Genomic DNA, 55,674 nt, shown 5'->3' with positions numbered 1-55,674 from the left:
GTCGGGCAAGTCGGGGTGGGGCGTGGACGGTCGGGTCAGTCGGCCTTGCGGGGGCGGCGCTGCACCTCGGGCACGACGAGCTCGGGCATGGCGCGCCGCATGAACGCGTCGAAGTCGGGGGCGGTGAACGCCGCGTACCCGTGCTCGGGCGTGTAGAGCAGCCCGAGGTCGATGAGCTCGGCGCGAGTCGGGCCGACCTGGGTCGACTCGCGATGCATGACGCGGGCGACGTCGCCCGCCTTCTGCGGCTCGGGGCCGAGCTCGGCCATCGCCCGGAGGTACGCCGTCTGCAGCGGCGTCGCCCGGTCGAGCCGCACCCGGAAGAAGGAGCCGTCGAGCTTCGCCTCGTACGCCTCCCGGGCGAGGGCGACGTCGGCCCTGCAGACCCGTGGGGCCTCGGCGACGCTCCAGACCTGCGCGCCGAGCTCCTGCAGGAAGCACGGGTAGCCGTGGGTCAGCTCGAGGGCGAGCTCGAGCGCGTCTGCGTCGAACTCGACGCCCTCGAGTCGGGCGGGCTCGGCGAGCGCTCGGCGGGCCTCGTCGCCGCCGAGCGCGCCGAGGTGCGAGAAGCTGAACAGCCGCTCGGCGTACGCCTTGACGTCACCGGCGAGCTCGACGGTCTGCGGCAGGCCTGCGCCGACGAAGGCGACGGGGAGCTTGCGCTGCACGGTCTTGTGCACCGCCTGGATGAGCGCCTCGAGCTGCGTGCGGGCGAGGAATTGCACCTCGTCGACGAGCAGCGCGATGCCGTGGCCCTGCTCGTCGGCGGCCTCACCGAAGGCGAGCAGCACGTCGGTGAGGTCCATGCCGAGGTCGCCGTGGTCGCCGGCCCCCTCGGCGGGCGTCACGTCCCAGGAGAGCCCGAACGCGCCGTGCTTCACGACCGGCAGGGCGAAGGCGCTCAGCACCTCGGCGGCCCGGCGGCTGCACGCCGTCCACCGTGCGCGCGGCGAGAGTCGCAGCAGCGTCGACTTCAGCTGGGAGAACATCAGCTGGCGGAAGCGGGCCTCGTCGTGCCGGGTGGCCTCGAACTCCACGACCTCCCAGTGCGCGGCCCGGGCGAGCTCGCCGAATCGGCCGAGCAGGACCGTCTTGCCCACGCCGCGGAGGCCGGTGATGATCATCGACTGCTCGGTGCGGTGCCGCTCGAGCCGCTGGAGGAGCACTCGGAAGGCCTCGAGCTGTTCGTCGCGGCCGACCATGACCTCGGGCGCCGCCCCCGCATTCGGAGTGTACGGATTGCTGACGCTGTCCATGCAGGCATCTTAGTGAGTTTGGGCCGGTTTATCCAGAATGAATAAAATTGGATAAACCTCCGCGCCATCAGGTACGCTGGAGCCCGGACGATTGCGACGTGAGGAGGGTGGATGCTCTTCAGCCTCGTCGTGTTCGGCGCCCTCTCCCTGCTGACGCCCCTGTTGACGAGGCTGATCGGCCGGCGCGTCTTCCTCGTCATCGCCCTGCTCCCCGCCGCCGTCTTCGGCTGGCTGCTCACGCTGCTCCCCGAGATCGTCGCCGGAGGCGTCGTCACCGAGCGGGTCGAGTGGATCCAGGCGCTCGACGTCTCCCTCGCGTTCCGCCTCGACGGGCTCGCCCTGCTGCTCTCGCTGGTCGTGACCGGCGTCGGCGCGCTCGTGCTGGCCTACTGCACGTGGTACTTCCGCGACGACGAGCCCGCGCTCGGCCGCTTCGCCGCCCTGCTCCTCGCCTTCGCCGGCGTCATGCTCGGCCTCGTCACCTCCGACGACGTCTACGTGATGTTCATGTTCTGGGAGGCGACGAGCGTCCTCTCCTACCTGCTCATCGGCCACTACACCGGCCGCCGCGAGAGCCGCGGTGCCGCGCTGCAGGCCCTCACCGTCACGACCTTCGGCGGGCTCGCCATGCTCGTCGGCCTCGTGCTGTTGACCGTCGAGGGCGGCACCACCTCGATCGCCGAGCTCGTCGCGAACCCGGTCACCGGGGTCGTCGGCGAGTGGGGCATCGCCCTCGTGCTCATCGGGGCCATCTCGAAGAGCGCACTCGTCCCCTTCAACTTCTGGCTCCCCGCGGCGATGGCCGCGCCCACCCCGGTCTCGGCCTACCTGCACGCCGCCGCGATGGTGAAGGCCGGCGTCTACCTCGTCGCCCGCCTCGCGCCCGGCTACGCGGACCTCGAGGTGTGGCATCCGATCGTGATCGCCCTCGGCGGCCTCACCATGCTCGTCGGCGGCTGGCGCGCGCTGCGGCAGTACGACCTCAAGCTGCTGCTCGCCCACGGCACGGTGAGCCAGCTCGGCTTCCTCGTGCTCGTCACCGGCTTCGGCACGCGCGACGCGGCCCTCGCGGGCGTCGCGCTGCTCACCGCGCACGCGCTGTTCAAGTCGGCGCTGTTCCTCGTCGTCGGCATCGTCGACCACGCCGCGGGCACCCGCGACTGGCGCAAGCTCTCCGGCCTCGGGCGCCGCATGCCCGTCGTGGCCACGATCGGCTTCGTCGCCGCGGCCTCGATGGCGGGCGTGCCGCCGCTGCTCGGCTTCGTGGCGAAGGAGGGCGTGTTCACCTCGCTGCTCGAGGCGGGCACCGCGACGGCCGACGGCGGCCCCGCGGCCGGCTGGGGCTGGCTCGCCCTGGTGCTCGCCTTCCTCGGCTCGGTGCTCACCGTCGCCTACAGCGTGCGCTTCGTCTGGGGCGCGTTCTGGACCCGGCCGAATTGCGCGCCCACGCCGCTGCACCGCGAGCCCGCGATGGTTGCGGCGAGCCCCGCGGTGCTCGCCGCCGCGAGCCTCGTCGCCGCGTTCACGATCCCATTCATCGAGCCGCTCTACACCAGCTACGCCGATGAACTCCCCGGCCCGGAGGAGTACCACCTCGCGCTCTGGCACGGCCTCGAGCCCGCCCTCTGGCTCTCGCTCGCCGTCTTCGCGCTCGGCGCGCTGCTCGTCTGGGGCCGGGCGAAGGTCGCCCGCATGCAGGCGTCGCTGCCCCCGCTCATCGACTCCGGCCGCGGCTACCTCGGCGTCGTCTCCGCGATCGACCGCTTCGCGGCCGCCGTCACGACCGCCATCCAGTACCGCGGCCTCGCCGGCTACCTCGGCATGATCGTGCTCGTGTTCATCGGCGGACTCGGCGTCTCGGCGCTCGTCAACACGGCGTGGCCCGGCAGCGTGCGGCTGTGGGACTACCCGGCGCAGCCCTTCCTCGCGCTGGTCATGGGCATCGCGGCGATCGCCGCGGCGGTCGTGAAGCAGCGCATGACGGCGGTGCTGCTCGTGAGCGTCACCGGGTACGGGCTCGTGCTCATCTTCGGCATGTCCGGTGCGCCCGACCTCGCGCTCACGCAGGCGCTCGTCGAGACCATCGTGCTCGTCGTCTTCGTGCTCGTCATGCGGCGCCTGCCGAAGCAGATCGCGACGACCCATCCGCCCGTCCACCGCTTCGGCCGCGCCCTCATCGGCGCGCTCGCCGGCACCGTGATGGGCGTGATCGGCTTCATCGCGCTCGGCGCGCGCACCGCGCCCGACATCGTCGACGGGCTCGCCGAGCGCGCGCTCGAGGCGCACGGCACGAACATCGTGAACGTCATGCTCGTCGACCTGCGCGCGTGGGACACCCTCGGCGAGATCTCCGTGCTCGTCGCCGTCGCCACGGGCGTCGCGAGCCTCATCTTCATCTCCGGCCGCACCGGCGGCGCGCCCCGCCTCGACGAGCGGCCCAACCGCCGCAACCGGCTCCGCCCGGTACCCGAGACGGCGTCGAGCATCGGCGGCGCGCGTCCGCGCCTCGCCGACGTCGAGGGCGAGTCGGATGCCGCGGCCGAAGCCGCGGCCACCCGCCAGACCTGGCTGCTGGCCGGCCGCACGCTGTCGCCGCGCCGGCGCTCGATCCTCATCGAGGTGCTCGTGCGACTGCTCTTCCACCCGGCGATCGTCGTCTCGGTGTTCCTGCTGTTCGTGGGCCACAACGCGCCCGGCGGCGGCTTCGCGGGCGGCCTGCTCGCCGGCCTCGCCCTCGTCGCCCGGTACCTCGCGGGCGGACGCTTCGAGCTCGGTGAGGCGGCCCCGATCGATGCGGGCCATCTGCTCGGCACGGGCCTGCTGCTCGCGGCCGGCACCGCGACGTCCTCGCTCTTCTTCGGGCTCGCCGTGTTCGAGTCGAGCTGGTTCGAGACCGAGGTGCCGCTGCTCGGCACCATCTCGATCGGCACCTCCACGCTCTTCGACATCGGGGTCTACCTCGTCGTCGTCGGGCTCGTGCTCGACATCCTGCGCTCGCTCGGCGCCGAGGTCGACCGCCAGCAGGAGGAGAACGAGCTCGAGCAGAACGGCGCCGAGACGGAGGTGCGCGCATGACCGCCTCGCTGACCCTCGTCGTGCTGATGGCCGTGCTCTTCGGCGCCGGCATCACGATCATGCTCGAGCGCAGCCTCACGCGCGTGCTCATCGGCTTCCTGCTCGTCGGCAACGCCGTGAACATCCTCATCTTCCTGATGAGCGGCGCGCCCGGCCTCGCGCCCCTGCTCTCCGACGGGGTCACCGCCGACGAGATCTCCGACCCGGTGCCGCAGGCGTTCGTGCTCACCGCGATCGTGATCAACCTCGGCATCACGGCCTTCATGCTCGCGCTCATCTACCGCTCCTGGTGGCTCGCCCGGCTGGGCGAGAAGGGCGACCTGGTCGACGACGAGGACGACCTCGAAGAGGAGGTCGAGGAGGCCGAGGGCCTCATCCGCAGCTCCGCGGCCGACGACCTCGCCATCCAGGAGCTCATCGACGCGAGCGACGAGGAGTTCGAACAGTCCCCCGAACGGCCCGATGAGGAGGTGCGCCCGTGAACCCCGCGATCCTCGTGCCCCTCGTCGTGCTGCTGCCGCTGCTCGGCGCCGCCGTCGCGCTGGTGCTGGGCCGGCACCGGCGAGCCCAGATGGCGGTCTCTGCGAGCGTGCTCGCCGCCGTCGCCGTCATCTCGGCGGTGCTGCTCGCCACGGTCGACGCGAGCGGGGCGGGCGTCGTCGTGCAGGTCGGCGGCTGGGAGCCGCCGTTCGGCATCTCCCTCGTCGTCGACCGGCTCGCCGCCATCATGCTGCTCATCTCGGCGATCGTGCTGCTCGGCGTGCTCGTGTACGCGGTGAGCCAGGGCGTCGCCGACCGGCATCGCGAGACCCCGGTGTCGATCTTCCACCCGGCGTACCTGATCCTGTCGGCGGGCGTCTTCAACGCGTTCATCGCCGGCGACCTGTTCAACCTCTACGTGGGCTTCGAGATCCTGCTATCGGCGAGCTACGTGCTGCTCACCCTCGGCGGCACGGGCGAGCGCATCCGCGCGGGCGTCACCTACATCCTGGTGAGCCTCGTGTCCTCGCTGTTCTTCCTCTCGGCGATCGCGCTCATCTACGGCGCGACCGGCACGGCGAACATCGCCCAGCTCTCGGTGCGCATCGCCGAGCTCCCCGACAGCGTGCAGCTCATCCTGCACCTGCTGCTGCTGCTCGCCTTCGGCATCAAGGCGGCGGTGTTCCCGCTGTCGTTCTGGCTGCCCGACTCGTACCCGACCGCGCCGGCGCCCGTCACCGCCGTGTTCGCGGGCCTGCTCACGAAGGTCGGCGTCTACGCGATCATCCGCACCGAGACGGTGATCTTCCAGGAGAGCGACGTCTCGACGCTGCTGCTCGTCATCGGCGGGCTCACCATGCTCGTCGGCATCCTCGGCGCGCTCACCCAGGCCGACATCAAACGCCTGCTCTCGTTCACCCTGGTCAGCCACATCGGCTACATGATCTTCGGCATCGGGCTCGCGACCGAGCTCGGCCTCGCCGCCACCATCTACTACGTCGTGCACCACATCACGGTGCAGACGGCGCTGTTCCTCACCACCGGGCTCATCGAGCGCTTCGGGGGGTCCACCTCCATCAACCGGCTCGCGGGCCTCCTCAAGGCCTCGCCGCTGCTCGCCATCCTGTTCTTCATCCCGGCGCTGAACCTCGGCGGCATCCCGCCCTTCTCGGGCTTCCTCGGCAAGCTCGGCCTCTTCATCGCGGGCGCCGAGGGCGCGCCGGAGTCGGTCGGCGGGCCGGCCTGGCTCACCTGGACGGTCATCGCCGCGGGCGCCGCGACCTCGCTCATCACGCTCTACGCGCTCACCCGCTTCTGGAACATGGCGTTCTGGCGCGACCGCGACGAGGTCGAGGGCTACGACTCGCCCCTGCTGAACTCGGTGCTCGAGTGGGAGGGCAGCGGCGACACCGCCGTCGCGACCCGCACCATCCCGGTGCCGATGGTCGTCGTCACGACCGCGCTCGTGGCCATCACCGTGCTGCTCACCGTCTTCGCCGGTCCGCTCTTCGACCTCGCCGGGCGCACCGCGGCCGACCTCGTCGACCCGAGCGTGTACATCGGCCTCGTCTTCCCGGGAGGCGTGCGATGAGCCAGGCCCACGACGTGTCGCGCTGGGGAGCCGTCTGGCGGCAGCTGCCGCTGCTCATCGCGCTCGTGCTGCTCTGGGTCATGCTCTGGGACCACATCGACGTGCTCACCGTCGTGAGCGGCATCGTGCTCGCCATCACCGTCACGCGCGCGCTGTACCTGCCACCGGTGCTGCTCTCGGGCCGCTTCAATCCCTGGCGCGGGCTGCTGCTCGGCCTCCGCATGATGTTCGACGTGGTGTTCGCCTCGCTGCAGGTCGCCTTCCTCGCGGTCGCGCCGTGGTGGAAGCCGTCGAACGCGATCATCGCCGTGCAGCTGCTCACCCGCAGCGACCTCGTCACCACGCTGACCGCCGAGGCGATCTCCGTGGTGCCCGGCACCGTCGTGGTCGACATCGACCGCGAGCGCGGCCTGCTCTACCTGCACGCGCTCGGCACCCGCACCCACGACGACGTCGAGCGGGTGAAGCGCCAGGTGCTCGGCACCGAGGAGCGGATCGTGCTCGCGATGGGCACCCACCAGCAGGCGGTCGACGTGCGGCTCGCCCGCAAGGCCCGTCGGGCCGAGCGCGCCGGGCACGCGCCGGCGGAGGCACCGCACGACCACACCCCGAAGGAGGACGCATGACCTTCCTCACCATCGTCTCCATCATCGCGGGCCTGATGTTCGGCATCGGCGCGATCGCGGCGGTCTACCGGATCATCCGCGGTCCCTCGATCCTCGACCGGGCCCTCGCGACCGACGTGCTGCTCGCGATCGCGATCTGCGCCCTCGGCGCCGAGATGGCGATCAACCGGCACACCGACACCCTCGTGGTGCTGCTCGTGCTCGCGATGTTCGCGGTCGTCGGCTCGATCTCGATCGCCCGCTTCATGGCGAAGCAGGACGCCTCGTGAACGCCGCGGACGTCGCCGTCGGCCTGCTCGTGCTCGTGAGCGCGTTCCTGTCGATGGCGGCCGGCATCGGCATCGTCCGCTTCCCCGACGTGCTCACGCGACTGCACGCCGCCACGAAGCCGCAGGTGTTCGGCCTCGCCGCGGTGCTGCTCGCGATCGTGCTGCGGGTGCCCACCTGGGGCGTGCTCACGACCGTCATTCTCATCATGACGTTCCAGCTGCTCACCCAGCCGATGACCGCGCACATGCTCGGCCGCAGCGCCTACCGCACCGACCACGTGCGGCGCGACGTGCTCATCGAGGACGAACTCGGCCGCGACATCGAGGAGCACGCGAAGGACTGAGCGGCGCCGCCGCGCAGCCGGAGCCGCGGGGCCGCCCGCCCCGCCGCTCCTGGGCGGCCCGCTAGTTCGCGAGCCCGCCCTGCGTGTAGCCCTCGATGAAGCGGCGCTGCAGCAGCAGGAACACCACGATCACCGGCGCGGCCATGATGAGCCCGGCCGCGCTCACGAGCGACCAGTCCACGGCGTAGGACTGCTGGAACGAGTACAGCGAGAGCGACACCGGCAGCAGCTGGCTGTCCTGGATGAACGTCACCGCGAGCAGGAACTCGTTGTACGCCTGCAGCCCGGCGACGAGCGCGACGGTCAGCATGCCCGGCCAGATCATCGGCACCATCACCCGCGTGAACAGGCGCCACTCGCCGGCGCCGTCGAGGCGGGCCGCCTCCTCGTACTCCTTCGGGATGGTCAGCAGGAACGAGCGCAGCAGCATCGTCGCGAACGGCGAGTACACGGCCCAGTAGATGACGATGAGCCCGAACTGGGTGTTGTAGAGGCCGAGCGTCGACCACCAGGACAGCAGCGGCACGAGGAACAGCTGGATCGGCACCGAGGTGGACACCAGGATGTAGAGGATCCAGGCGCTCTTGCCGGGCAGGTCGAGCCGGGTCATCGCGTACGCCGCCATGCTCGCGATCACGCAGACGCCGAGCGCCGTGCTGACCGCGATGATCGCGCTGTTCAGGAGCCCCTGGCCCATGTTCGCGTCCTCGAAGGCGGTGGCGAAGTTCTCCCAGCGCCATTCGCTCGGCAGGCCGATCGGCGAACGGCTGATCTCGGCGGGCGACTTCAGCGAGTTGAAGACGAACACGGCGAGCGGGCCGGTCGCGTAGAACGCGAGCACCACGAGGATGAGCACGCTGAACGGCCGTCGGGGGCGGTGGTCCGGGCGGAAGCCGGCGCGGCGCGGGGGCCGCGCGGCGGCGCGAGCCGCACGCCGCGAGGCGGCGGGGGCGGCGAGGGTGTCGGTCTGCACGCGGATCACACGTCCCAATCGAGCTTCTTGCGGAGGATGAGGTAGCCGGCGACGACGACCGCGCTGATCGAGGAGAGCAGCATGGCCATGGCCGAGGCGTAGCCCGCGCGCTGCTCCGAGAACGCCGTGCGGTAGAGCACGGTCGCGAGGACGTCACTCGAGCCGGCCGGGCCGCCCTGGGTCAGGATGTAGACGTAGTCGAAGACGAGGAACGACCAGATCACGGTCATCAGCACGAGGAACATCAGGGTGGGCCGGATGCCGGGCAGCGTGATGTGCCAGAACTCCCGCCACGCGTTCGCGCCGTCGAGCCGGGCCGCCTCGTAGAGCGCCGGGTTGACCCCCTGCATCGCGGCGAGGAAGAGCACGAGCAGGAAGCCCCACCACTGCCAGTTGTTGACGAACGCGACGGAGCCGAGGGCGAGACTCGGGTCGCCGAGGAAGTTCACGCCGGCGAGGCCGTCGAAGCCGAGGTTCGCGAGCGCGGCGCCGATGCCGGCGTCCGGGCTGAGGATCTGCCGCCAGACGGTGGCCGACACGATCGTCGCGAGCACGTACGGGATGAAGTACAGCGTGCGGAACAGCACCTGGCCGCGGCGGAGCCGCGAGAGCAGGAACGCCCCGAGCAGGGCCATGCTGATCGGCACGATCAGGAAGAAGAGCGTCCAGAGCAGGTTGTGCCAGATCGCGGCCAGCACGTTCGGGCTCTGGAACAGTTCGACGTAGTTGTCGATGCCGACGAAGTTGGCCTGGCCGAGGCCGTCCCAGTCGGTGAAGGAGAACAGCAGGGAGGAGAGCCCCGGACCGCCGATCACGAGCAGATTGACGATCGCGAGCGGCGCGATGAAGAGCCACGCCACGAGGCGACGCCGGCGGCGGGGCCGGCGCACGGCCGGCCCCGCCCCGATCCTGGCGGTCGCGGAGGTCACGCGCCCGGCACCGGCTCGAAGGGGGTGATCACCTTGCCGGCGGCGAGCTCGCCGTCGAAGACCTTCTGCAGGCCCTCGAGGTAGGCCTGCGGGGTGAGGTCGCCCGTGATGATCTTGTCGAACTCCGACCACAGGTAGGTGTCGGTCGCCGCGGGGAAGAACGTCCAGCTCGCGTAGCCGAGGTTCCCGCTCTCCGGCGCCTCGGTGTAGAGGCGGGCGGAGCGCTCGTCGACGGTGTCGGGCATCGATGCGATGTCGCTGAGCGGCGGCGGGTTCTGGCCGGTCGCGGCGAGGTAGTCGTAGGAGCGCGCCGGGTCGTCGATCACGAAGTCGATGTACTCGGCCGCGGCATCCGCCTGCTTCGACGCGGAGTTCACCGAGAGCGAGGTGCCGATCGCCATGGGGTAGACGCCGGGGGCGACGTCGTCGCTCAGCGACGGCAGCGGCGCCCAGTCCCACTCGGCGTCGTTGCCGGCCGCCTCGCCGAAGTAGCGGCCCGCGTCGCCGAACGACCAGGTGCCGGTGATGTACATCGCGACGGTGCCGTCGGCGAGGCCGGTGAACAGGTCGGTGTCGGTGTTCGTGAACCAGCGGTCCTTGCCGCCGCCCCACCACTTCTTGTCGATCTGCTGCTGGAAGAGCGAGATCGCGTCGACGAACTCGGGGTCGGTGAACTTCGCCTCGCCGGTGAGCGCCTGGTAGAGCTTCTCCGGGCCGACGGCCATGTTCAGGAACGCCGAGAGGTACCACTCGCTCTGCGCCTGGTAGCCGCTGTTGCCCGCACCGACCGGCATCATGCCGGCGGCCTGCGCCTCGGTGGCGACCTTCTCGAACTCGGCGAGCGTGGTCGGCACGGTCCAGCCGTGCTCCTCGAAGACGCCGGGGTTGTAGTACATGACGATCGAGCCGTACTCGACCGGCACCGAGTAGAGGGTGCCGTCGACCTGGCTCGCCTGGTAGGCCCAGGGCTGGAGCTTGTCGGCCCAGCCGTACTCGGCGGCGTAGTCGTCGAGCGCGTCGATGCGCTTCGCCGAGGCGAAGCCGAGGGCGCTCGAGGGGCCGGCCGAGTAGACGACGTCGGCGCCGCGACCGGCGGAGACGGCGGTGTCGGTGAGCGAGCCCAGGTTCTGCAGCTGCTTCACCTCCATCTTCACCTTCGTGTCGTCGGACTGCTCGTTGAACGCGTCGACGTAGTGCTCCTGGTAGTAGCGCTCGGTGTCCTTCGAGACGAAGGCCGACCAGTAGGTGACGTCGCCGGACGAGCCGGACGAGGCGCAGCCGGCGAGGAGGCCGCCGGCGGCGATGAGGGCCACTGCGGCGCCCCAACGCTTCGACTTCTGGTGCATTGCTTACCTTTCCTGGGGGATGGGGGAGGTCGTGGAGTCGCGCACGACGAGCCGCGTCGACAGCGTGATGTGCTGCGTCGGGGCGTCGTCGCCGTCGCCGGCGAGCCGGGTGAGCAGGAGTCGGGCAGCGGTGCGGCCGATCTCGCGGGCGGGGTTCTCCACGGTGGTGAGACTGGGGTGCACGAGCGCGGCGGCGTCGATGTCGTCGTAGCCGGTGACGGCGACGTCGGCGGGGATGCTGAGGCCGCGCCGGCGCAGTTCGTCCATCGCGCCGATCGCGATGAGGTCGTTCGCGCAGACGATCGCGTCCCAGTCCGTGCGGCGCTCGTAGAGCGCCGCGATGCCGTCGCGGCCGCCGTCGCGGGTGAAGCTCGTGAAGACGGTCGCCGCGTCGTCGTAGCCGAGCCCGGCGCCGGCGAACGCCTGGCGGAGGCCGCCGAGCCGCAGGCGCGAGGGGTCGGACTCCTCCTCGCCGCCGATGAAGCCGATGCGGCGGCGGCCGGTGCCGAGCAGGTGCTCGCCGAGCTTCGCGAAGCCGCCGGCGTCGTCGGACTCGACGTAGTCGCTGCCCTCGATGCCGATGTCGCGGCCGAGCGCGACGACGCGGGTGCCCGACTCGGCGAGTCGCGCACGGTCGGCGTCGGAGAGCCCGTCGATGTGCAGCGCGATGCCGTCGAAGCGGCGCTCGAGCACGTGGCCGAGCAGGCGCCCGGTGCCCGACTGACTGCCGGCGTCGAGGATGGAGAGCAGGTAGCCGGCGGGCAGCAGCACGTCCTGCATGCCGACGGCGACGAGCGGATAGAACGGGTTCGTGATGTCGGGCACGAGCAGGGCGATCGACTCGGTGCGGCGGCTGCGCAGGCTTCGGGCACCGGGATGCGGGGTGTAGCCGAGCTCGGCGATGGCGGCGTTCACCTTGGCGCGCGTCGCCTCGCTGACCGGGCGGTTGCCACTCAGCACCTGCGAGACGGTGGACACGCTGACCCCGGCGGTCTCGGCGACCGCGGCGATGCCGGACTTCTGCGTCACGTGCCGACCTCCCTGTCCGCATAACGTTTTGCGTATTTGACGAGAGCAAGCATCCGTCATCTTCGCCTGCTTGTCAATGCGCCCGGGAAATCCAGGACTAGACAGGGTGAGCCGGTCGCCTATAGTGGCCAGCATGCACGCAAAACGATGTGGAAACGGATGAGCCGCGATCGAGCTCGCGGAGCGCTCATCGGTCTCGCCATCGGCGATGCCATGGGCGCGCCCACCGAGGGCATGACCATCGAGGAGATCGCCCGCCGCTTCGGCCGGGTCACCGGGCTCCTGCCCGACGCCGCCGGCACCGACGACACCGAGTACGCGGTGCTCACCGGCCAGTCGCTGCTCGCGCACGGCTTCGAGCTCACCGCCGACGACGTCGCCGCCACCTGGACCGCCGCCGTCGCCGAGCAGCAGGGCGGCTTCGCCGGCGCGGGCTTCAGCGAGATGGTCGCGATCGCGAACCTCGCCGCGGGCCTCCGCCCGCCGGCCACCGGCCTGCGCAACTACGAGCGGTGGAGCGACGGCGCCGCCATGCGGGTCGCCCCCATCGGCATCCTCGCCGCCGGCGACCCCGCCGAGGCGCGCCGCCTCGCCCGGATCGACGCGAGCGTCAGCCACGCCGTCGACGGCGTCTACGCGGCCGAGGCCGTCGCCGCCGGCGTCGCCACCGCGCTCGTCGCCGGCTCCCACCGCGAGGTCGTGGACGCGGTCGTCGCGGCGCTGCCCGCCGACTCGTGGACCGGACGCCTCGTCGCCCGCGCGCTCGCCATCGGCGCCCGTTACGAACGGGCCGAGGACGCCGCGCCGGAGCTCTACCGCGAGATCTCGCTCTTCCACTACCCCTGGGCCGACGCCGCCCCGGAGGCGCTCGCCCTCGCGATGGGCCTCTACGAGGCGGCGAAGGGCGACTTCGTCGACGCCGTCATCGCCTCCGTGAACATCGGCCGCGACTCGGACACGATCGCGGCCATGAACGGCGCGCTGGCCGGCGCGATGTGCGGCTTCGAGGCGATGCCCGTCGAGTGGCGCGAGCAGGTCGTGCGCGTGCACGGCCGCTGCATCCTCGCGACCGCGGGCACCGAGCTGGTCGAGCTCGCCGACGGGCTCTTCGAGCGCTCCCCCGCCGCTGCCGCCCCTGCTGACGAAAGGACCTCCAGTGTCGGCTGACCGCGCAGACCGCATCCACGGCGCCCTCCTCGGACTCGCCGTCGGCGACGCCATCGGGCTCGCCGCCGACTACCACCGCGCCGTGCGCTCGCCCTGGGTGCGCGGCCGGCTCTGGGCGGGCTCGGCCGAGCTCGACGAGGCCCGGGTCGCCAAGCCCCTGCTCCCCTTCGACGCGACGACGGTCGACGGTGCCAGGCTCGCCCCCACCGACGACACCGAGACCGCCGTGCTCGCGGCTCGCGTCGCACTCACGACGGCTGGAGCCGCGGATGCCTCGGCGGGCCGCTTCGCCGAGTGGCGCCGGCTGACCGCGGGCGACGACGTCTGGACCGGCATCGCCGAGCGCTCGGCCATCATCAACGCCGAGCGCGGGCTCGTCCCCCCGGTGACCGGCAACGACGGCCCCGCGGACGCCTCGGACAGCGCGGTCGCCGCCGGCGTCGTCTGGGGCCTGTTCCACGCGGGCGACCCGGCCGCCGCGGCCGAGGCCGCCACCGAGTGGGCCTCGATCACCCACGCCCGCGACGGCGTCTGGGCCGCAGCCTGCATGGCCTCCGCGGTCTCGGCGCTCGCCGTCGGCGCGCCGATCGCTCAGGCGCTCGACGACGCCGAAGCGCTCGTGCCCGCGGACTCCTGGCTCGCCGAGGGCTTCCGCGCCGCCGCCCGGCTCGCCCCCGCCTCGGTGCTCCTGGAGCTGCCGCGCCTGCTCGCCGAGCTGAACCCGCGCCGCTACAGCCAGCCCGGCACCGCGCCCGAGACGCTGCCGATCGCCTTCCTGCTGCTGCGCGCCGACGGCGAGCGGCCCGAGCAGGCGCTCGCGAACGCGACGCTGTTCGCCCGCGAGTCCGACAGCGTGCCGGCCTTCGTGGGCGCCCTGCTCGGCGCGGCGCACGGAGCCGGGGTGTTCGGCGCGGTGTGGCCCGATGCCGTGGATCGCGTCGAAGGCGTCTGCTACCCGCCCCTCGCCGGGGAGCGGGTGTCGGCCGTCGCCGCCGAGCTCGAGGCATCCGTCGCCGCCCGAGCCGCGGGCTGACCCGGCGGGGCGGGCGGGGCGGTCGTCAGGCGCGGCCGGTGAACCCCGGGCGGCGCTTCTGCTGGAACGCCGCGAAGCCCTCCCGGTAGTCGGCGGTGTCGCAGAGCGCGGCCTGCGCCCGGTTCTCCTCGGCCATCGAGGCCCACAGCCCGAGCCGCTCGTCACGGAGGGCGGCGATGAGCCGCTTCGACGCGACGAAGGCGAGGGTCGCCCCGGATGCCGCGGCACGGGCGGCCTCGCGGGTCGCACCCAGCACCTCCTCGGCCGGGAACACCCGTGAGAAGAGGCCGGCGGCGACCGCTTCCTCCCCCGTCATCAGGCGGCCGGTGACGATGAGGTCCATGGTGCGGTGCGCGCCGAGCCGCTCGAAGAACAGCGCGTGCCCGCCGGAGTCGAGGGTCGCGCCGAGCGCCGCGAACGGCGAGCCGATCTTCGCGGTGTCGGCGACGTAGACGACGTCGCTCGCGATCAGCAGGCCCAGCCCGACGCCGAGGCACGCGCCGTGCGCGACGGCGAACGTCGGCACGGGCAGCCCGGCGAGGCGCTGCAGCAGTGGCTCGACGAGCCCGCCGAGGTAGCCCTCGACGTCGTCCTCGCGGGGGTCGACGCGGGAGATGTCGCGCCCGGCGCAGAACGCCCGTCCCTCGCCGCGCAGCACGAGCGCCCGCAGCTCGCCCGCGTCGGCGAGCTGCTCGGCCTCGGCGAGGGCCGCGGCGAGCTCGCCCAGCGCGCCCTCGTCGAGCGCGTTCAGCTTGTCGGGTGCGTCGAGCACGAGCTCGGCCACCCCGCCGTCGACCTCGAAGCGGATCATCTCGGCTCCCCCTTCACCGGTCGGCGCACCGCGGGCGCCGACTCACACGTCATAGTCCACCGTCACCCGCTCGCCCTTCACGTGCGACTGGCACGTGAGCACGTAGCCGCGCTCGAGCTCGTCGGGCTCGAGCGCGTAGTTCTCGGTCATCTGCACGCTGCCGTCGATCACCCGGGCACGGCACGTGCCGCAGACGCCGCCCGCGCACGCGAAGGGCACGTCCGGCCGCACCCGAAGCGCCGCGTTCAAGATGCTCTCGTTCGCGGCGACCGGGCTCTCGACCGTCGACGACTGCCCGTCGAGGGTGAACTCGATCGTGACCGTCTGCTCGCCCGCGAGGATCTCGACCGGTCGCCCGCTGCGCGGCTCCGCCCCGCGGTCGGCGTCGGTCGTGAACAGCTCGTAGCGCACGCGCGCCGCCGGCACGCCCTTGGCCTCGAGCGCGTCCCGCGCGAGCTGCACGAGCTCGAGCGGCCCGCAGAGGAACCACTCGTCGACCGTCTCCGGCCGGATCAGGTGCTCGAGCATCGCGTCGAGCTTCTCGGCGTCGATGCGGCCGGAGAGCAGGGGCGCGGTGCGCTGCTCGCGGGAGAGCACGTGGTGCAGCGCGAGACGCGCCGGGTAGCGGTCCTTCAGCTCGGCGAGCTCCTCGAGGAACATCACGTCGAGCGTCGAGCGGTTCGTGTAGACGAGCTCGAACGTGGCGTCGGCCGAGCGCGCGAGCACGGCGTGCGCGAGCGCCATCAGCGGGGTGATGCCGCTGCCCGCGGCGATGCCGACGATGTGCTTGCCGTCGAGCTCGGCGAGCGTCGAGGTGAACGTGCCCTGCGGGCTCATCACGTCGAGCTCGTCGCCCGCCGCGAGCTCGGTGGTCGCCCAGCTCGAGAAGATGCCGCCGAGGTCGCGCTTGATCGCCACCGAGATGCTGGTGCCGAGCCCGTCGGCCGCGGGCTCCGGCGGGCGGCACAGCGAGTAGCTGCGGCGGCGCTCGTAGCCGTCGAGCTCCTTCCGGAGCGCGACGTACTGGCCGGGGAGGTAGTCGTACTCGGCGGCGAGCTCGGCGGGCACCGCGAAGGTCACCTCGACGGCATCCGCCGTGAGCCGGCGCACCTCGGCGACCGTGAGGCGGTGGAATCGGGCGCGCGGGCGCTTCGTCGGCGCCTCGCCGCCGACGGCCGAGCGCAGCAGCGCCGACGCGGTTGCGACGTCGCCGCCCGCGTGCGACTCGGCCGCCCGGGTCGTCGATCCGAGGTTGCGCGCGGCCATCAGAGCACCTTGAAGTAGTCGAAGGGCTCGAGGCAGTCCAGGCACTCGTAGAGCGCCTTGCACGAGGTCGAGCCGAAGCGGGCGAGCTCGCGGGTGTGCAGCGAGTCGCAGCGGGGGCACTTCACGGCGAGGGCGAGCCGCACCGGTCCGGCGTCGCGCGCGGCGGCGCGGCCGGAGGGGGCCTGGATGCCGTAGCGGCGCAGCTTCGCCCGTCCGGCGTCGCTCATCCAGTCGGTGGTCCAGGCCGGGGCGAGCACGAGCTCGACGCGCACCTCGGCGTAGCCCGCCGCGGTCAGGGCGAGCAGCACGTCGTCGCGCATCGCGTCGAGGGCGGGGCATCCGCTGTAGGTGGGGGTGAGCCGCACCTCGACCGCGCCGTCCGCGGCGAGCTCGACCGAGCGCAGCACGCCGAGGTCTTCGATCGTGAGCACCGGGATCTCGGGGTCGGTGACGGTCGCGGCGACGTCCCACGCCCGGCGCGCCGCCGGGTCGCTCGGCACCGGCCGCGCGACGGCCTCCGCACCCCCTCGACTTGCCGGACTTTCATGAAAGTCGGGCAAGTCGGGCAAGTCGAGGTGGGGGGCGGCGCCCCGAGCCGCGGTCACCACGATGCTCCCGGGTGCTGGCGGGCGAGCACCTGCAGCTCGGCGAGGAGCGGACCGAGGTGCTCGGTGTGCTTGCCCCGGCGGCCGCCGCCCGAGGCGGTGAACGCGGTGCGCCCGGCAGGGGGCTCGAGCTCCGCCTCGGCGAAGACCTGCGCGATCGCCGCCTCCGTTCCGGCCCGCAGCGAGGAGGGCAGCACCGCGACGCCGTCCGCGGCGAGCCGGGTGACGAGCTCGTCGTCTTCGAACAGCTCGTCGAGGTAGGGCCAGACGTCGGCCACACCCTGGATCATGCGGCGCCGCGACTCCTCGGTGCCGCCCGCGAGCCGCAGCGTCCACTGCGCGGCGTGGTCGCGGTGGTAGTCGACCTCCTTGACGGCCTTCGCGCCGACGGCGGCGAGGATCGGATCCGTGGATGCCGAGAGCGCCGTGTTCAGCTCGAACCAGTAGCACGAGGCGAGCAGCTGCCTGGCGATCGTGCACGCGAAGTCGCCGTTCGGCTGCTCGAACAGCCAGGCGTTGCGCCACTCGGGCTCGTCGCGCCAGTAGGCGAGCTCGTCTTCGCTGCGGCCCGTCGCGCTGCCGGCGTAGTGCAGCAGCGAGCGGGCGTGCCCGATCAGGTCGAGCGCGATGTTGCCGAGCGCGACGTCCTCCTCGAGCTCGGGGGCGCGGGTGATCCAGTCGCCGAGCCGCTGCGCGAGCACGAGGGCGTCGTCGCCGAGACGGAGCGCGTACTCGGCCGTCTCGGGCGGGGCGATTCGGGCCCCCTCACCGGGCCCGGAGGCCGAGCCGGTGCCGGCGAGCTCCTCGGCGAGCGCGAGCCGGTCGACCGAGACCTCGCCGTGCGCGTCGGGCGTTGGGCGGGTCACAGGTGCTTCACCCCCTCGCTCTTCGTGTAGTAGACGGCGTGCCGGTAGTTCTTGCCCGCGGGGCTCTCGAAGAAGGCGCCCTTCGCGTCGGGGTCGCTGGTCGTGACGGCGTCGGCGGGCACGACCCAGATCGAGACGCCCTCGCCGCGGCGGGTGTAGAGGTCGCGCGCGTTGCGCACGGCGAGCTCGGCGTCGGGCGCGTGCAGCGAGCCGACGTGCACGTGGCTGAGCCCGCGGCCGGCACGGACGAAGACCTCCCAGAGCGGCCACTGGTCCGCTGCGCCCGTCGAAGCGCCCGCCTGGTCCGCTGCGCCCGTCGAAGCGCCCGGCGTCGACATCACGCCACCGCCCCGGCGAGCTCGGCGGCGCGGTCCGCCTGCTTGCGCGCGTACTCGGCTGCGGCCTCGCGCACCCACGCGCCCGCCTCGTGCGCCTCGCGGCGGCGGCGCAGCCGCTCGGCGTTCGCGGGGCCGCGACCGGCGAGCACCTCGTGGAACTCGGTCCAGTCGATCTCGCTCATGTCGTAGGCCTGGCGCTCCTCGTTCCACGCCAGTTCCGGGTCGGGCAGGGTCACGCCGAGCACCTCGGCCTGCGGCACGAGCATGCCGACGAAGCGCTGGCGCAGCTCGTCGTTGGAGAAGCGCTTGATGTTCCACGCCATCGACTGCGCCGAGTTCGGCGACTCGTCGTCGGGCGGCCCGAACATCATGAGGCTCGGCCAGTACCAGCGGTTCACGGCGTCCTGCGCCATCCGCCGCTGCGCCTCGGTGCCCTGCATGAGCTCGAGCAGGATCTCGAAGCCCTGCCGCTGGTGGAACGACTCCTCCTTGCAGATGCGCACCATCGCCCGGCCGTACGGGCCGTAGGAGGCGCGGCAGAGCGGCACCTGGTTGCAGATCGCGGCGCCGTCGACGAGCCAGCCGATGGCGCCCATGTCGGCCCAGGTGGGCGTCGGGTAGTTGAAGATCGAGGAGTAGCGGGCGCGGCCCTCGATGAGCTGGCGCATCATCTCCTCGCGGCCGATGCCGAGGGTCTGCGCGGCGGAGTAGAGGTAGAGGCCGTGGCCCGCCTCGTCCTGCACCTTGGCCATCAGGATCGCCTTGCGCTTGAGGCTCGGCGCCCGGCTGATCCAGTTCGACTCGGGCTGCATGCCGATGATCTCGGAGTGCGCATGCTGGCTGATCTGGCGGATGAGGGTCTTGCGGTACGCCTCGGGCATCCAGTCGCGGGGCTCGATGCGGGAGTCGGCGGCGATGAGCTCGTCGAAGGCGGCCTGGCCGGCGAGCTCGTCGGCCGTGGGCTCGGCCGGTTCGCTCGCTCGGCGCAGCTCTGCTGGTGCGGTCATCGTCGACTCCTGTGTCTCTGCGGGCGGCCGGGGAAGGATGGCCGTGGCGAGCGCGGGCGCTCGTGGCATCCGATATTACCAACCGATCGTTCAGTTAGTATATAGTCGATCCAGACGCCGCAGCAACGGCGTGCTGAACTCGACGAGGAGTGCCAGATGACGGATGCCGCGACCGAGCCCGCGCTCAACCGCGAGATGATGCAACGCGACCGTGCGGCCGCCTGGCTCGGCCTCGTCGTCGAGCGCGACGACCCCGGCCACGCCGTCGTCAGCATGGTCGTGCGCGAGGAGATGACCAACGGCTTCGGTATCACGCACGGCGGCATCGTGTTCGCCCTCGCCGACACGGCCTTCGCGATCTCCTGCAACGAGGACGAGCGGGTCACCGTCGCGGCCGGCGCCGACATCGCCTTCCTGAAGTCCACGGTGCCCGGCCAGACGCTCACCGCGACCGCCGTGCGCCGCACCCGCTCGGGCCGCACCGGCCTCTACGACGTCTCCGTCGTCGACGAGCGCGGCGAGGCGGTCGCCGAGTTCCGCGGACGATCGATCTCCACCAACCGCACCTTCTGAGCCCGGCCGTTCGCAGCCCCGTCCACCTCCAGGAGCCACCAGTGTCGACGACGACCATCCCCCGCCCCGCCTCCGTCTCCGGGCTGCACGCCCCCGGCGCGGTCGAGCTCGACCCCGAGGAGCGGCTCGACCGCCCCGGCATCGAGGCCCTGCAGCTCGAACGCCTGCAGCGCACCGTCGCGCAGGCGTACGAGCGGGTGCCGCTCTACACGCGCAAGTTCGACGAGGCCGGCGTGCACCCGCGCGACATCCGCACGCTCGCCGACGTCGCCCGCCTGCCGTTCACCACGAAGGCCGATCTGCGCGAGACCTACCCCTTCGGCATGTTCGCGGTGCCGATGGCCGAGGTCGCCCGCATCCACGCCTCCAGCGGCACCACGGGGCGGCCCACCGTGGTCGGCTACACGAGGGGCGACCTCGAGCGGTGGGGCTCGCTCGTCGCCCGCTCGCTGCGGGCGAGCGGCATCCGCCCCGGCATGAAGGTGCACAACGCCTACGGCTACGGCCTGTTCACCGGCGGGCTCGGCGCGCACGCCGGCATCGAGGCGCTCGGCGCGACCGTCATCCCGATGTCGGGCGGGCAGACCGCACGCCAGGTGCAGCTCATCATGGACTTCGAGCCCGACGCCATCCTCTGCACGCCGAGCTACCTGCTCACCATCGCCGACTGCATGGCCGAGCAGGGCATCGATCCGCGCGAAACCTCGCTCAAGGTCGCCGTGCTCGGCGCCGAGCCGTGGACGAACGAGATGCGGCACGAGCTCGAGCAGCGCCTCGGCCTCGACGCCCTCGACATCTACGGGCTCAGCGAGGTGATGGGGCCCGGCGTCGGCAACGAGTGCCTCGAGACGAAGGACGGCCCCCACCTCTGGGAGGACCACTTCCTGCCCGAGATCATCGACGGGGACACGGGCGCGGTGCTGCCCGACGGCGAGCGCGGCGAGCTGGTGTTCACCTCGCTCACGAAGGAGGCGTTCCCCGTCATCCGCTACCGCACGCGCGACCTCACCCGGCTGCTGCCCGGCACCGCGCGTCCCGGCATGCGGCGGATGGAGAAGATCACCGGCCGCAACGACGACATGATCATCCTGCGCGGGGTGAACCTGTTCCCGACCCAGATCGAGGAGCTCGTGCTCGGCATCGAGCAGCTCACGCCGCACTTCGTGCTCGAGCTCACCAAGGAGGGGCGCATGGACTCGCTGACCGTGCGCATCGAACGGCACCCCGCGCTGTCCGTCGAGACGTGCGAGGCGGCGGCGGTCGTGCTCGCCGAGCGGATCAAGGTGCACGTCGGCTCGACCGTCGCCGTGCGGCTCGAGGAGCCGGGCGCGCTGCCCCGCAGCGAGGGCAAGTACCGGCGGGTCTACGACCTGCGCTGAGCATGGGCACCGGCGGCGGGCGCGGATGCCGCGGCGGCCCGGGCGCGGATGCCGCGGCGACCCGCATCCGCATCTGGATCCGCGGGCCGGGGCCCGCTCGGGGCCCAGCCGGGGCCCGTCCGGGGGCGCACGCGCCACTTCCGCCGCCACGCGCCACTTCTGCTGGCGCGTGGACGCCGAAGTGGCGCAGACGCACCGGGCAACGCGAGTGAGAGACTGATGCCGATGACCGAGAACCAGAGCATGCGTCGTGGACGCCCGGGGTACGACCGGCAGGGCATCCTCGACGTCGCCGTCGCCGCGTTCAACGAGTACGGCTACGACGCCACCTCGATGGGCGTGCTGGCCGAACGGCTCGGACTCTCGAAGTCGGCGATCTACCACCACTTCGCCTCGAAGGACGAGATCCTCGAGCAGGCGCTCGACACGGCGCTCAGCGGACTCGAGGCGGTCGTCGCCGACGCGGCCCACCCGGAGCTGGTCGAGGGGACTACGGCCGACCGGGCCGCGGACCGGCTCGACCGGGTGCTGCGCGGCGCCGTGCACGTGCTCGTCGAGCAGCTGCCGTCGGTGACGCTGCTGCTGCGGGTGCGCGGCAACACCGAGGTCGAGCGCCGTGCGCTCGCGCGCCGCCGCGACTTCGACAAGCGGGTGACGGCGCTCGTCGCCGAAGCCCAGCGCGAGGGGTCGCTGCGCAGCGACATCGACGCGAGCGTCGTCTCGCGGCTCGCGTTCGGCATGATCAACTCGATCGTCGAGTGGTACCGGCCCGGCGGCCGCGAGAACGCCGACGGCCTCGCGGACGACGTCATCGCGATCGCCCTCGACGGCCTGCGCATGCCCACCTCGAACCGCGTCGAGGAACTGCTCGGCTGAGCCCGGGGCGCGGCCGGCCTGCCCCGCCGGCCTGCCCCGCCGGCCTGCCCCGCCGGCCTGCCCCGCCGGCCTGCCCCGCCGGCCTGCCCCGCCGGCACGACGTCAGTATTTGTGGGTGGCGCCGCGCGGCCACCCACAAATACTGACGTCATGCGCAGGGCGGCGGGGAGGGTGGGCCGCGCGCGCCACTTCAGTGCGAGCGCGCCAGTTCCGCTGGCGCAGCGGGGCCGAAGTGGCGCCGCAGCCACCCGCGGCGCGGCCGGGCACCGGCTTCGCCACCGGCGGCCCGCGCGGCCCCCTGCGCCTCGGCCTGCCGCTCGGCGGCCACCCGGCGCGTTTCGAGTTCACGGACCATCCGCTCGTCCGCCGCGGCCACGAGGTGCGGGAACGCCGTCTCCGAGATGTGCATGTCGACTCCTTGTTCGTCGACATTCAGCCTCGGCGCTGAGGTGGGCGCCCGACATCGGAGGATCGCCCTATTCCTGACGGGCGCGCGCCTCGGTTCGCGGGTCCGCCTCAGGCGGATGCCTCAGACGGATGCCGCGCGCGAGGCATCCGCGCCATCCGAGGCGGCGGCCTTCGCCGCGACGATCCCCTTCCGGAGCGCCATCATGAGCAGCACCAGCCCGGCCGTCACGACGATGTGGCCGAGCCCGGCGACGCCGGCGATCGCGGCGTTCGACTCCTGGCCGAGCACGGTCAGCGAGCCGTGCCAGACCATCATGGCGCTCGTCAGCAGCACCCCGGCGTTGTAGACCCAGAAGAACCAGCCGAACAGCGGCGAGGCGCTCAGTACGAAGGACTTCTCGAGGGCGAGCACGATGAGCATCGCGAGGAAGCCGAGCGTCAACAGGTGCGTGTGCACCACCGAGAGCTGCGTCGCGCCGCCCTCGAGGAAGTCGTTCGCCTTCGTGAACTCGCGGTAGAACAGCCCGGAGCCGAGCCCGAGCACGAGGTAGACGACGACGGCGGTGAACAGGCGGTTCATGGGGCGTCCTTCCGGTTCGCGGCGCGGTCCCGTTCGCGGGACCCGGATGCGCACGATCACGACGAGTCTGGTCCCGCGAGCGCGTCGCCGCATCCATCGAACGTTCGGCGTGCGCCCTCGTGGCGCGGCCGCCTGCGACGCAGCGGGGCCTGCGCGCGGACGTGCCGGGCACGTCCGCGCGCAATGCGAGCGCCGGTTCGCGTTCGGGCGCGGACCGGGCGTCCTGTCGGGTCAGGACGGGCGGCCGTCAATGCCGCCACTTGAGAGATGGCGGACCGGACGGATCATGACGCCAGTTCGACTGAACTTTTTGCGAGCGCCATTTGGAGTGTTTCAGCCTCTAGTTTTTTGACCGCCAGTCCGTTAGACATGGTTTCACGATTCCAACCAATCGAGGAGAACCATGGAGCATCAGAATCAGGCCACCGCGACCGACACCCGCCTGACGTCGAAGCGGCGAGGCACCCCCCTGCGGCGCGCTCGACTCGGGGCCGCGGCCGCGTCTGCGGCAGCCGCACTCCTGCTCACCGCAGTCGCACCCGCCCCCGCTCACGCCGTCGGCATGAAGTCGGTCACCGGCGTGATCGAATGCCGCTCCTGGCCCGCCATCTGGGTCGGCACGAGCGCCACCGCTCGAGGAGACGTGAAATTCCAGCTCAACCGGAAGGACAATCTCGGCACCATCGGAACCGTCTACCTCGGCAAGTCGTCCACCTACGCTCCGTGGGGGTACAAGTGGATCACGTCCGGCGCGGGGAACTTCTACGCCTACGGCCTCACTGCCAGCGGCAATGTGACCAAGGCCGCTCGGTATTGCCAGGCGTGAGCGTCCGCACCGCGGCGGTCGCGGCCGCCGCGCTCCTCGCGGTCGTGCTGACGGGATGCAGTACGAACGAGTCCCCATCGGTCGATCCGGGTTCGCTGTTCAGCGGGATGGAGGTCGCTGAGGCCCGCACGGCATGCCTCGCGGATCGCGGATGGGACGTGAGCCTCGATGCGCAGGGCGCCATGCTCGCCAACTATCCGCCCGAGCAGGAAGCAGCGTTCGAGGCGGACAACCTCGCCTGCCTGGAGGAGGCGGGAGTCGACCCCGACGCCGGCCTCACCGACGAGGAGTTCGAGACCGCCTACCGCTGGTACCGGGAGATCGAATCGTGCCTGCGCGCACATGGCTGGGATGCCCCGGAGCGGCCGAGCGAGGAGCGGTTCCGCGACACCTACGACACCGCGCCCTGGATTCCGTGGGAGTTCGTCGACGACCTCGAACGCGCCCAGGCGGACTGCCCGGTCATGAACATCCCGGCCGGGTGAGGCGGACGCGCTTCGACCGGCTCAGCGAACCGGTGGTTCGCTGAGCCTGTCGAAGCGCCCGTCAACCGAGCTCGCGGCTCACCGCCCCGGGCACGACGGCCGGGACCGCCGCGACATCCACCCGGCGCACGCCGCAGTCGGCGCAGCGCACGTACTGCACGATCCCCTCGGAGGTGCGGTGCGCGGACTCGACGAGCCAGCCGTGCTCGTGCACGGCCGCCGCCGCGGGGGGCGTTCGAGTGGCGGGGCTTCCGGTCATGACTCAACGATGATGTAATGCCGTTATGCATCTCAACCCTTACGGCGAGTACGCGGTGCTGCTCGCCGCTTCGCTCGCCGACGACTGGCCCGACGACCGGGCAGGCATCGAAGCGCGCACGCGCGAGTTCGGCATGACGATGACCTTCCCGGTGCACGTCGATGACCACGCGGGCACCCGCCGCGTCATCGACGACTGGCTCGAGGTCGTGGACGCCCCGAGCGATCCCGAGCGCGCCGCCATCCTGAACGCCCGGATGGCGGCCGTCGCCGCCTACCCGCGCCTCACCGACCACGACGGCGAAGGCTGGCACCTGCACTACCGCGACGACTTGCAGACCCTGCCCGAGGTACTCGCCGCGGTCATCGCGGTCGGCACCGCGCTGCACCTCACCACCCGCGGGATGAACCGGCTCGGGCGCTGCGAGGCATCTCCCTGCACGAACGTCGTCGTCGACGTCACCCGCAACGGCCGTCAGCGCTACTGCTCGGTGCGCTGCGCGAACCGCGCCGCCGTCCGCCGGCATCGCGAGCGCCACGCCGCCCACTGACGGCGCCCGCGGCCCTGCGCGTCTACGCCGCCGCCGGCTCCTTCGCGACGAGGGTCAGCACGTCGTAGCTCGCGACGAGCTCGTCGCGCTGGTTGCGCAGCACCGCGTCCCAGCGCACCTCGCCGTACTCGTCGGTCTCGCGCGGCGTGATCTGCTTCGCCGTGAGCTCGACGCGGATCTCGTCGCCCGGCGACACCGGCGTCACGAAACGCAGGTTCTCGAGCCCCGAGTTCGCGAGCACCGGCCCCGGCTCGGGGTCGACGAACAACCCGGCCGCCCACGACACGAGCAGGTAGCCGTGCGCGACGCGCCCCGGGAAGAACGGGTTCGCCGCTGCCGAGGTCTCGTCCATGTGGGCGTAGAAGGTGTCGCCCGTGAACGCTGCGAACGTCTCGATGTCGTCGAGGGTGACCGTGCGCGCCGGGCTCTGCACCTGATCGCCGATGCGCAGCTCCGCGAGCGACTTGCGGAACGGGTGCCGCTCGCCGCTCTCCTCGTAGGCCCGGGCGGATGCCCCGGCGTGCCACACGCCCGTCAGCGCGGTCAGCATCTCGGGCGAGCCCTGCACCGCGGTGCGCTGCATGTGGTGCAGCACGGCCCGGATGCCGCCGAGCTCCTCGCCGCCGCCGGCCCGACCCGGGCCGCCGTGCACGAGGTTCGGCAGCGGCGAACCGTGCCCCGTCGAGGTGCGGGCGTCGTCGCGATCGAGGAACAGCAGCCGGCCGTTGTACGCCGCGACCGTGCCGGCGAGCGCGACCGCGACCTCCGGGTCGTGCGTCGCGACACTCGTCACGAGCGAGCCGCCGCCGCGCGCGACGAGCTCGGCCGCCTCGGCGAGCGAGCGGTAGCCGAAGATCGAGGACACCGGCCCGAAGGCCTCGACCTCGTGCAGGGCGGGCGTGTCGGCATCCGCGAAGCGCAGCACCGTGGGCACGACGAAGGCGCCGTCCGGCAGCGTGCCGCGCGTGCCGTCGGCGCGCAGCACCTCGGGCTCCCCCGGTTCGCCGATGACGCGCTCGCCGCCGGCGGCCTCGAGCTTCGCGAGCTGCCGCAGCACTTCTTCGCGCTGCTCGGTCGAGGCGAGCGGGCCCATCGTGACCCCCTCGGCGCGCGGATCTCCGACGACGACGCGCTCCGCGATGCGGGCCCGCACCGCGGCGATGACGTCGTCGACGGATGCCTCGGGCACGATCGCCCGGCGGATGGCGGTGCACTTCTGCCCCGCCTTCGTCGTCAGCTCGACGACGAGCTGCTTCACGTAGGCGTCGAACTCGGGCGTGCCCGCGGTCGCGTCGGTGCCGAGCACCGAGGCGTTGATCGAGTCGGTCTCGCTCGTGAAGCGCACCCCACCCGTCTGCACAGAGTCGTGCGCGCGCAGCCGCTCCGCCGTCGAGGCGGAGCCGGTGAACGCGACGAGGTCGCCGAGCCGCAGCTCGTCGAAGAGTCCCGGTACGCTCCCGGCGACGAGCTGCAGCGAGCCCGCGGGCAGCAGACCCGACTCCACGAGGATGCGCACCATCGCGACGGCGAGGTAGCCGCTCGGCGTCGCGGGCTTCACGAGCGTCGGCACCCCGGCGAGGAACGCGGGCGCGAACTTCTCGAGGGAGCCCCACACCGGGAAGTTGAAGGCGTTGATCTGCACGGCCACGCCGGGCAGTCGCGTGTACACATGCCGCCCGAGGAATGTGCCGTCCTTCGAGAGCTGCTCGACCGCGCCGTCGACGTAGACCTTCGCGTTCGGCATCTCGCGCCGACCTTTGCTCGAGTAGGTGAAGAGCACCCCGATGCCGCCGTCGATGTCGACCCAGGAATCCTGCTTCGTGGCGCCGGTGCGGCTCGAGAGCTCGTACAGCTCCGCCTTGCGCTCGGTGAGGGCGAGCGCCATGCGCTTCAGCAGCACCGCGCGCTGGTGGAAGGTGAGCTCGCCGAGGCCTGCCTGCCCCACCGTGCGGGCGTGCTCGAGCGCGCCGGCGAGGTCGAGCCCCTCGGTCGAGACGCGGGCCACGAGCTCGCCGGTCGCGGCGTCGCGCACCTCGCTCGTCGCGGCCGAGGCATCCGGGCTCCACCAGGCATCGCGCACGTAGCTCGGCAGCGCCGCGTCCGTCAGGGTCTCGCTCATCGTGTTCCTCTCGCTCGTCTGCGCGCTCACGGCGCGTCCCACAGGTAGAAGCCCTCACCGCTCTTGCGGCCGAGGCGGCCCTCGGCGACCATCCGCCGCAGCAGCGCCGGCGGTTCGAAGCGCTCGCCGAGCGTGCTCGCGAGGTACTCGGCGATGCCGAGCCGCACGTCCAGCCCGACGAGATCGGTGAGCCGGAGCGGCCCGACGGGATGCTTGTAGCCGAGCGTCATCGCCCGGTCGATGTCCTCGGCGGAGGCGACGCCGGCTTCGAGCATGCGGATCGCCTCCAGCCCCAGCGCGACGCCGAGCCGCGAGGACGCGAAGCCGGGGGCGTCGGCCACGACGATCGGCGTCTTGCCGAGCGCCTGCACCCACGACTGCGCCTCGACGACGAGCGTCGCGTCGGTGGCGTCGCCGCGCACGAGCTCGACGAGCGCCGATGCCGGCACCGGGTTGAAGAAATGCATGCCGAGGAAGCGCTGCGGCCGGTCGAGGAGCGCCGCCAGCTCGTCGACGGAGATCGAGGAGGTGTTCGTCGCGAGGGCGGCGTCGGGCGCGAGCACGGCCTCGACGCGGGTGAGGGCGTCGGCTTTCAGCGACAGCTCCTCGGGGACCGCCTCGACGACGAGCCCGCACGCGGCGAAGTCGCCCACCTCGGTGCTCGTCGCGAAACGCGCGTTGTAGGCGCCGGCGGCCTCGTCGGCCGTGCCGCGCTCGATCGAGACGGCGACGGCGTCGCGCACCCGCCGCGCGGCGGCCTCCGCCGCGTCGGTGTCGCGCTCGACGACCGTGACCCGGGATCCGGCGAGCAGGAAGGCGTGCGCGATGCCCGCGCCCATCCGGCCGCCGCCGAGCACCCCGACCGCGGCGGGGGCGCCGCCGACGCCGCCTTCCCGTACGTGTGCCGCCTCCGGCATCCGTTCCGCCCCGCTCATCCGTTCCGCCGTTCCAGGAACTCGGTCATCCGCCGGAACTTCTCCGGGCTCTCGAACAGCGCCGCCTGCTCCTCGAGGTCGACGGCGGGGTGCGCCGCGCGCGGCGCACGGAACACGCGCTTCGTCGCCATCGTCGCCGCGCGGTCGTTGCGGGCGATCCGGTCGGCGAGCGCGTGAGCGGCGGGCAGCAGCTCCTCGGGCGGATGCACCGCCGAGACCAGGCCCATCGCGAGGGCTTCCTCGGCGCCGACGGCGCGGCCGGTGAGCAGCAGCTCCATGGCGCGCGCGTCGCCGACGATCTCGCGCAGCCGCCAGCTCGCACCGGCCGCGGCGAGGATGCCGAGCCCCGTCTCCGGGTTGCCGATCTTCAGCGCCGGGGTGCCGAGCCGCAGGTCGGCGGCGTAGGCCAGCTCGGCCCCGCCGCCGAGCGCGTAGCCGTCGAGCGCGGCGATGACGGGCATCGGCAGCTCGGCGACGCGGACGAAGGCGTGCGCGTTGATGCCCTTCCGTGCGTCGTCGGCCCGGCGCTCGCGCAGCTCGGCGATGTCGGCGCCCGAGGCGAACACGCCGCCCGCGCCCGTCAGGATCAGGATGCGCGGCTCGGCCTCGAGCTCGGCGCAGAGCTCGTGCAGCTCGTCGATCATGGCCTGGTCGATCGCGTTGCGCTTCTCGGGGCGGTCGAGGGTGGCGACGACCCGGTCGTCGAGGCGCTCGATGCGGAGCACGCGGCCGCCGGCGGCACTCATCGCACGGACTCCAGGATGACGGCGGACCCCTGGCCGACCCCGACGCACATGGTGGCCAGGCCGTAGCGGGATCCCTCGCGCTCCATCCGGCCGAGGAGCGTGACGAGCAGGCGCGAACCGGAGGAGCCGAGCGGATGGCCGAGCGCGATCGCGCCGCCGTCGGCGTTCACGCGCGCCTCGTCGAGGCCGAGCCGGCGGATGCACGCGATCGACTGCGTCGCGAACGCCTCGTTCAGCTCGATCGAGCCGATCTCGTCGAGGTCGATCCCCGAGCGCTCGAGCGCCTTCTCGGTCGCGGGCACGGGGCCGAGGCCCATGATCTCCGGAGCGAGCCCGGCGCTCGTGCCGACGACGATGCGGGCGCGCGGCACGAGCCCGTAGCGTTCGACGGCGGCGCCGCTCGCCACGACGATCGCGGAGGCGCCGTCGTTCAGCGAGCTGGAGTTTCCCGCGGTCACGACCGAGCCGCCGGCGACGACGGGGCGCAGCCCGGCGAGCGCCTCGAGGGTCGTCTCCGGCCGCGGCCCCTCGTCGACGAGCACCTCGCCGGTGCGGGTCGGGACGCCGACGATCTCGGCCTCGAAGCGCCCGGCGGCGATGGCCGCGGCGGCGCGCTGCTGCGAACGGAGGGCGAAGGCATCCGCCTGCTCCCGGGTGATGCCGTCGACCCGCGCGACCTCCTCGGCCGTCTCGGGCATCGCGTAGGTGGCCTTGTCGCGGGCGAGCAGCTCGGGGTTCGGGAAGCGCCAGCCGATCGAGGTGTCGTAGGCGGCGCCGGGCTTCGCCCAGGCGCGCTCGGGCTTCTGCTGCACCCAGGGGGCGCGGGTCATCGATTCGACGCCGCCGGCGACGATGAGCTCGGCGTCGCCCGCCCGGATGGCCTGCGCGGCCATCGTGACCGCCGACATGCCGGAGGCGCACAGGCGGTTCACGGTGATGCCCGGCACCTCGTCGGGCAGGCCGGCGAGCAGCACGGCCATCCTGGCGACGTTGCGGTTGTCCTCGCCGGCCTGGTTGGCGGCGCCGAGGATGACCTCGTCGAGCTCGCCCGCCTGATCGGCGCCGATGCCGGCCCGGGCGACCGCTTCGCGGACGACGAGGGCGGCGAGGTCGTCGGGGCGGACGCCGGCCAGCGCGCCGCCGTAGCGTCCGACGGGCGTGCGCACGCCTCCGACGAGGTAGGCCTCGGCCATGCGGGTCTCCTGACTGCGTTGTCTGCGACGGCGGTGCGCCCGTTCGAATTCCTGACCGAGCGTTCGGAAAGTAATTATGGCATGCCCAGCCCCGCCCCGCACGCCCACCCTCGAAACCGACTTGCCCGACTTTCATGAAAGTCGGGCAAGTCGGCACCAGGGCGGCGGGAGACGATCAGTCGAGCAGGTCGACGCCCTTCGTCTCCTTCACGAGCGAGACGCCGATGAGCGAGATGACCGCCGCGATCGCGATGTAGAGGCCGATCGTCCACGAGGCGTGGAAGGTGTTCATGAGCGCCTCGGCGATCATCGGCGCGAAGGCGCCGCCCAGGATGGCCCCGAGCGCGTAGCCGATCGAGACGCCCGAGTACCGCACGTTCGCCGGGAACATCTCGGCGTAGAGCGCCGCCTGCGGGCCGTAGGACAGCCCGAGCCCGAACGTCATCACGAACAGCGCGACGAAGTACCAGACGATGTTGCCGGTGTCGATCAGGAACCACATCGGCACCGCCCACAGCGCGAGGAACACGTAGCCGATCTGGAAGGTGCGCACCCGGCCGAGCCGATCGGACAGGCGACCGCCCCAGAGGGTGAAGATCAGCCAGCCGAACGAGGCGAGCGTCGTGGCGAGCAGCACGGTGGGACGGTCCATGCCGAGCGCCGCGACGGCGTAGGTCGCGAAGTACGCGATGAGGAGGTACCCCGCGGCGTTGTTCGCGATGAAGATGACCGCCGTGAGCAGCACCTGCTTGGTGTTGCGGCGGAAGAGCTGGCCGAGCGGGGCCGAGGACTCCTTGCGGCGGCGCAGCAGCTCCTCGAAGACGGGGCTCTCCTCGACGGCGCGGCGGATGACGTAGCCGACGACGATGAGCACGATCGAGAGCAGGAAGGGGATGCGCCAGCCCCACTCGAGGAACGCCTCCGGCGACATCGAGCTCGTCAGCAGCCAGAGCGTGAACGTCGCGAGGATCATGCCGACGGGCACGCCGATCTGCGGGAACGCGCCGAAGAAGCCGCGCTTGCCGTTCGGGGCGTGCTCGACGGCCATCAGGGCCGCGCCGCCCCACTCGCCGCCGGCCGAGAAGCCCTGCAGGATGCGCAGCAGGATGAGCAGCATCGGCGCGGCGATGCCGATCGCCGCGTACGTCGGCAGCACGCCGATGAGCGCGGTCGACAGGCCCATCATGATGAGCGTGAAGACGAGCATCTTCTTGCGGCCGAGCTTGTCGCCGAGGTAGCCGGCGACGATCGCGCCGAGCGGGCGGAAGAGGAAGGAGATGCCGATCGTCGCGAAGGACAGGACCTGGGCGAGGCCCGGGTTCGACTCGGCGACCGGGGCGAGGAAGAGGGGCGCGAGCACGAGGCCGGCCGCCTGGGCGTAGATGAAGAAGTCGTACCACTCGATCGAGGTGCCGACGAGGGTGCCCGCGAGCACCTTCCGCTCCTCGGGGGACATCCGCTCGGCGCGAGCGGGATCGGTGACAGCTGTCGACATGCGAACTCCGTTGTTCGTTCGGGCGGGGCCGGCACGGGGGATGCCGGGCAGGGACCCCTGGCAGGATCATGGGACATTTCCTGACCGATTGTTCGGTCGGGAATCCCGAGCGTAGCGCATGCGCGCCCCGTCCTGGAAGTACCGCCACCGTCCTGGAAGGCCATCCCAGGGCAAGCAAGACGGCAGTATTCGTGGGTCGAGGCGGCTGCGCACCCGCACAGACCGACCGCTTTCGCCCTTGTCCCCGCCGACTGAATCGGCTGTCAGCGGGATCGGGCAGGCTGGATGCCATGACCGAACTGCGCACCGCCGCCCTCGACGCCCTCCGCGAGCTCGTCGGCCGCGACGACGTCGACTTCCACGACGGCCAGTTCGAGGCCATCCGCGCCCTCGTCGAGGAGCGCCGCCGCGCCCTCGTCGTGCAGCGCACCGGTTGGGGCAAGTCGGCCGTCTACTTCGTCTCGACCCTGCTGCTGCGCCGCGCCGGCGCGGGCCCCACCCTGCTCGTCTCGCCGCTCATCGCGCTCATGCGCGACCAGATCGCCGCAGCCGAGCGCGCCGGAGTGCGCGCGGTCGCCATCAACTCGACCAACGCGCACGAGTGGCGCGAGGTCGAGCAGCGCCTCGCCGACGACGAGGTCGACGTGCTGCTCGTCTCCCCCGAACGGCTCAACAACCCCGCCTTCCGCGAGACGCAGCTGCCCCGGCTCGTCGAGCGCATCGGCCTGCTCGTCATCGACGAGGCGCACTGCATCAGCGACTGGGGGCACGACTTCCGGCCCGACTACCGGCGGCTGCGCGAGCTCATCGCGCGCATGCCGGCCGGCGTGCCGGTGCTCGCGACGACGGCGACCGCGAACAGCCGCGTCGTCGCCGACGTCGCCGAACAGTTGGGCGCGACCGTCGCCGACGACTCGGGCCGGCTCACGACGGGCGGGGCGGATGCCTCGGCCGAGGTGCTGACCATCCGCGGGCCGCTCGCCCGGGCCTCGCTGCGCCTCGGGGTGCTCGAGCTGCCCGACTCGCCGAGCCGGCTCGCCTGGCTGCTCGGCCATCTCGACGAGCTGCCGGGCTCGGGCATCATCTACACGCTCACGGTCGCCGCGGCCGTCGACACCGCCCGGCTGCTGCGCGAGCACGGCCACGAGGTCCGCGCGTACACGGGCCAGACCGACCCCGACGAGCGCGCCGAGTCCGAGGGCATGCTGAAGCGCAACGAGGTCAAGGCCCTCGTCGCCACGAGCGCGCTCGGCATGGGCTTCGACAAGCCCGACCTCGGCTTCGTGCTGCACCTCGGCGCACCCTCCTCGCCCGTGGCCTACTACCAGCAGGTGGGCCGCGCGGGGCGCGCGACCGACAACGCCGACGTCCTGCTCCTGCCCGGCGTCGAAGACCGCGACATCTGGCACTACTTCGCCACCGCATCCATGCCCGACGAAGACCGCGCGAGCCGCGTCATCGCCGCCCTCGGCGAGCAGCCCGTGTCGACGCCGGCGCTCGAGGCGATGGTCGACATCCGCCGCACTCCGCTCGAGCTGCTGCTCAAAGTGCTCGACGTCGACGGCGCGGTGCGCCGGGTGCAGGGCGGCTGGGTGGCGACCGGCGAGCCGTGGGTCTACGACGCCGAGCGCTACCGCCGCATCGCGGCCGAGCGGGTCGCCGAGCAGCAGCACATGCTCGAGTACGAGCGCACGACCGAGTGCCGCATGGCCTACCTGCAGCGCAGCCTCGACGATGACACCGCGACCCCGTGCGGGCGATGCGACACCTGCGCCGGGCCCTGGTACCCGGCCGCCATCGCCCAGGAGGCGACGGCAGCCGCCCGTGGCGCGCTCGACCGGGTCGGCGTCCCGATCGAACCGCGCGCGCAGTGGCCCACGGGCGCCGATACGCTCGGCGTGCCGGTCAAGGGCCGCATTCCCGTCGAGGCCAGGGCGGCCGAGGGGCGCGCGCTCGCCCGCCTCACCGATCTCGGCTGGGGCGGCGTGCTCCGCGAACTCTTCGCCGCCGGCGCACCCGACCAGCCCGTGCCTCCGCGCGTGCTCGACGCCTGCGTCCGCGTGCTCGCCGGCTGGGGCTGGGCCGAGCGCCCGGCGGCCGTCGTCGCGATGCCCTCGCGCTCGCGCCCGCAGCTCGTCGACTCGCTCGCCCGCGGGCTCGCCGAGATCGGCCGGCTGCCCTATCTCGGCGCGCTGCAGCCCGTCGGCGGCGGACCGAGCGGCGAGCCCGGCGGCAACAGCGCGTTCCGGCTGGCCGGCGTGTGGGGGCGCTTCTCGGCCGACGGCCTCGAACTGCCCGACGGCCCGGTGCTGCTCGTCGACGACCAGGCCGACAGCCGGTGGACCCTCACGGTCGCCGCCCGCACCCTGCGCGAGGCGGGCGCTGCAGAGGTACTGCCCTTCGTGCTCGCGCTCCGGGGCTGAGGCGGGCCCCGCCGCGTCGCCCCCGGCAGACGAAGAACCCGTCCGCAGCCCTGCTCGGGTGCGGACGGGTTCGTTCGGAGGCAGGTCGCCGGGCGGGCGACGCGCCTACTCGGCGGGCGTCTCGCCCTGCTCGACGGTTGCGTCGTCAGTCACCTCGTCGTCAGCCGGCTCGGCAGAAACCAACTCGGCAGCAGCCGCGACCGGCGCCGCGACCTCGACCGGCCCGAGGTCGAACAGGAGCTCGTCGCCGAGCCGCACGTCCTCGAAGTCGACCTCGATCTCGGCGCGGTCGAGCAGCTCGTTCATGCGACGCTGACGGTTGCGCGGGATGAGGGTCACGACCCGGCCCGTGCGACCGGCGCGGCCGGTACGGCCGGAGCGGTGCAGGTAGGTCTTGTACTCGTCGGGCGCGTCGGCCTGGATCACGAGGTCGATGTCGTCGACGTGGATGCCTCGGGCCGCGACGTCCGTCGCGACGAGCACGTCGACGCGGCCGCTCGTGAGCTGCTGCAGGTTGCGCGTGCGGCGCGACTGGTTCAGGTCGCCGTGCAGGGCGACGGCGCGCACGCCGGCGTCCTCGAGGTGCTCGGTGAGGTCCTCGGCGAACGCGCGGGTGCGCGAGAACACGAGGGTCTTGCCGTCGCGGTCGGCGAGCTGGGCGACGATGTCGCGCTTGTCGCGGTTGTCGATGACGAAGACGCGGTGCTCGATGGTGCCGGACGCCTGGTCCTCACCGGCGACCTCGTGCACGGCCGGGTCGACGAGGAACTCCTCGACGAGGGCGGCCACGCCGGTGTCGAGCGTCGCCGAGAACAGCAGCTTCTGGCCACCGTCGCGGGTCTCCCGGAGGATGCGCTGCACCGGCTCGAGGAAGCCGAGGTCGCACATGTGGTCGGCCTCGTCGAGCACCGTGATGCGGATGTCCGAGAGGTCGAGGTGGCCCTGGGCGAGCAGATCCTCGATGCGGCCCGGAGTGCCGATGACGATGTCGACGCCCCGGCGGAGCGCACCGACCTGGCGGGCCTGCGGCACGCCGCCGTAGACCTGCGTGGTGAAGAGCCCGACCGACTGGGCGATCGGCTGCACGGTGCGGTCGATCTGGAGGGCGAGCTCGCGGGTCGGCGCGAGGATCAGGGCGCGGGGCGCGCGACCCATCTGGCGCTTGCGGCGGCCGTCGGGGCCGTTCTCGACGTCGCGCTGCTGCTCCGCCCAGAGCTGCATCAGCCGCTCGACGGTCGGCGCGCCGAAGGCGATCGTCTTGCCGGAGCCGGTGCGGCCGCGACCGAGCACGTCGCGGCCCTCGAGCACGACGGGGATCGTCGCCGCCTGGATCGGGAACGGCGACTCGGCGCCGAGCTCCTTCAGGGCGCGGACGATGTTGCCGCCGAGACCGAGCTCGCCGAAGCCGATGCCGTCGACCGCGTCGGCCTGGATGGCCTGGGCCTCGAGACGCTCGAGCACGACGTCGTCCTCCGCGGTGAAGCGGCTGCGCTCGTCCTTCGCCGGGTAGAACGCCGAGGGACGGCGCTCCGAGTCGCGGAAGCCGGGGCGGTCGAAGGACCGCGCGGGGCGCTCGTCACGATCGAAGCGGCGCGGCGCACGCTCGTCACGATCGAAGGAACGACGCGGACGGTCGTCCCGATCGAACGAACGCGCGGGACGCTCGTCCCGATCGAAGCGGCGCGGCGCACGCTCGTCCCGATCGAACGAACGACGCGGGGCGCGGTCGTCGCGATCGAAGGAACGACGCGGACGGTCATCCCGATCGAACGAACGCGCGGGACGCTCGTCCCGATCGAAGCGGCGCGGCGCACGCTCGTCACGATCGAAGGAACGAGCCGGACGGTCGTCACGACGCGGCGCACGATCATCCCGATCGAAACGACGCGGAGCCCGGTCGTCACGATCGAAGGAACGAGCCGGACGGTCGTCACGACGCGGCGCACGATCATCCCGATCGAAACGGCGCGGGGCCCGGTCGTCACGACGCGGGGCACGATCATCCCGGTCGAAACGACGCGGAGCCCGGTCGTCCCGATCGAAGCGACGCGGAGCGCGCTCGTCACGATCGTACGAACGAGCCGGACGGTCGTCCCGATCGAACGAACGACGCGGAGCCCGGTCGTCACGATCGTACGAACGGGCCGGACGGTCGTCCCGCCCGTCCCGCTCGGAGCGGTGCGGTGCGCGGCCGCTCGCGGTGCGCTCGTCGCGCGTCCAGCGCGGCTTGCGCTCGGAGGGCTCCTCGGGGCGGTAGCCGCGGTGACCGGGGCTGCGCGAGCCGGGCTTGCCGCTGCCGGCCGGGCGACCGGCGCGGCTGCTCTTCGCGTACGAGGGGTCGAAGTCGTGGGCTCGTCCGCCCGCGGGCTTCTTGTTCTTCGGCATGTGGTGCTTCCTGGGTTGTATTCGAGTACATGGCGGTGCCGCCGCGAGGCGCGGCACACCGAGAACCCGGGAGCATCGTCGACCGGGGCCGTTCACATACGGTGACTATCCGCAGCCTGATGCTGCGGAACCGGCCCTCAGGACTCACAAACCCATCCGCGCACAGCGCGGTGTCCAGAACCGACCCGCCAACGATACCCGATCGCCGCTGGGAAAGCGCCGGGCATCCGCGCCGAGCGCCGAAATCCCGCGGAAACACGCGGCGCGTACCCTCGCCGCGTGACCAGCACCGTGACCGTCCGCATCGAACCGCCCCGCCAGCCGGAGGTCGAGCGCCTCCTCGCCGGCAGCAGTGAGTACTCCTTCTCACTCGGCTACCCGCCCGAGGCCTGCTTCCTGCTCGACGTCGGCCAACTCGAGCAGCCGGGTGTGCGGCTCTTCGTCGCCCGCAACGGGTCGGGTGCCGCGCTCGGCATCGCCGCGCTCGTGGTGGGTGGTCACGCGGACGACGAGCACGCGGCCGACTTCGCCGGGCGCGGCGAGCTCAAGCGCATGTACGTCGACGAGCGCGCCAGGGGGCTCGGCATCGCCGGTCGCCTGCTCGACGCGATCGAGGCGGATGCCGCGAGCCGAGGCATCCGCGAGCTCGTGCTCGAGACCGGCACGCTGCACCTGCCCGCCCAGGCGCTGTACGCGAAGCACGGCTACCGGCCCGTCCCGCTGTTCGGCCCGTACGTCGGCGAGGAGTACAGCATCTGCATGGCGAAGGCCCTGACTTCGCGTTCGGCCGACGCGGAGGTAGCATCGCTGCACCCCTGAACCCGGAGCCCCCGTGACCCGCACTCGATCCTCCGGCGGTCGCGGCGGGCGCACGCGCCTGGTGCTGGTCGCCGCTGCCGCCCTCGCCGGCGTCGCCGTGACCGGCGTGCTCTCCGGCTTCCACCTGCCGCTGCAGCCCATCGACCCCGACGCCGCGGAGTCGCGCAGCGAGCTCACGAGCGTCGTGCCGATCGGCATCCGCACCTTCGAGGCTCCGGCCGATCTCGTCGTCGACGAGGACCTCGCGTACGGCGTGCGCGAGGACGGCACGCTGCTCACGCTCGACGTGTGCCGCCCCGCGGACGCGCTCGCGGCGGTGGAGGGCGGAACGGATGCCGCGGCGGGCGCGCTGCCCGCGGTCGTCTCGATCCACGGCGGCAGCTGGGCCCGCGGCGACAAGGCGAACGCCGACTGGCGCAACGTCTGCCTCTGGCTCGCGAGCGAGGGCTTCGTGGCCGTCTCGGTGAACTATCGGCTCGTGCCCGACGCGGTGTACCCCGCGCAGCTCGACGACGTGGCGCTCGCGGTCGAGTGGCTGCGCGAGCCCGAGCAGCTGGCGGAGTTCGGCATCGATCCCGGGCGCATCGGCGCCTTCGGCGGTTCGGCCGGCGGCAGCCTGGCCGCACTGCTCGGCACTCGCGGCGACGGGCCGCTCGACACCGGCTCACGGGTGGCGGCCGTCGCCGAGCTGTCCGGCCCGCTCGGGCTCACCCGGCGCGCGCTCGACACCGACGGCGCCTCCCCGTGGCTGCGATCCGTCGTGGCCGACTACCTCGGCTGCGAACCGGGGGACGCCGCGTGCGGGGCGGCGGCCGAGGCGTCCGCGGCGACGCATCTGGATGCGAGCGATCCGCCGGTGTTCCTCGCCCAGTCGGATGCGGAGGTCATCCCGCTCGGGCAGCAGACCGCGTTCGTCGCGGCGCTGGAGGCGGCCGGGGTCCCCGTCGAGTCGCTCGTGGTGCCGGGGTCGGCGCACTCGATCGGCATCCTCGACGCGCCGATGCGCGCGCGGGTGGCGGCGTTCCTGCACGCGGCGCTGGACCGGATGGCCCGCTGAGCCCGTGGTTCGCTGAGCTCGTCTTGGTTCGCTGAGCCCGTCGAAGCGGACCCCTCGCTTCGACGAGCTCAGCGAACCAAGACGAGCTCAGCGAACCACTTGCTACTCGCCGCCGATCATGGCCGCCCAGGGGTAGTTGAGCTGCACGGCGGCGGTCGGCGCCCCGGTCAGCCCCTTGCCGAGGAACACCGCGTTGTACGGGGTGTAGATCGGCAGCCAGGTCGGGTCGGCGATCTCGATCGACTGGGCCGCGATGAGCGAGGCGGCCCGCTCGGCGTCGTCCGAGCTCGCCCGCGAGGCGTCGATCGCCTGGTCGAACTCCGCGTTCGACCATCCCGAGAGGTTGAAGAAGTTGTCGCTCTCGAGGTACTGGTAGATCTGCGTCGGGTCCGGGAAGTCTGTCTGCCAGAGCGAGAAGATCAGGTCGATGCCGTCGCGGGCGGCCGGGTCGCTGTAGAGCGCGTTGTAGCCGTCGGCGGGCAGCGACGTGAGTTCCGCCTCGAGTCCGATCGCTTTCGCGGCGCGCTGCACCTCGGCGCCGATGATCGGCATCTCCGCCTGCGAGTTCGTCACCGCGATGGTGAGGGTCTCGCTCGGCACGCCGGCCTCGGCGACGAGCGCCTTCGCCTCCTCGAGGCCGCCGCTCGCGTTCGCGATCTCCTGGTACGCCTGCTCGAAGTCCTCGCGGGCGAAGCCCCAGGTGCCGGGCGAGGCGGGTGCGGCGAGCGGGTCGGCCGCGCCGGCGACGGCGGCGGCGATGATGCCCTCCCGGTCGATGCTCATCGCGAGCGCCTGCCGGATGCGCGGGTCGGCGAGCGCGCCGTCGAGGGAGGTCACCATCGCGACGTAGCTGCCGGAGGTGCGACCGAAGGCGAGCGTGCCCTGCCCGCCGCCCTGCAGTCGGGCGAAGCCGGAGGCGGGGACGCCCCAGGTGCCGTCGACCTCGCCGGAGAGCAGCGCGTTCACCCGCGCGGCGGGGTCGCGCACGAAGGAGAAGTCGACCTCGGCGACGAGGGAGGGCAGCGAGTCGTCCCAGTAGTCGTCGAAGCGCTCGAGGGTGATCGCCTCGCCGGCGCGCCAGGAGGCGAGCGAGTACGGGCCGGTGCAGTCGATGTCGGAGCCGGGGGTGCCGAAGTCGGTGCCCTGCGCCTCGGTCGACGCCTGGTTCACGATGCGGCCGGCGCCCGTGGCGAGCGCCTGCGAGAGCGTCTGGTCGGGGGCTGTGAGCGTGATCGTCACCTCGTTCGGCGCGGTCGCGACGATGTCGGCGACGTTCGCGTAGACGGCGGTGTGGAACGAGCCGAGCTCGTCGCTGCGCGAGCGGTTCAGGCTGTAGACCACGTCGTCCGCCGTGAGCGGTGCGCCGCTGTGGAAGGTCACCCCGTCGCGGAGCGTGTAGACGAGGGTCAGCGGGTCGGGCTGCTCGAACGACTCGGCGAGCGCGGGCTCGATCGTGAAGTCCGGCGCGATGCGCATGAGGCTCTCGCAGACGTTCGAGAGCACCTCCATCGGCGGGAAGTCGTTCGGGTAGATGGGGTCGAGCGAGGACGGCTCGGCGTAGAGCGCCCAGTCGAGGCGCTCGACCTGGGTGCTCGGGGCGGGCAGCGACTCGGTGAGCTCGGGGGCGGTGCCTTTGGAAGGGGACGGGCCGGCGGCGGTGCAGCCGGCGAGGAGCACGGCGGCGGCGAGGGCGGCGGCGCCCCCGGCCAGTCGCGGCGTGCGGCGGGACATCGACATTGATCTCTCCTTGCGGGGGATGCGGGACGGACGGGCCGTCACGCGAGCTGACGGAGGAAGGTGCGGCGATCCCGGGAGACCTGATCGGGGTCCCATCCGGGGCGGGGCACGCTGCTGAGGAGCAGGCGTGTGTACGGGTGCTGCGGATCGCGCAGCACCCGGCTCGTCTCGCCCGATTCGACCACCTCGCCGCGGAACATCACGATGAGCTCCTCGGTGATCGAGCGGACGACCTCGAGGTCGTGGCTGACGAAGACGATGGCGACGCCGGTGTCGGCGCGGATGCGCGCGAGCAGCCGGAGGATCTGCGCCTGCACTGAGACGTCGAGCGCGCTCGTCGCCTCGTCGAGGAGCAGGAGGCGCGGGGATGCCGCGAGCGCCCGGGCGATCGCGACGCGCTGCCGCTGCCCGCCGGAGAGCTCGCGGGGCAGGGCGCGCCGGGCCCGCTCCGGCAGGTCGACCTGGTCGAGCACCTCGCGGCGGCGGGCGGTGCGGGCGGCGCCGCGGAGTCCGCCGTGCAGCGTGATGATCTCGTCGATCGCCTCCTCTGGGGTCTGCCGCGGGTCGAGGCTCTGGTACGGGTCCTGGAAGACCATCTGCATGATGCCGGCGCGCTCGTGCCGGGCCCGCCGCGTGGTGCGGGCCTCGAGCTCGGTGCCGGCGACGACGATGCGGCCGGCGTCGGGCTGCTCGATGCCGGTGATGAGCCGGGAGAGCGTCGTCTTGCCGGAGCCCGATTCGCCGACGACGCCGAGCGAGCCGCCCTGGGCGAGCTCGAAGGAGACGTCGGTGACGGCCTTCACGCGGCCGTGGTCGTAGCTCTTGCTCAGCCCGTCGACGGTGAGGATGCTCATGCGGCGCCTCCGATCGGCATCGGCGCCTCGGCGTCGAGCCGGGAGGGCATCGCGTCGAGGAGCTTGCGGGTGTAGGGGTGCTCGGGTCGCTCGAAGACCTCGAGGGCGGGGCCCTCCTCGACGACGACGCCGGACTGCATCACGTGGATGCGGTCGCAGCTCGCCGCGGCGAGGTCGAGGTCGTGGGTGACGAAGACGATCGCGAGGCCGCGCTCCTCACGGAGGCGGCGCAGCAGGCCCATGATCTCGGCCTGCGTGGTGACGTCGAGTGCGGTGGTGGCCTCGTCGGCGAGCAGCAGCCGGGGTTCGGTGGAGAGCGCCGAGGCGATCATCACGCGCTGCAGCATGCCGCCCGAGAGCTCGTGCGGGTAGCGATCGGCGAGCGTCTCCGGGTCGGGCAGGCCGACCTCGTCGAGGAGCGAGACGACCTGCTGCGCGGCGCGGGCGCGGCTCCAGCCGCGGGTGCGGCGCAGGCCGTCGGCGACGAACGCGCCGATGCGCTGGTACGGGTTCACGTGGGCGCGGGGGTCCTGGAAGATCATCGCGGCGATCTCGCGGCGCACGCGCAGCACCTCGCGACGGCCCGCCCCGACGAGCTCCCGCCCGGCGACCCGCACCGAACCGGTGAGCCGGGCCCCCTTCGGCGCGAGGCCGACCGCGGTGCGAAGCGTCATCGACTTGCCCGAGCCGGATTCGCCGACGAGGCCGACGATCTCGCCGGCGGCGCAGCTGAGGCCGACGCCGTCGAGGATGCGCACGGCGGTCTCGCCGGCGCCGACGTCGAGGCGCAGCTCCTCGGTCGCGAGCACCGGGCCATCCACCATCTGCTTCGAGCCGCTCATGCGCTCGTCCTCCTCACGCGCTCCGCGATGCCCTCGCCCAGCAGGCTGAAGCTGACGACGGCGATGACGATGACCGCGCCGGGCGCGAGCGCCGGGGCGGGCGAGCCCTGGATCAGGGCGGCCTGGCCGGCCGCGACCATGGCGCCCCAGTCCGCCTCGGGCGGCTGCACGCCGAAGCCGAGGAAGGAGAGGCCGGCGAGGTCGATCATGGCGTAGCCGAAGCACAGCGTCGCCTGGGCGAGCACGAACGGGGCGATGTTCGGCACGAGGTGCAGCGAGGTGATCCGCCAGGCCGACATGCCCTGCAGTTCGAGCGCCCGGATGTAGGGCGTCTGCCGCTCGGCGAGCGCGACGCTGCGGGTCGTGCGCGCCATGTACGGGATGTACGCGACGGCGAGGGCGACGACGGTCGAGGCGAGGCCCGGGCCGAAGACGGCGACGATGAGGATGGCGAGCAGCACGCCGGGGAACGCGAAGAGGATCTCGACGAAGCGCGAGGCCGTCGCGTCGACCCAGCCGCCGCGCCACGCCGACAACACGCCGACGGTGACGCCGATGAGGGTCGAGCCGAGCACGACGCCGAGCGGGCCGAGGAGCGAGATCCGCGCGCCCCAGATGACCCGGGAGAGCACGTCGCGGCCGGCCTCGTCGGTGCCGAGCAGGTGGGCCGCCGAGGGCGGCTGCAGCGCGTCGATCAGGGAGACCTGGTTGGGGTCGTAGGGCGCGATGACGGGGGCGAGGATCGCGACGAGCACGAGCACGCCGAGCGCGATGACGGCGGCGAGCGTGAGCGCGTTGCCGCGGTGGCGGATGGCGAGCCAGGAGCGCCGCGTGAGCAGGTGCGTCGAGCGCGTCTCGGTGGTGGGGAGCGTCACCGTGCGCCTCCCTTCGCCCGGGCGCGGGGTTCGAGCACCGGGTAGAGCAGGTCGACGACGAGGTTCGAGAGCACGAACACGGCGACGATGATGAGGATGACGGCCTGCACGACGGGGAAGTCCTTCACGTTGACGGCCTGCACGAGCAGCGAACCGATGCCGTTCAGGCCGAACACCGTTTCGACGATCGTGGTCGTCACGAGCAGGCCGGAGATGACGAGGCCGGCGAGGGTCACGACGGGCACGATGCCGCCGCGGAACGCCTGCCCCCACACCACGCGGGAGGAGGAGAAGCCGCGCACCCGGGCGGTCTCGACGTACTCCTTGCCGAGGGCGCCGATCATCGAGGTGCGCGTGGTTCTCAGCACGAGCGCGGCGGAGGAGAGCGCGAGCGCGACCGCCGGCAGGGTCAGGTGCCAGAGCCGGTCGCCGAAGCCCTCCCCCGCGCCGAACGCCGGGAACCAGCCGAGGGTCACCGCGAACAGCGAGGTGAGCGCCATCGCGACGACGAACGACGGGGTGGCCATCGCGACCGTGCTGACGACGATCGCGGTGCCGTCGACGCCGCCGCGCTTGACCGCGGCGAGGACGCCGACGAGCACGCCGACCACGAGGATCAGCACCGCGGCGTAGCCGACGAGCATCGCCGTCGTCGGCACCCGGCTCGCGATGAGCTCCGCAACGGGCTGGCGGAACTGGATCGAGAGGCCGAAGTCGCCGTGCACGACGCCGCCGAGCCACAGCACGTACTGCGACAGGAACGGTTCGTCGAGGTGGTACTGGTCGCGGATGGCCTGCAGCGTCTCCGCCGTCACCGAGTTGCCGCGCACGAGGAAGGACTCGGGCGAGCCGGGCGCGAGGTACATGGCGCCGAAGACGATGAAGGAGGTCGCGAGGAGCACGAGGGCGAGGGATCCGACGCGCCGCGCGAGCGGGAGCAGCCAGGCGCTCATCCGGCGGCCCCGATCATCGCCGCCCACGGCGAGTGCAGCTGCACGTAGGAGGCCGGGGCCCCCGTGGCGCGGGCGTTCAGGAACATCGTGTTGTAGGGCGCGTAGAGCGGGATCCAGAGCGACTCGTCGACGACGATCCGCTGCGCCTCGACGATGGATGCCGCGCGCTCCGCGGGGTCGGACTGGGTGCCCGCCTGCGCGATGAGGGCGTCGTAGTCGGGGTTCGAGAAGCCGAAGAAGTTGTAGAAGTTGCCCGTCTCGAAGTAGCGGTACATCTGCAGCGGGTCGGCGAAGTCGGTGCCCCAGGCGGTGAGGTAGAGGTCGATGCCCTTCCGCGCCTCGGCGTCGGTGTAGACGGCGTAGTACTGGTCGACGGGGACCGAGCTGATCTCGACGTCGAGGCCGATCTTGGCGGCGGCCGATTGGATCTCGGCGCCGATCACGGGCGTCTGCGCCTCGGCGCTCGTCGTGGCGAGCACGATGGGCTCGGTGGGCGCCGTGGTGGTGGCGAGCAGTTCCTTCGCGGCATCCAGGTCGAGGGTCGCCGAGTCGATGTCGTCCCAGGCGGCCTGGAACGCGTCGCGCTCGTAGCCCCAGGTGCCGGGCACCGCGGGGGCGCGCTGTTCCTGGCCGGCGCCGGCGATGGCGACGTCGATGATGGCCTGCCGGTCGATGACCATGGAGAGGGCCTCGCGCACGACGGGGTCGGCGAGGGGGCCGGTGGGATCCATCACGATCGCGTTGTAGCCCTGCGTGCTCGGCCCGTAGGAGACGGTGCCGACGCCGCTGCCCGAGAGCCGGGTGATCGCGGAGGGGGCGACCTCCCAGGTGCCGTCGAGCGAGCCGGAGAGCAGGCCGTTGACGACGGCGGCGGGGTCGCGGACGATCGCGAACTCCACGGTCTCGGTCTTCGCCCGCAGCTCGGGGTCGAAGTAGTCGTCGTCGCGGACGAGGGTGATCGTCTGGCCGGAGTCCCAGCTGTCGAACGCGTACGGGCCGATGCAGTTCACGCCGCCCTGCGGCGTGCCGTAGCGCTCGCCGAGCTCCTGCACGGTGGCGGCGCGCTCGACGATGCCGGCGGGGCTCGACATGTAGGCGTTGAACAGCTCGTCGGGGGCGCTCAGGGTGACGGTGACCTCGAGCGGCCCGGTCGCGGCGATCGAGGCGACGTTCGCGAACGCGCCGGACCAGAACGAGCCGGCGGCGGGGTCGAGGTGGCGCTGCAGGCTGAACACGACGTCGTCGGCGGTGAGCGGCGAGCCGTCGTGGAACCTCGCCCCGTCGCGCAGGGTGTAGACCCAGGTGGTCGCGTCGGGGTGGTCGAAGGACTCGGCGAGCGCGGGCTCGAGCGAGAGGTCGGGGGCGAGCCGGAGCAGGCCCTCGCAGACGTTCGCGAGGATCGAGCCGGTGGTGTTGTCGGCGTTGTAGATCCAGTCGAGCGAGGCCGGCTCGCTCGAGACGGCCCAGGTGATGCGGTCGAGCTCGCCGGCGGGGGCCGGGGTGAGCTCGACGACCTCGACGGCCGCGTCGCGCCGTTCGGGTGCCGCGGGCGACGCGCATCCGGCGAGCACGACGACGGCCGCCGCGCCTCCTGCGATCATGGCCCGTCTGGCGGCCTTGGCTGTGCGCCTCATCACTGCTCCTCACCTCGTCGTGGGTACGTGCGATCGACGGCGTAGCTGGTGCGGTCGGGGGATTCCGCCTGCGGTGGCCGATGGGGGCCGTCTGCCGATGAGTAAACACGGCGGCCTGGATCGCTGTCAAGGGAATGGAACGTTCTTTTTTTCGAATGGAACGTTCCTTTTCGTCTCGGCATGGGCTACCGTGAGGTCCGGCGACGACGTGGTCCGGTGGCTTCCCGGCACGTCGAATCCGTGATGCGAAGGAGCGAGACGTGAGCCAACCGTGGATCCTGATCACCGGCAACGGCGGGTTCGGCGACACCGCCGAACGAGCCGATCTGCGCTACCCGGTCAACCCGAGTTCCGAGCTCGCCGCCGAGCTCGACGGCGAGACCGTGGCGGGGCACCTGCTGGTCGGCCGGAGCCTCGCCTGGCACCGCCACCCCGCCGAGGCGCTCGCCCCGATCCTCGACGAGGCCGGCACGCCCCCCGCCGTCATCCTCTCCACCGGGGTGTTCTCCGGTCGCAGCACCGTTTCGATCGAGCGCATCGCCGCGAACGTGCAGGACTTCCAGTTCGCCGACGACGACGGCTACCGCCCCGCCGGCGACCCCGTCTACACCGACGGCCCCACGGCCTACCTCGCGACGGTGCCGATCAAGGCCATCACGCACGCGATCCGCGAGCGCGGCATCCCCGCCCTCCTCTCGAACTCCGCGTCGACCCACGGCTGCAACGCCGTGATGTACACCGCGCTGCACCTCGTGGCCGAGCGCGGCCTCGGCAGCCGCGCCGGGTTCATCCACCTGCCCGACACCCCCGGTCACGTCGCGAGCCTCGGCAGCAACGGCCCGAGCATGGACCTCCGGCTCCAGGCCGAGGCCGTGCGCATCGCCGCCGCCGCCGCGATCGCGAACCCCGACGGCGACCTCGACGCGCCCGCGAACGAGTGGGAGTGGTGACCGGCATGCCGACGGACGCCCCCGCCCTCCTCGTCACCGGCGCCGCGCTGCACGGCCGCCCCGGCGAGCACGATGCACTGCTCCGCGACGGCGCCGTCGCCGCGATCGAGCCGAGCGGCTCCATCGGCGCGGCCGCCCTCGCCGAGTGGGCCGAACGCGCCGGGGCCGAACGCCTCGACGCGCGCGGCGGCCTCCTCGCCCGCGCCTTCGTCGAACCGCACCTGCACCCCGACAAGTCGTTCAGCCTCTCCGAGCTCGACCCCGCCGAGGCATCCGGACTCGACCACTTCGCCCGCTCCAGCCGCATCAAGGCCGGCTTCACGCCGGAGCGGGTCGCCCGCCGCGCCCGCCGGGCGTTCGAGCTCGCCGTCGCGAACGGCGTCACCCGGCTGCGCGCGAACATCGACATCGACTCCATCGCCGGCCTCCGCGGATTCGAGGGCGTGCTGCAGGCGCGCGAGGAGGTGCGCGGCATCCTCGACGTCGACCTCGTCGCCTTCCCGCAGGAGGGCCTCGGCCGCGATCCCGGCGCGCTCCCGCTGCTCCGCGAGGCGCTGCGCTCGGGCGCGGACCTCATCGGCGGCTGGCCCAATGTCGAGGAGGGGGACGCCGAGCAGCGCGCCCACGTGCGCACGGTGTTCGAACTCGCCGAGGAGTTCGACGTCGACGTCGACATCCACGCCGACTGCTGGCTCGACGAGCGCGAGCGGATGCTCGAGGTCGTCGCCGAGGAGACCATCGCCCGCGGCTACCAGGGCCGCGTGCTCGCGAGCCACTGCTGCGGCATCGAGCGCTACTCCGAGGAGGACGCCCTCCGCGTCGCCGCCCGGGTCGCCGAGGCCGACGTGCGCGTCGCGATCATCCCGCTGAACCTCGTCGACGGCGGCCCGCGCGGGCTCTCCCGCCCGCACGAGCTGCGCCGGGCCGGCGCCGAGCTCGTCGTCGGCAGCGACAACCTGAACGACGGCTGGTACCCGCTCGGCACGCTGAGCCCGCTCGACCGCGCCTACATGACCCTCGTCGGCGGCGGCTACGGCGACGACGACGTCGACCTCGTCTGGCACATGGTCACCTCGGGCGCGGCGCACGCGCTCGACGATCGCGGCCGGGCGGATGCCGAGGCCTGGCGCGCCCCGGACGTGACGGCGGGCATGCCCGCCGACCTCGTGCTGCTCGGCGCCCGCGACCGGCTCGAGGCGCTCCGCCGCCCGGGCGGCCCGCTCACCACGATCAAGGCCGGGCGCATCGTCGCCCGGCGGAGCGTCGACGAGGCGATCGCCGGAGCCGACGCCCGGCTCGCGGCGGGGGCCGGCGCATGAGCCGCGCCGAGCTCGCGGTCGTCGGCGAGCGGGTGCTCCTCGGCGACGAGCTCGTGCCCGCCACGGTGCTCGTCGAGGGCGGCCGGATCACGGCCGTGCGCCGAGGGGCCGACCGCGAGGTCGACGCCGAGCGCGTCTTCGACGCCGGCGACGACGTCGTCTCCCCCGGCTTCGTCGACCTGCACGTGCACTTCGACAACCCCGGCGACGACCTCGCCGCCGACTACCGCATCGGCACGGCGAACGCCGCGCTCGGCGGCTGCACCTTCGTCATCGAGCACCCCTTCACGACCCCGCCGACGACCACCGCCGCGCGCTATGCGGCGAAGTCCGAGCTCGGCGCGCACGGCGCGATCGTCGACTTCGGCCTGTGGGGCGCGCTCACCGGGCCGGGGCTCGGCGAGCTCGGCGGGCAGCGCGAGCTCGGCGCCCCCGGGTTCAAGGCGTTCCTGCCCGAGAACGACATGGACTACCCCTCGGCGAGCGACGACGACCTCCGCCAGGGGCTCGCCGAGACCGCGCGGCACGGCGGGCTCGTGCTCGTGCACGCCGAGGACCGCGAGGGGCTGAGCGCCCGGATCGCCGCCGAGCGCGCCGCCGGCCGCACCGACTACGCGGCCGTGCTCGACGCACGCAGCCCCGAGCTCGAACTCGAGGCGGTGCGCCGCGTTCTCGCGATCGCCGAAGAGACCGGCGGGGCCGTGCACTTCGTGCACCTCTCGCTGCCGGAGGCGGTCGACCTCGTCACCGCGGCACGGGAGCGCGGCGTCCCCGCGAGCTGCGAGGTCACCGCCCACCACCTGTTGCTCGACGCCGAGGACTTCCTGCGGCTCGGCTGGACCGCGCTCTGCGCACCGCCGCTGCGCGCTCGGCCCGAGGTCGAGGGGATGTGGCGGCGGCTCCGCGACGGGGCGATCGATGCCGTCGTGTCGGACCACTGCGTCTACTCCGTCGCCGACAAGGCCGTGGCCGAGCACGACGCGCTCGGCGGCCCGTTCGGCATCCAGAGCGCCCGCGAGTTCGCGCCCCTCTTCCTGGACGAGGCGCTGCGGCGCGGCTGGACGCTGTCCGAGGCGCTCGCCCTCGTCACGAGCCGCCCGGCCGAGCGCTGCGGCGCGGCGCCCGCGAAGGGGCGCATCGCGCCCGGCGCGGACGCCGACCTCACGGTGCTGCAGCTCGGCGAGGCCCGGCCGGTGCAGGCGTCCGGCCAGTTCGGACCCGACCGCTGGTCGCCCTACGAGGGCCGGCCGAGCACCGTCCGGGTGCGCGCGACGGTCGCCCGCGGCGAGTTCGTCGTGCTCGACGGCGGACTCGTGACCGACCGGGGGCCCGGCGCCTTCGTGCCGCTCGCGGTCCCCGCGCCAGCGAGGAGCTCCGCGTGAGCGGGCCGGGCGCGAGCAGCGCCGCGTCCGGGCTCCGGCGCCCGAGCACGCTGCCGCCCGTCAGCGACGCCGACCTCGACCGCGGGGCGCGCGAGCTCATCGACATCTGCCTCGCCGTGAGCGCGAGCGACCGGGTGCTCGTCCTCACCGACGAGGCGACGCGGGAGCTCGCCGAGCGCATCGTCACTGCCGCGGCCCGCGTCGCCGACGAGGCCCGGCTGCACCTCGTGCCCGGGCTCGACGACGACTACCCGGCCGCCTTCGCCGAGATCGAGCGGGCGATCGCCGCGCACCGGCCCACCGTGACGGCGTTCGCCGCGCGCGACGGCGACGACCGCCTCGCCTGGGACGAGCGCTTCTGGGCCCGGCTCGATGCCGTGGGCGCCAGGCACGCCCAGCTCACGGCGCTCGACCGGCCGAGCCTCGGCATCGGCCTCGCCGCCGACTACCGCGAAGTGGCCCGCTTCAGCGAGCTCGTCCGCACGCGGCTCACCGACGCGACGACCGCCGAGGTGCGGAACGCCCTCGGCACGGACATCCGCTTCACCCTCGACCCTGACCGACCCTGGACCGCGTTCACCGGGCTCTACCACGCGCCGGGCGAGGGCGGCCGACTGCCGCAGGGCGAGGTGTTCTGCTCGCCGATCGGCGCCGACGGCGTCATCGCGGCGAGCGTGCTCGGCTACCCCTTCAACGCCTCGACCGGCCTGCTCGCCGAGCCCGCGCGCTTCGAGGTGCGCGGCGGGCGGCTCGTCGCGCTCGACCACCCCGACGCGGAACTCGCCGCGCGGCTGCGCGCCTGGTTCGACCGCGACGAGCACGCCGGCCGCATCGGCGAGTTCGCCGTCGGCACCAATCGCGCCTGCACGGCGCTCAGCGGGAACCTCCTCTTCGACGAGAACGTGCCCGGCTGCCACATCGCCCTCGGCCATCCCTTCGGCGACTACACCGGCGCGCACTGGCACTCCGAGGTGCACGTCGACCTCGTCGTCGAACGCCCCACCATCACCGTCGACGGCGCACCGCTCCTCGTCGACGGCCGCTACCCCGACCCCCTTCCGGCCGATTGGAGCCCCGAGTGACGAGCTACCGCAACGACTACCTGAGCGCGAGCCGCGGCCGCGTCGGCGACCGCTACTACCTGATGACGCCCGACACGATGGTCGAGAACACGCTGCCCGGCCTGCCGCCGTACGCCGCGACCGTGCTCGCCGCACCGCAGGGCAGCCCCGCCCGCTTCGGGCAGTACCTGCTGCAGCTCGAGGCCGGCGCCGCGAGCACGCTCCCGCAGGGCTCGGGCTTCGAGAACTTCCTCATCGCGCTCGACGGCGGGCTCCGCGTGCGCTCCGCCGGCGAGGAGTGGCTGCTCGAGGACGGGGGCTACCTCTTCCTCCCCGAGGGCCGCACCTTCGAGCTCGAGGCCGTCGCGGCCTCCCGCGCCCTGTGGGTGAAGAAGCGGTACCTCGCCGTCGAGGGCGTCGAGGCGCCGCCCGTCGTGGCCGGCCGGCTCGGCGACATCATCGGCATCGACGACGACGGCATCGACGGCAGCTACGGACAGCTGCTGCCCGACGACGAGCGCTTCGACCTCGCGATGAACGTGATGCGGTTCCAGGGCGGCGCCCGGTTCCGCATGGTCGAGATCCACCACCAGGAGCACGGCCTCTACCTCCTCGAGGGCGGCGGCGTGTACCACCTCGACGGCGAGCACGTCGACGTGCAGCAGGGCGACTTCATCTACATGGCGCCGTACTGCACGCAGGCCTTCACCGCGACCGGCCCCGAGGCATCCGCCTACCTGCTCTACAAGGACGTGAACCGCGATGGCTTCTGAGACCGCCCAGCTCATCGTGCGCGGCGCCCGGCTCGACCGGGACGCCGCGGGCACCGGCGCGCCGGCCGGCGCGCTCGTGGACGTCGTCGTCCGCGACGGCGCGATCGCCGCGATCGGACCGGATGCCGCGGCCGGCACGGCCGCCGACGAGGTCATCGACGCCGATGGCGGCCTCGTGACCACCCCGTTCGTCGAGCCGCACAGCCACCCCGACAAGGTCTACAGCCGGCAGCGAATCGCCGAGCTCGGGCTCGTCGCGCACGGCCCCCGCCCCGTGCTCATGCAGCGCCAGCGCGACCTCAAGGCGGCGTTCACCGTCGACGACGTCGCCGAGCGCGCCGGCCGCTTCCTGCGCGCCTCGGCGCTCGAGGGCGTCGGCCTCCTCGCCGGGCAGGCCGACATCGACTCGGTGACCGGGCTCGCCTCGGTGGAGGGGGTGCTGCGCGCGCGAGCCGAGTGCGACGGCGTGATCGAGACCGTCGTCACCGCGTTCCCGCAGGAGGGCATGGTCGGCGACGCGCGCGCCTACGGGCTCGTCGCCGAGGCTCTCGCGATGGGTGCGGACCGCGTCGGCGGCTGGCCCAACAACGAGGCCGACGACGAGGCGCGGCTCACGCACCTGCGGCTCGTCTTCGAGCTCGCCGAACGGTTCGGCCGGCCGATCGACATCAACGTCGACTACTTCACCGACCCGAGCGAGCGCCTGCTGGAGCCGCTCGCCGAGCTCACCGTCGCGTACGGCATGCAGGGGCTCGTCAACGCGAACCACGTCGGCGCCCTCGAGACCTACGCCGACGCCGACGCCGCCCGCGTGATCGAGAAGGTCGCCGAAGCGGGCATCGCGATCACCGTCTGCCCGTCGAACCTGCAGAGCTCGTACCCGTACCGCGGCGTCTCGCGGCCGAACGAGCTGCTCGATGCCGGGGTGACCGTGACGATCGGCACCGGCAACCACGAGGACAACTGGGAGTCGCTCGGCACCCTCGACCCGCTCGAGCGGGCCCGCTTCGCCTGGCACGCGCTGCCCCTCGCCGACCGCGCGGGCGAGGGCGTGGACGACGCCTGGCGGATGGTGACGAGCTCGGCCCGCGCCGCCGTCGGCCGGCCGGCGCCGCGGCTCGAGGCGGGCGCGGAGGCCTCCTTCGTCGTGCTGGCCGCGGGCAACCGCCTGCACGCGCTGCGCAATGAGGCGGGATCGCGCTGGACGGTGCGCCGCGGCGCGCTCGTCGCGTCGCGCCGCGTCAGCACCGAGCTCGTCTACAGTTGATGGCGTTCCCCGCGCCTGGTGCCGACGGAGAGGTCGAGGTCCATGACGGAGCGTGATCAGCCGGCGACGAAACGCGTCACCATCCACGACGTCGCCCGCGAGCTCGGCCTGTCCACGAGCACGGTCTCGGCCGCGCTCAACGGCAGCGGCAAGCTCCGCCAGTCGACCAGGGACCGGGTGCAGCGCACCGCGGACGAGCTCGGCTACCGGCCGAGCCGCGCGGCGCTCGCCTTCCGCCTCGGCCGCACCGGCACGATCGCGTTCGCCCTGCCCTCGGTCGACGAGGGCGCGGTGCCGATGCTCGACCTCGACTTCTACATGACCGCGGCGCGCGCGGCCGCGACGAAGGCCTTCGAGGCCGGGTACGCGCTCACGCTCACGCCGCCGACGGTCACGAGCGAGGACGGCTGGCGGCTCATCGGCGCCGACGGGGTCGTGCTCTGCGACCCCGTGCGCAACGACGAACGGCTCGCCGCGCTCGAGCGGCTCGGCACGCCGGTCGTCACGGTGGAGCGGGATGCCGCGCGCCCCGACTGGCCCTACGCCGTCACGAGCGATCACGGCGAGAACATGCGGACGCTGCTCGACCACCTGCACGAGCAAGGCGCCCGGCGGATCGCGCTGATCAGCGCCGACGCGAGCTGGTCGTGGGCGGAGGAGAGCGCGGCGGCGTACCGCGACTGGGCGGCCGAGCACGGGATGCCGGAGGTCGTGCGGCTGATCCCCCTCGACCACGCCCACAACGACCCCTACGAGTCGACGCTCGCTCTGCTGCGCGGCACCGAGCGCCCCGACGCCGTCATCGCGACCGCGGAGCAGTACCGCGAGGGCGTGCTGCGGGCGGCCCGGGACGCCGAGGTGCGGATCCCCGAAGACGTGCTCGTCGCCGTCGGCATCGACAGCCCGGGGTCCGAACGACACGACCCGCCGCTCACCGCAATCGACCTGCAGCCGGACCGGCAGGCGGAGCTCGCCGTCGGCATGCTGCTGCGCCGCATCGAGGGAGAGCCGATCGACGGCCCGCTGCTCTCCGACGCGGTGCTCCGGGTGCGCGGCAGCACGGCGCGCCCGGCCCGCTGAGCCCGTCGAAGCGAACCGCGCACTACACGCAGCGGCCGGCCTCGGCGATCTGCTCGTCGCTCGGCCGCCCGTAGGCCTCGATACCCGACCCCGGCACGTCGTAGCCCGCGGCGATCGCCCACGCGGTCGCCCACATCTCGTCGTCGCTGCCGAACACCGCGCTCTCGAAGATCGGCGTGCACTCGGGCCGCACGACCTGGGTGTGCCCGACCTCGTGCACGACGACCGCCTTGGCGTTGACGTCGTCGGCGTAGCTCCAGTCGATCGAGTAGCTGAGGTGCAGCTTCGCCCAGCCCCCGTCGCCGTACCAGTACTGCGCGGTGCCCGAGTACCACTCGTCGCTCGAGAGCCCGTTGACGACGTGGTCCCACGCGAAGTCGAGGTGCACGCCGTGCGCGATGGAGCGGGCGAACTCCTCGATCGGCCCGCGGCTCGCGTACTCGGGCGCCGCCCGACGGGCGGTCTCGGCGGTCTGCGAGGCGCGCACGGCGGCCACGGCGGCGGCGAGCTGCTGGTACCCCTCGGCGCTGTCGTCCTGCTCGACGAGCCAGGTCTCGCCGTCCTGGGCGATCGCGTGCATCGCGGGCACGCGCGACTCGTAGCTCGCGACCGTGCTCGCGTCGAGCACCGCCTGCGCATCGGCGGCGGCGTCCGCGTAGAACGCGCTGCGCGCCTCGGCGAGCTGCTGCTCCGCATCGTGCAGGCCGGCGAGGCCCGACTCGGCCTCCTGCTCGAGCTCGGCGAGCCGTGCGGTGCGCTCCTGGGTCGCGACCGCCTCGGCGAGGCTCGTCCAGACCGGCGTCAGCGGCCCGTGATCGTAGGCGGGCGGCTCCGGCAGCTCGAGCGCGGCGTCGTCGATGATCTCGCGTGCGGACGCGACATCCGCCGTCAGCGCCTCGGCGAGCGCGGGGTCGCCGAGGCCGTCCACGAACGCGCCGGCGAGCGCTTCGCCCTCCAGGACCTGCCCTCTCGCGAGCGTCGTCGCGCCGCGCAGATCGCCGAGCGCCTCCTCGGCGCGGGACTCGGCGACCGCCCCGGCGATCACGCTCCGCGCGACGACGCCGTCGGCGAGCGCGGTCGTGCCGAGCACGAGCCCGAGGGTACCGAGGGCTGCGGCGCCGAGCACCGGCAGGCCCCACTTGATGCCGTCGTTCACGCGTCTCCCCGCCTGGTCCAGCGATCCCCCGCGATCGCGCCTGGATGCAGCGTAGCGAGCGGGCGATCCGCGGGCCACGGGGTACTCCCGCTGAGCGGCCGGCGGGTCTAGACTCCGAGCGACAGCTGGCTCCGGGGGGAGGGCGCATGTTCGAAGCCGACGTGGCGGACATCGCTCAGCACGCATCGACGGGAGCACTCCCGGCTCGGCTCGCCGAGACGGTCGCCGCCGCGTACGAACGCTACGCCGGACTCGACGAGGGCGTCGTCGCCGACTACATCCCGATCCTCGCCGAGGCGGATCCGGCGCACTTCGGGCTCGTCGTCGCGCAGGTCGACGGCGCGGTGCACCGCGCGGGCGACGCCGGGGTCGCGTTCTCGATCCAGTCCATCTCGAAGGCCTTCGTGTTCGCGCTCGTCTGCGAGGCGATCGGGCACGAGGCCGTGCACGAGACCGTCGGCGTGAACAACACGGGGCTGCCGTTCAACTCGGTCATGGCGATCGAGCTGAACGGCGGCAGCCCGATGAACCCCATGGTGAACGCGGGGGCGATCGCGACGACCGCGCTCGTGCCCGCCGCGACCCCGGCCGAGCAGTGGGAGCTCGTGCGCACCGGGCTGTCCGCCTTCGCCGGCCGCGAGCTCGCCCTCGACGGCGAGGTGTACCGCTCCGAGGTCGAGACGAACCAGCGCAATCAGGCGATCGGACGTCTGCTGCAGAGCTACGGACGCCTGGATGCCGACCCGCTCGCCGTCGTCGACGTGTACACGAAGCAGTGCGCCCTCTCGGTGACGGCCGAGGATCTCGCCGTGATGGGCGCGACCCTCGCCGACGGCGGGGTGAACCCGGTGACGGGCGCGCGCGTCGTCTCCGCGGAGGTGTGCCGCGACACGCTCGCGCTGCTCGCCTCGTGCGGCATGTACGAACGCTCGGGCGAGTGGCTGTTCGAGATCGGGCTGCCGGCGAAGTCGGGCGTGGCGGGCGGCATCGTCGCGGTCGCCCCGGGCAAGGGCGCCGTGGGCGCCTACTCGCCCCGCCTCGACCCGGCGGGCAACAGCGTGCGCGGCCAGCGCGCCTGCGCCTACCTCTCGCGTGCGCTCGGCCTGAACCTCTTCGCCTCGACGGCCGCGCCCGCCGCGGCATCCGTGCGTCCCGAGACATCCGCACCGCCCACCGAAGGGAGTCGCGCATGACCGCGCAGACCGCCGCACCCCGCGCCGAGGAGCGCCGCTCCTGGGCGCCCATGATCGGACTGTTCCTCGCCCAGGTGCTGATGTCGTTCAACGTCGCCGCCCTGCCGATCTCGCTCGGCGGCATGGTCGAGGACTTCGGCGTGCCGCCGACGGTCGCGAGCACGACGATCGTGGTCTACGGCCTCGCGGTCGCGGCTCTCGTGATGACCGGTGCGAAGCTCGGCCAGCGGGTCGGCTGGGTGCTGATCTTCCGCTGCGTCGTCGTCGTGTTCGGCGTGTCGTCGGTGCTGATGATCCTCTCGCCGACGATCGGCTGGGCGATCGCGGGGCAGGTGCTGGCCGGGGCGTCCGCCGCCATCATCGTGCCGTCGCTCGTCGCGCTCATCGCGGAGAACTACCGCGGTGCGCAGCAGGCGACCGCGGTCGGCTCGCTCGGCTCGGCGCGCGCGTTCTCGGGCATCAGCGCGTTCCTGATCGGC

52 protein-coding genes and 1 pseudogene (1 of these 53 only partly in view) are annotated in these 55,674 nt (G+C 72.8%); 26 read left to right on the top strand and 27 right to left on the bottom strand.

Annotation, left to right across the window (positions count from 1 at the left end; genetic code table 11):
• Window positions 1–35: 35 nt before the first annotated feature.
• Window positions 36–1,256 (bottom strand): ATP-binding protein, encoded by a 1,221-nt coding sequence (locus MTP13_RS07810; RefSeq protein WP_243570496.1) that lies wholly within the window; start codon window positions 1,254–1,256, stop codon window positions 36–38.
• Between the two features lie 111 nt (window positions 1,257–1,367).
• On the opposite strand from MTP13_RS07810, the gene MTP13_RS07805 reads away from it, so the two are divergent.
• Genes MTP13_RS07805 through mnhG form a run of 6 tightly spaced genes read left to right on the top strand, consistent with a single transcriptional unit; the run spans window position 1,368 to window position 7,641 of the window.
• Window positions 1,368–4,331: a Na+/H+ antiporter subunit A gene (locus tag MTP13_RS07805; RefSeq protein WP_243570495.1), complete on the top strand. Its 2,964-nt coding sequence runs from the start codon at window positions 1,368–1,370 to the stop codon at window positions 4,329–4,331.
• The gene (locus tag MTP13_RS07800) at window positions 4,328–4,813 is read left to right on the top strand and encodes a sodium:proton antiporter (RefSeq protein WP_243570494.1); all 486 of its coding nucleotides are present in this window, start codon (window positions 4,328–4,330) and stop codon (window positions 4,811–4,813) included. The genes MTP13_RS07805 and MTP13_RS07800 overlap by 4 nt, the downstream gene beginning before the upstream one ends.
• Window positions 4,810–6,402, top strand: a complete 1,593-nt coding sequence (locus tag MTP13_RS07795) for a Na+/H+ antiporter subunit D (RefSeq protein WP_243570493.1) — start codon at window positions 4,810–4,812, stop codon at window positions 6,400–6,402. The genes MTP13_RS07800 and MTP13_RS07795 overlap by 4 nt, the downstream gene beginning before the upstream one ends.
• The gene (locus tag MTP13_RS07790; RefSeq protein ID WP_243570492.1) at window positions 6,399–7,028 is read left to right on the top strand and encodes a Na+/H+ antiporter subunit E; all 630 of its coding nucleotides are present in this window, start codon (window positions 6,399–6,401) and stop codon (window positions 7,026–7,028) included. Before MTP13_RS07795 ends, MTP13_RS07790 begins: the two co-directional genes overlap by 4 nt.
• Complete coding sequence (locus tag MTP13_RS07785) at window positions 7,025–7,297, top strand: MrpF/PhaF family protein (RefSeq protein WP_189083415.1); 273 nt, start codon at window positions 7,025–7,027, stop codon at window positions 7,295–7,297. The genes MTP13_RS07790 and MTP13_RS07785 overlap by 4 nt, the downstream gene beginning before the upstream one ends.
• Complete coding sequence (gene mnhG, locus MTP13_RS07780) at window positions 7,294–7,641, top strand: monovalent cation/H(+) antiporter subunit G (RefSeq protein ID WP_189083414.1); 348 nt, start codon at window positions 7,294–7,296, stop codon at window positions 7,639–7,641. Before MTP13_RS07785 ends, mnhG begins: the two co-directional genes overlap by 4 nt.
• Window positions 7,642–7,702: 61 nt before the next feature.
• On the opposite strand, the gene MTP13_RS07775 is transcribed toward mnhG, so the two are convergent.
• Genes MTP13_RS07775 through MTP13_RS07760 form a run of 4 tightly spaced genes read right to left on the bottom strand, consistent with a single transcriptional unit; the run spans window position 7,703 to window position 11,918 of the window.
• A complete protein-coding gene (locus MTP13_RS07775) occupies window positions 7,703–8,623 on the bottom strand; it encodes a carbohydrate ABC transporter permease (protein WP_243570948.1) in 921 nt (306 codons plus the stop codon).
• Complete coding sequence (locus MTP13_RS07770) at window positions 8,620–9,543, bottom strand: carbohydrate ABC transporter permease (RefSeq protein ID WP_229781473.1); 924 nt, start codon at window positions 9,541–9,543, stop codon at window positions 8,620–8,622. The genes MTP13_RS07775 and MTP13_RS07770 overlap by 4 nt, the downstream gene beginning before the upstream one ends.
• The gene (locus tag MTP13_RS07765) at window positions 9,540–10,889 is read right to left on the bottom strand and encodes an ABC transporter substrate-binding protein (protein ID WP_243570491.1); all 1,350 of its coding nucleotides are present in this window, start codon (window positions 10,887–10,889) and stop codon (window positions 9,540–9,542) included. Before MTP13_RS07765 ends, MTP13_RS07770 begins: the two co-directional genes overlap by 4 nt.
• Window positions 10,890–10,892: 3 nt before the next feature.
• A complete protein-coding gene (locus MTP13_RS07760) occupies window positions 10,893–11,918 on the bottom strand; it encodes a LacI family DNA-binding transcriptional regulator (RefSeq protein WP_243570490.1) in 1,026 nt (341 codons plus the stop codon).
• Window positions 11,919–12,077: 159 nt separating this feature from the next.
• Here MTP13_RS07760 and MTP13_RS07755 point away from each other — a divergent pair, with 159 nt between their 5' ends.
• Together MTP13_RS07755 and MTP13_RS07750 are read left to right on the top strand one after the other, a co-directional pair.
• The gene (locus tag MTP13_RS07755) at window positions 12,078–13,085 is read left to right on the top strand and encodes an ADP-ribosylglycohydrolase family protein (RefSeq protein ID WP_243570489.1); all 1,008 of its coding nucleotides are present in this window, start codon (window positions 12,078–12,080) and stop codon (window positions 13,083–13,085) included.
• Window positions 13,075–14,118 (top strand): ADP-ribosylglycohydrolase family protein, encoded by a 1,044-nt coding sequence (locus MTP13_RS07750; protein WP_243570488.1) that lies wholly within the window; start codon window positions 13,075–13,077, stop codon window positions 14,116–14,118. The genes MTP13_RS07755 and MTP13_RS07750 overlap by 11 nt, the downstream gene beginning before the upstream one ends.
• Window positions 14,119–14,143: 25 nt before the next feature.
• Here MTP13_RS07750 and MTP13_RS07745 read toward each other — a convergent pair whose 3' ends face one another.
• The 6 genes from MTP13_RS07745 to paaA all read right to left on the bottom strand — a co-directional run bounded on the left by MTP13_RS07745 (window position 14,144) and on the right by paaA (window position 19,011).
• Window positions 14,144–14,929, bottom strand: coding sequence for an enoyl-CoA hydratase/isomerase family protein (locus MTP13_RS07745; RefSeq protein ID WP_243570487.1), 786 nt, complete (start codon window positions 14,927–14,929; stop codon window positions 14,144–14,146).
• A gap of 42 nt (window positions 14,930–14,971) precedes the next feature.
• A complete protein-coding gene (gene paaE / locus MTP13_RS07740; RefSeq protein ID WP_243570486.1) occupies window positions 14,972–16,195 on the bottom strand; it encodes a 1,2-phenylacetyl-CoA epoxidase subunit PaaE in 1,224 nt (407 codons plus the stop codon).
• A complete protein-coding gene (paaD, locus tag MTP13_RS07735) occupies window positions 16,195–16,695 on the bottom strand; it encodes a 1,2-phenylacetyl-CoA epoxidase subunit PaaD (protein ID WP_243570485.1) in 501 nt (166 codons plus the stop codon). The genes paaE and paaD overlap by 1 nt, the downstream gene beginning before the upstream one ends.
• A gap of 101 nt (window positions 16,696–16,796) precedes the next feature.
• Entirely contained in the window at window positions 16,797–17,666 is an 870-nt protein-coding gene (gene paaC, locus MTP13_RS07730; RefSeq protein ID WP_243570484.1) for a 1,2-phenylacetyl-CoA epoxidase subunit PaaC, read from the bottom strand.
• Complete coding sequence (gene paaB, locus MTP13_RS07725) at window positions 17,663–18,004, bottom strand: 1,2-phenylacetyl-CoA epoxidase subunit PaaB (RefSeq protein ID WP_243570483.1); 342 nt, start codon at window positions 18,002–18,004, stop codon at window positions 17,663–17,665. The genes paaC and paaB overlap by 4 nt, the downstream gene beginning before the upstream one ends.
• Window positions 18,004–19,011: a 1,2-phenylacetyl-CoA epoxidase subunit PaaA gene (gene paaA, locus MTP13_RS07720; protein ID WP_243570482.1), complete on the bottom strand. Its 1,008-nt coding sequence runs from the start codon at window positions 19,009–19,011 to the stop codon at window positions 18,004–18,006. The genes paaB and paaA overlap by 1 nt, the downstream gene beginning before the upstream one ends.
• A gap of 156 nt (window positions 19,012–19,167) precedes the next feature.
• Here paaA and paaI point away from each other — a divergent pair, with 156 nt between their 5' ends.
• The 3 genes from paaI (at window position 19,168) to MTP13_RS07705 (ending at window position 21,839) form a co-directional block, all read left to right on the top strand.
• A complete protein-coding gene (gene paaI, locus MTP13_RS07715; RefSeq protein WP_243570481.1) occupies window positions 19,168–19,584 on the top strand; it encodes a hydroxyphenylacetyl-CoA thioesterase PaaI in 417 nt (138 codons plus the stop codon).
• An 83-nt stretch (window positions 19,585–19,667) separates the two neighbouring features.
• Window positions 19,668–20,963: a phenylacetate--CoA ligase PaaK gene (gene paaK / locus MTP13_RS07710; RefSeq protein ID WP_243570947.1), complete on the top strand. Its 1,296-nt coding sequence runs from the start codon at window positions 19,668–19,670 to the stop codon at window positions 20,961–20,963.
• 225 nt (window positions 20,964–21,188) lie between these two features.
• Window positions 21,189–21,839 (top strand): TetR/AcrR family transcriptional regulator, encoded by a 651-nt coding sequence (locus MTP13_RS07705; RefSeq protein WP_243570480.1) that lies wholly within the window; start codon window positions 21,189–21,191, stop codon window positions 21,837–21,839.
• Between the two features lie 190 nt (window positions 21,840–22,029).
• Here MTP13_RS07705 and MTP13_RS07700 read toward each other — a convergent pair whose 3' ends face one another.
• Both MTP13_RS07700 and MTP13_RS07695 read right to left on the bottom strand, forming a co-directional pair.
• Window positions 22,030–22,248, bottom strand: a complete 219-nt coding sequence (locus MTP13_RS07700) for a hypothetical protein (protein WP_243570479.1) — start codon at window positions 22,246–22,248, stop codon at window positions 22,030–22,032.
• 120 nt (window positions 22,249–22,368) lie between these two features.
• The gene (locus tag MTP13_RS07695) at window positions 22,369–22,827 is read right to left on the bottom strand and encodes a DUF2871 domain-containing protein (RefSeq protein WP_243570478.1); all 459 of its coding nucleotides are present in this window, start codon (window positions 22,825–22,827) and stop codon (window positions 22,369–22,371) included.
• A gap of 403 nt (window positions 22,828–23,230) precedes the next feature.
• On the opposite strand from MTP13_RS07695, the gene MTP13_RS07690 reads away from it, so the two are divergent.
• Both MTP13_RS07690 and MTP13_RS07685 read left to right on the top strand, forming a co-directional pair.
• The gene (locus MTP13_RS07690) at window positions 23,231–23,653 is read left to right on the top strand and encodes a hypothetical protein (RefSeq protein ID WP_243570477.1); all 423 of its coding nucleotides are present in this window, start codon (window positions 23,231–23,233) and stop codon (window positions 23,651–23,653) included.
• On the top strand, window positions 23,650–24,138 hold the full coding sequence (locus MTP13_RS07685; RefSeq protein WP_243570476.1) for a hypothetical protein: 489 nt from the start codon (window positions 23,650–23,652) through the stop codon (window positions 24,136–24,138). The genes MTP13_RS07690 and MTP13_RS07685 overlap by 4 nt, the downstream gene beginning before the upstream one ends.
• Before the next feature lie 61 nt (window positions 24,139–24,199).
• Here the strand turns inward: MTP13_RS07685 and MTP13_RS07680 are convergent, their stop codons facing one another.
• A complete protein-coding gene (locus tag MTP13_RS07680; RefSeq protein WP_243570475.1) occupies window positions 24,200–24,397 on the bottom strand; it encodes a hypothetical protein in 198 nt (65 codons plus the stop codon).
• Between the two features lie 25 nt (window positions 24,398–24,422).
• On the opposite strand from MTP13_RS07680, the gene MTP13_RS07675 reads away from it, so the two are divergent.
• Window positions 24,423–24,947 carry a CGNR zinc finger domain-containing protein gene (locus MTP13_RS07675; protein WP_243570474.1) on the top strand — a complete coding sequence of 175 codons (525 nt, stop codon included), beginning with the start codon at window positions 24,423–24,425 and terminating at the stop codon, window positions 24,945–24,947.
• A 22-nt stretch (window positions 24,948–24,969) separates the two neighbouring features.
• Here the strand turns inward: MTP13_RS07675 and paaZ are convergent, their stop codons facing one another.
• The 5 genes from paaZ to MTP13_RS07650 all read right to left on the bottom strand — a co-directional run bounded on the left by paaZ (window position 24,970) and on the right by MTP13_RS07650 (window position 31,435).
• Window positions 24,970–27,066 (bottom strand): phenylacetic acid degradation bifunctional protein PaaZ, encoded by a 2,097-nt coding sequence (paaZ, locus tag MTP13_RS07670; protein ID WP_243570473.1) that lies wholly within the window; start codon window positions 27,064–27,066, stop codon window positions 24,970–24,972.
• 26 nt (window positions 27,067–27,092) lie between these two features.
• Window positions 27,093–27,983, bottom strand: a complete 891-nt coding sequence (locus MTP13_RS07665; protein ID WP_243570946.1) for a 3-hydroxyacyl-CoA dehydrogenase family protein — start codon at window positions 27,981–27,983, stop codon at window positions 27,093–27,095.
• 14 nt (window positions 27,984–27,997) lie between these two features.
• A complete protein-coding gene (locus MTP13_RS07660; RefSeq protein ID WP_243570472.1) occupies window positions 27,998–28,747 on the bottom strand; it encodes an enoyl-CoA hydratase/isomerase family protein in 750 nt (249 codons plus the stop codon).
• A complete protein-coding gene (locus MTP13_RS07655; protein ID WP_243570471.1) occupies window positions 28,744–29,940 on the bottom strand; it encodes an acetyl-CoA C-acyltransferase in 1,197 nt (398 codons plus the stop codon). The genes MTP13_RS07660 and MTP13_RS07655 overlap by 4 nt, the downstream gene beginning before the upstream one ends.
• 175 nt (window positions 29,941–30,115) lie before the next feature.
• Complete coding sequence (locus tag MTP13_RS07650) at window positions 30,116–31,435, bottom strand: MFS transporter (protein ID WP_243570470.1); 1,320 nt, start codon at window positions 31,433–31,435, stop codon at window positions 30,116–30,118.
• Between the two features lie 290 nt (window positions 31,436–31,725).
• On the opposite strand from MTP13_RS07650, the gene MTP13_RS07645 reads away from it, so the two are divergent.
• The gene (locus tag MTP13_RS07645) at window positions 31,726–33,858 is read left to right on the top strand and encodes a RecQ family ATP-dependent DNA helicase (RefSeq protein WP_243570469.1); all 2,133 of its coding nucleotides are present in this window, start codon (window positions 31,726–31,728) and stop codon (window positions 33,856–33,858) included.
• A 225-nt stretch (window positions 33,859–34,083) separates the two neighbouring features.
• Here MTP13_RS07645 and MTP13_RS07640 read toward each other — a convergent pair.
• Window positions 34,084–36,243, bottom strand: a pseudogene (locus MTP13_RS07640) (DEAD/DEAH box helicase); the annotation flags it as partial.
• A gap of 279 nt (window positions 36,244–36,522) precedes the next feature.
• Between MTP13_RS07640 and MTP13_RS07635 the strand changes: the two are divergent.
• Together MTP13_RS07635 and MTP13_RS07630 are read left to right on the top strand one after the other, a co-directional pair.
• Entirely contained in the window at window positions 36,523–37,062 is a 540-nt protein-coding gene (locus MTP13_RS07635) for a GNAT family N-acetyltransferase (protein WP_243570468.1), read from the top strand.
• Window positions 37,063–37,075: 13 nt separating this feature from the next.
• A complete protein-coding gene (locus MTP13_RS07630) occupies window positions 37,076–38,119 on the top strand; it encodes an alpha/beta hydrolase (RefSeq protein ID WP_243570467.1) in 1,044 nt (347 codons plus the stop codon).
• A gap of 102 nt (window positions 38,120–38,221) precedes the next feature.
• Here MTP13_RS07630 and MTP13_RS07625 read toward each other — a convergent pair whose 3' ends face one another.
• The 6 genes from MTP13_RS07625 to MTP13_RS07600 are packed head-to-tail and all read right to left on the bottom strand — an operon-like array spanning window position 38,222 to window position 45,014.
• Complete coding sequence (locus tag MTP13_RS07625) at window positions 38,222–39,856, bottom strand: ABC transporter substrate-binding protein (RefSeq protein WP_243570466.1); 1,635 nt, start codon at window positions 39,854–39,856, stop codon at window positions 38,222–38,224.
• A gap of 38 nt (window positions 39,857–39,894) precedes the next feature.
• Window positions 39,895–40,710 carry an ABC transporter ATP-binding protein gene (locus tag MTP13_RS07620; protein WP_243570465.1) on the bottom strand — a complete coding sequence of 272 codons (816 nt, stop codon included), beginning with the start codon at window positions 40,708–40,710 and terminating at the stop codon, window positions 39,895–39,897.
• Window positions 40,707–41,552 carry an ABC transporter ATP-binding protein gene (locus MTP13_RS07615; protein ID WP_243570464.1) on the bottom strand — a complete coding sequence of 282 codons (846 nt, stop codon included), beginning with the start codon at window positions 41,550–41,552 and terminating at the stop codon, window positions 40,707–40,709. Before MTP13_RS07615 ends, MTP13_RS07620 begins: the two co-directional genes overlap by 4 nt.
• On the bottom strand, window positions 41,549–42,427 hold the full coding sequence (locus MTP13_RS07610) for an ABC transporter permease (protein WP_189083386.1): 879 nt from the start codon (window positions 42,425–42,427) through the stop codon (window positions 41,549–41,551). Before MTP13_RS07610 ends, MTP13_RS07615 begins: the two co-directional genes overlap by 4 nt.
• Window positions 42,424–43,380 carry an ABC transporter permease gene (locus tag MTP13_RS07605; protein WP_243570463.1) on the bottom strand — a complete coding sequence of 319 codons (957 nt, stop codon included), beginning with the start codon at window positions 43,378–43,380 and terminating at the stop codon, window positions 42,424–42,426. Before MTP13_RS07605 ends, MTP13_RS07610 begins: the two co-directional genes overlap by 4 nt.
• Window positions 43,377–45,014, bottom strand: a complete 1,638-nt coding sequence (locus MTP13_RS07600; protein WP_243570462.1) for an ABC transporter substrate-binding protein — start codon at window positions 45,012–45,014, stop codon at window positions 43,377–43,379. Before MTP13_RS07600 ends, MTP13_RS07605 begins: the two co-directional genes overlap by 4 nt.
• Before the next feature lie 260 nt (window positions 45,015–45,274).
• Here MTP13_RS07600 and MTP13_RS07595 point away from each other — a divergent pair, with 260 nt between their 5' ends.
• From MTP13_RS07595 to MTP13_RS07565, 7 genes are read left to right on the top strand one after another with little or no spacing between them, the layout of a single operon-like run.
• The gene (locus tag MTP13_RS07595) at window positions 45,275–45,964 is read left to right on the top strand and encodes a pyroglutamyl-peptidase I (RefSeq protein WP_243570461.1); all 690 of its coding nucleotides are present in this window, start codon (window positions 45,275–45,277) and stop codon (window positions 45,962–45,964) included.
• A 5-nt stretch (window positions 45,965–45,969) separates the two neighbouring features.
• Window positions 45,970–47,283: an amidohydrolase family protein gene (locus MTP13_RS07590; RefSeq protein ID WP_243570460.1), complete on the top strand. Its 1,314-nt coding sequence runs from the start codon at window positions 45,970–45,972 to the stop codon at window positions 47,281–47,283.
• Window positions 47,280–48,665, top strand: a complete 1,386-nt coding sequence (locus MTP13_RS07585) for a dihydroorotase (RefSeq protein ID WP_243570459.1) — start codon at window positions 47,280–47,282, stop codon at window positions 48,663–48,665. The genes MTP13_RS07590 and MTP13_RS07585 overlap by 4 nt, the downstream gene beginning before the upstream one ends.
• Window positions 48,662–49,747, top strand: a complete 1,086-nt coding sequence (locus tag MTP13_RS07580) for an aminopeptidase (protein ID WP_243570458.1) — start codon at window positions 48,662–48,664, stop codon at window positions 49,745–49,747. Before MTP13_RS07585 ends, MTP13_RS07580 begins: the two co-directional genes overlap by 4 nt.
• Window positions 49,744–50,499: a (S)-ureidoglycine aminohydrolase gene (gene allE / locus MTP13_RS07575; protein WP_243570457.1), complete on the top strand. Its 756-nt coding sequence runs from the start codon at window positions 49,744–49,746 to the stop codon at window positions 50,497–50,499. The genes MTP13_RS07580 and allE overlap by 4 nt, the downstream gene beginning before the upstream one ends.
• The gene (locus tag MTP13_RS07570) at window positions 50,489–51,766 is read left to right on the top strand and encodes an amidohydrolase family protein (protein ID WP_243570456.1); all 1,278 of its coding nucleotides are present in this window, start codon (window positions 50,489–50,491) and stop codon (window positions 51,764–51,766) included. The genes allE and MTP13_RS07570 overlap by 11 nt, the downstream gene beginning before the upstream one ends.
• Before the next feature lie 42 nt (window positions 51,767–51,808).
• Window positions 51,809–52,846, top strand: coding sequence for a LacI family DNA-binding transcriptional regulator (locus MTP13_RS07565; protein ID WP_243570455.1), 1,038 nt, complete (start codon window positions 51,809–51,811; stop codon window positions 52,844–52,846).
• Between the two features lie 22 nt (window positions 52,847–52,868).
• Here the strand turns inward: MTP13_RS07565 and MTP13_RS07560 are convergent, their stop codons facing one another.
• Entirely contained in the window at window positions 52,869–54,002 is a 1,134-nt protein-coding gene (locus MTP13_RS07560) for a hypothetical protein (protein WP_243570454.1), read from the bottom strand.
• A gap of 146 nt (window positions 54,003–54,148) precedes the next feature.
• On the opposite strand from MTP13_RS07560, the gene glsA reads away from it, so the two are divergent.
• Both glsA and MTP13_RS07550 read left to right on the top strand, forming a co-directional pair.
• Window positions 54,149–55,195 carry a glutaminase A gene (glsA, locus tag MTP13_RS07555; RefSeq protein ID WP_243570453.1) on the top strand — a complete coding sequence of 349 codons (1,047 nt, stop codon included), beginning with the start codon at window positions 54,149–54,151 and terminating at the stop codon, window positions 55,193–55,195.
• Window positions 55,192–55,674: the 5' portion of an MFS transporter gene (locus MTP13_RS07550; protein ID WP_243570452.1), read on the top strand. It continues 1,146 nt past the right edge of the window; the window shows 483 of its 1,629 coding nt (coding positions 1–483); its start codon is at window positions 55,192–55,194; its stop codon lies beyond the right edge, outside the window. Before glsA ends, MTP13_RS07550 begins: the two co-directional genes overlap by 4 nt.

Source organism: Agromyces soli (assembly GCF_022811605.1).
GTDB lineage: Bacteria > Actinomycetota > Actinomycetes > Actinomycetales > Microbacteriaceae > Agromyces > Agromyces soli.
This window is presented reverse-complemented; position numbering and strand designations above follow the sequence as displayed.

What these genes read in the sequence shown, in the direction of transcription:
- MTP13_RS07645 (WP_243570469.1), top strand. Translation starts at nt 31,726, where the DNA reads ATGACCGAACTGCGCACCGCCGCCCTCGACGCCCTCCGCGAGCTCGTC.
- paaB (WP_243570483.1), bottom strand. Translation starts at nt 18,004, where the DNA reads ATGTCGACGCCGGGCGCTTCGACGGGCGCAGCGGACCAGGCGGGCGCT.
- MTP13_RS07605 (WP_243570463.1), bottom strand. Translation starts at nt 43,380, where the DNA reads ATGAGCGCCTGGCTGCTCCCGCTCGCGCGGCGCGTCGGATCCCTCGCC.
- MTP13_RS07615 (WP_243570464.1), bottom strand. Translation starts at nt 41,552, where the DNA reads ATGAGCGGCTCGAAGCAGATGGTGGATGGCCCGGTGCTCGCGACCGAG.
- MTP13_RS07785 (WP_189083415.1), top strand. Translation starts at nt 7,025, where the DNA reads ATGACCTTCCTCACCATCGTCTCCATCATCGCGGGCCTGATGTTCGGC.
- paaA (WP_243570482.1), bottom strand. Translation starts at nt 19,011, where the DNA reads ATGACCGCACCAGCAGAGCTGCGCCGAGCGAGCGAACCGGCCGAGCCC.
- MTP13_RS07565 (WP_243570455.1), top strand. Translation starts at nt 51,809, where the DNA reads ATGACGGAGCGTGATCAGCCGGCGACGAAACGCGTCACCATCCACGAC.
- MTP13_RS07680 (WP_243570475.1), bottom strand. Translation starts at nt 24,397, where the DNA reads ATGACCGGAAGCCCCGCCACTCGAACGCCCCCCGCGGCGGCGGCCGTG.
- MTP13_RS07790 (WP_243570492.1), top strand. Translation starts at nt 6,399, where the DNA reads ATGAGCCAGGCCCACGACGTGTCGCGCTGGGGAGCCGTCTGGCGGCAG.
- MTP13_RS07690 (WP_243570477.1), top strand. Translation starts at nt 23,231, where the DNA reads ATGGAGCATCAGAATCAGGCCACCGCGACCGACACCCGCCTGACGTCG.
- MTP13_RS07675 (WP_243570474.1), top strand. Translation starts at nt 24,423, where the DNA reads ATGCATCTCAACCCTTACGGCGAGTACGCGGTGCTGCTCGCCGCTTCG.
- paaZ (WP_243570473.1), bottom strand. Translation starts at nt 27,066, where the DNA reads ATGAGCGAGACCCTGACGGACGCGGCGCTGCCGAGCTACGTGCGCGAT.
- MTP13_RS07655 (WP_243570471.1), bottom strand. Translation starts at nt 29,940, where the DNA reads ATGGCCGAGGCCTACCTCGTCGGAGGCGTGCGCACGCCCGTCGGACGC.
- MTP13_RS07620 (WP_243570465.1), bottom strand. Translation starts at nt 40,710, where the DNA reads ATGAGCATCCTCACCGTCGACGGGCTGAGCAAGAGCTACGACCACGGC.
- MTP13_RS07570 (WP_243570456.1), top strand. Translation starts at nt 50,489, where the DNA reads ATGGCTTCTGAGACCGCCCAGCTCATCGTGCGCGGCGCCCGGCTCGAC.
- MTP13_RS07765 (WP_243570491.1), bottom strand. Translation starts at nt 10,889, where the DNA reads ATGCACCAGAAGTCGAAGCGTTGGGGCGCCGCAGTGGCCCTCATCGCC.
- MTP13_RS07810 (WP_243570496.1), bottom strand. Translation starts at nt 1,256, where the DNA reads ATGGACAGCGTCAGCAATCCGTACACTCCGAATGCGGGGGCGGCGCCC.
- MTP13_RS07625 (WP_243570466.1), bottom strand. Translation starts at nt 39,856, where the DNA reads ATGTCGATGTCCCGCCGCACGCCGCGACTGGCCGGGGGCGCCGCCGCC.
- MTP13_RS07745 (WP_243570487.1), bottom strand. Translation starts at nt 14,929, where the DNA reads ATGATCCGCTTCGAGGTCGACGGCGGGGTGGCCGAGCTCGTGCTCGAC.
- MTP13_RS07755 (WP_243570489.1), top strand. Translation starts at nt 12,078, where the DNA reads ATGAGCCGCGATCGAGCTCGCGGAGCGCTCATCGGTCTCGCCATCGGC.
- MTP13_RS07600 (WP_243570462.1), bottom strand. Translation starts at nt 45,014, where the DNA reads ATGAGGCGCACAGCCAAGGCCGCCAGACGGGCCATGATCGCAGGAGGC.
- MTP13_RS07700 (WP_243570479.1), bottom strand. Translation starts at nt 22,248, where the DNA reads ATGCACATCTCGGAGACGGCGTTCCCGCACCTCGTGGCCGCGGCGGAC.
- MTP13_RS07695 (WP_243570478.1), bottom strand. Translation starts at nt 22,827, where the DNA reads ATGAACCGCCTGTTCACCGCCGTCGTCGTCTACCTCGTGCTCGGGCTC.
- MTP13_RS07590 (WP_243570460.1), top strand. Translation starts at nt 45,970, where the DNA reads ATGCCGACGGACGCCCCCGCCCTCCTCGTCACCGGCGCCGCGCTGCAC.
- MTP13_RS07650 (WP_243570470.1), bottom strand. Translation starts at nt 31,435, where the DNA reads ATGTCGACAGCTGTCACCGATCCCGCTCGCGCCGAGCGGATGTCCCCC.
- MTP13_RS07585 (WP_243570459.1), top strand. Translation starts at nt 47,280, where the DNA reads ATGAGCCGCGCCGAGCTCGCGGTCGTCGGCGAGCGGGTGCTCCTCGGC.
- glsA (WP_243570453.1), top strand. Translation starts at nt 54,149, where the DNA reads ATGTTCGAAGCCGACGTGGCGGACATCGCTCAGCACGCATCGACGGGA.
- MTP13_RS07665 (WP_243570946.1), bottom strand. Translation starts at nt 27,983, where the DNA reads ATGCCGGAGGCGGCACACGTACGGGAAGGCGGCGTCGGCGGCGCCCCC.
- paaI (WP_243570481.1), top strand. Translation starts at nt 19,168, where the DNA reads ATGACGGATGCCGCGACCGAGCCCGCGCTCAACCGCGAGATGATGCAA.
- MTP13_RS07805 (WP_243570495.1), top strand. Translation starts at nt 1,368, where the DNA reads ATGCTCTTCAGCCTCGTCGTGTTCGGCGCCCTCTCCCTGCTGACGCCC.
- paaE (WP_243570486.1), bottom strand. Translation starts at nt 16,195, where the DNA reads ATGGCCGCGCGCAACCTCGGATCGACGACCCGGGCGGCCGAGTCGCAC.
- MTP13_RS07800 (WP_243570494.1), top strand. Translation starts at nt 4,328, where the DNA reads ATGACCGCCTCGCTGACCCTCGTCGTGCTGATGGCCGTGCTCTTCGGC.
- MTP13_RS07660 (WP_243570472.1), bottom strand. Translation starts at nt 28,747, where the DNA reads ATGAGTGCCGCCGGCGGCCGCGTGCTCCGCATCGAGCGCCTCGACGAC.
- MTP13_RS07705 (WP_243570480.1), top strand. Translation starts at nt 21,189, where the DNA reads ATGACCGAGAACCAGAGCATGCGTCGTGGACGCCCGGGGTACGACCGG.